Consider the following 52,484-nt stretch of genomic DNA (forward strand, 5'->3'; position numbering starts at 1 on the left):
CCCGGAAAGCCGAAAGACTGCCGGGAAACCCCCAAAGAAACGGCACGGTCCATGATCAAGGGACGGGTCCGTCAGGGATGAGGCGAGGGGCCGGGCCTCGGTCGGCCGGGCATCCGGCCCGTCCAGCCCCGTTCCGGGGCCAGGGGCGCGGCTACCTGCACGAAAAGTCGATCAGAGCGGCCTGCGGAGCACCCAAGCGCGACAGATCGCTACGCGCTTCTCTCGTCTCAGCGTCCGGCGACCGCCTGGGGCCGATACCTGCACCAAAAGTCGACCAGAGCAGCGCGGAAACGCAGGAGCGCGACAGATCGCTACGCGCTTCTCTGGTCCCTGCGGCCGGCGGCCGTCCGGGGTTGCTGTCCGCGCAAGGACGAGCGGGTCATGTTCCCTTCGGGACGGTCAGGACGACCGTACGGCCGTCGGGGTCGGTGAGGGTGCGCGGGGAGTCGCCCGTCAGGCCGAGGCGGAGGTAGCCCGTCTCGGGGCGGCGGGTGGCGGGGTAGAGCTCCAGGACGCCGCCGTCGGCGAAGGTCGCGGCGTAGTGGTCCGGGCCGTTGCCGTGGCGCTCCGGTACGAGGTCGAGGCCGAGACCGGCGTAGAACGCGCGGCACTCTTCGAGACGGTTCGTGTAGATGACGATCAGATCGACGGTCATGCGGCGGACTCCCCTCTGGTATCCCGCTCACGGTATACATACCATTGAGGGTATGCCAAGGAAGAATGAGTCCGACGAGCTCGAAGAGCGCGACCTCGCCTACCGGATCGCCCAGGCGGTGTTCGACCGCAGGACGGAACTCGGCTGGTCGCAGCGTCAGTTGGCGGAGGCGGCCGGCATGAGGCAGCCGCACGTCTCGCGGCTGGAGGCGGCGAGGAGCCTGCCCAGCCTCGACGTCCTGCACCGGGTCGCCGAAGCGATGGGCACCGACCTCACGGTGTGCCTCGTACCGCGCGAAGCTGCCAAGTCCTCGGAGGTGGTCGTCCGATGAGGCTGCCGCACAGACACTCCGGGTACGTGCTGGAGGCGGTCGCGGCGGTCGTCGTGATCGCCGCCCTCCTGGTCACCCGTGGGGTCGGGCTGGTGGGCATGCTCACCTACTCGGTCGGGCAGATCCTGATGATCGTCCCCGGTGCGATGCAGGTCCGGCACCACTTCGCGCCGCTGTGCACGGAGTGCGTCAAGGTGATGCCGCTCAACCCGGCGGAAGCGGCCCGGGAGAACGGCAGGATGCGCCGGACGCTGTGGATGAGCCACTTCCTCTTCGGCTCGCTCCCGCGGTTCGGTCTGCTCCTGTTCGCGACCGCCTCCCTCGCGATCCTGGGCTCCGTCCCGCTGTACCACCTGTTGGGGATGGACGGTGCGAAGGAGAGGGCGTACCTCTTCCTCATCGCCGGGATCGTCCTCACCGTAACCACCACGTTGACCACCCGGACCCACAACCGCCTCGCGCCCTGGTGCCCGTACTGCGACGACGGGGACGAGGGCGAGGAGGAGCCCGTCGTGGACCCCACTGACGGGCGGGGTCAGCCGGCGCCGGCGTAAGTGCGTCAGCGAGCCGCCTCCGGGGTGAAGGGGGTCCGGAAGGTGAAGGCGTGCGGCGTGGAGCCGTGGTCGCGGAGGTGTTCCAGCCGGGAGACCCCGTCCTGCCAGGTGGGTATCACGCCGTCGGGAACCCACCAGAACGCGTGGTTCGGGTGTGCCGACCTCTCGAACCAGTCGTAGCGCCGGTTCAGCGCCTCACGGTGCAGGCCGGTGTAGACGGCGTCGGAGGCGGAGTGCAGGTCGGTCCAGAGGGAGAGGGTCGTGGCCAGGGCGGTGGTTTCCGCCGTACGGCCCTTGTCGTACCACCCCGGAACGGCGAACTCCCCCCACGCGCCCCAGTCCAGGTCGAAGTGCGTGCCCTGACTCCGGTCCGCCGCCTCGGCATGGCCGAGGTATCCCGGGTGCCCGCTGATCTCCCGGTAGACGGGCTCGCCGCTGTCGTGGAGTTCACGCGTGAGCGGCGCGGAATCGGCGAGGGGCGCCTTCAGGACGCCGAACGTGTACAGCGCAAGACGGGACATGCGTCTCCCTGGTCGGGGGAACTCCGGCGACCGTGGTTGATCGCCGAGGACCAGGTGAAAGTAGCGACCCCCGACGGCCTTGTCGAAGTTGCGCTTTCCCCGCCCAAATGCCCTCTGAGCTGGGCTGTTTGGCAATTTCGGCGAGGCATGATCCGGCCCGTGGCGCAAGCCCTCGCGAGGCGCGGTCGAGGGGGTCAGAGCGCGGCGAGCCGCTCCACCAGCAGCCGCACCCTCGGCTCGACGTCCTCCGGCAGCAGTCGTCCCGCCCGGGTCAGGGTCGCCAGGCCGTGCAGGGAGGCCCAGAACACCTCGGTGAACAGCCCTGGCGGGACGCCGTCCCCGGCGACCTCGGCCAGGCTCTCCAGCAGCGCGGCGAAGGCGTCCTTGAGGGGTTCCGGGGTCTCCTCGACCGCGAAGGCCAGGCCGCCGTCGAGCTGGAACAGGGCCTCGTAGACCGCCGGGTTCCGGGCGGCGAAGTCGAGGTAGGCGAGGGCGAGGGCGGTGACCCGCTCACGCGGTCCGCTCGCACCCGACGTGGCGGCCCGCACCGCCACGGCCATCTCGGCGGCACCCTCCAGGGCGACGGCGCCGATGATCTCGCGCTTGCCGCGGAAATGGCTGTAGAGGACGGGCTGGCTGTACTCGATGCGCTCGGCGAGCCGGCGGGTGGTGACCGCGTCCCAGCCCTGCTGCTCGGCGAGTTCGCGGGCCGTCGCCACGATGAGGCGCTCACGCTCCGCCCGTTCACGCTGCTTGCGTTCCTGTACCGACATACCCGAACCCTAGCACTGCTAGACAAGCAAGCGGCAGCAGCGCTAGCGTTGCCTCATCACCTAGCAGCGCTAGATCCCTGGAGGGTCCGTCATGCTCAACGCACTCGAGGTCTTCACCACCGTGGTCGTCGGCCTGATGGTCGGGGTGGAGTTCTCCGTCGCCTTCGTCATCAACCGGATCCTCGACGCACTCCCCGAGGACAGCGGCCAACTCGGCCGCGCCCACGGGGGCCGGATGCTCGGCGCCGTGATGCCGGTCTGGTACATCGGCTCGCTCGTCCTCGTCGCCATCTGGGCCATAGCCGGATGGACGGACCAGGCCGGCGGCCTCGTCGTCACCGCCGGCGCGCTGCTGATCGTCAGCGTGGTCATGTCGATCCTGCTGCTCGTCCCGATCAACAACCGGAGCAAGACGTGGACCCCCGAGAACCGGCCCGCCGACTGGAAGGAACAGTCGAACCGCTGGGACCGCTTTCACTACGTCCGCGTCGCCGTCATCATCGCCGCGTTCGCCCTGCTGGTGACGGCCCTCGTCTGAGCCGCTCAGCAGGTGGAGTGGAACAGCCCGCCGACGGCCTCCCCGGCCCCGGCCAGCCGGTTGTACACCTCGACGGCGCCCCTGGTCTCGTCGACGTACACGTCGACCCCGGCCTCCCGCAGTACCTCCAGCGCCTCCGGCGTCGCCTTCAGCCGCCGCTCCATCCCCTGGCTGAGCACGACGACCGCACACCCCCGCCCCAGCAGCTCCCGCACCTCCCCGTCCCGGATCCCGGGCTCGTGCCGGGTCCCGTACACCCCCCAGTCCCAGACGCTCCCGCCCCCGGGATACAGCACGAAGTCCTTCCCCGAGGGCAGCCCTTCGACCTCCATCTCCCCCCAGGAGATCCGCGTGATCAGCGGAGACCGTTCCATCACACACCCTTTGTCGTCGCCGGCGGTCCTCAGGCGATCGCCTTCTCGATCGCCTCGAAGATGTCCGCGTCCGTTTCTTGCTGCCACGCAGGAAGGTCCGGCCAGTCGGCCACGTAGCCCGGCTTCGGCTCCTCGAAGTGCTTGAACATCTGGGCGGTCCAGCAGGTGGCGACGAACCGGCTCTTCTGCTCCCGGGAGAGTCGTGTGGTGGTGGCACCGCTGATCTCGACGAAGTGGCGCACTTGCGCGTACACGGCCCCGGCGGCCTCGCGCTCCCACTGCGGAGTCTCGTCCCACGGAGTCACGTAACCGGCCTTCGGCTCACCGGGGAAATGCTGCCGCACCCCCGCGATCCAGGCCTCCCGGAACAGTCGTGCGCCTTCGGTCTGCGACATGCCAAGCCCTCTCGTCACGGTGTCCTCAGCGCGGCGATCTCCGCCCCCAGTTCCGCTACGCGGTGGTCGCGGCTCATGGGGCCGAACTCGTCGCACAGGCTTCGGAGTCTACGGGCGATGTACCCAGACGATGACGCTTGGGCGAGAGCCAGTGCCTCACCTGCGTACGCAAGCATCTGGTCGGCATCTTGACGTTTGGCGCCGACTACGGCCAGGTCGGCAAGCACCGCGCCTCTTCGCCGATATGAGTGCCCGGAAGCCAGCGATCCCTGCTTCAGAGCTTCACCCAGGACCTCCTCCGCGAGGTCGAAGCGGCCGAGCTGTACGTATCGGGCCCCGCGTTCCTCTGCGAGTCGTGTGCCATCGAAGCGCAGCCAGCCGCCGTTCGAGCTGCCGTCGGCCAGATGCTGAACCTCTTCAGCCTGGGCCAAGGCCTCCTCGCAGCCTGCCAGGTCTCCCCTGCAGGCGTGCGCCTCAGCCTGGACGGACGCGACCCAGTGACGCGTGGAGAGTGCTGTGTCCCCTCGGACCGCGACGCGTTCTGCCGCACGCAGAGTCTCGGTGGCCTCGCGATACCGGTGCTCGGAGATATCCACGTAGGCGTGACGTGTAAGGGCGCAAGCCCAAAGGTCGTACGTTCCCGCTTCCTTGCTCACGGAAGCCGCGAGGGTATACGAGGCGGCTGCGTCCGCATACCGGTTGGCATCGAACGACACTTCTCCAGCCAGTTGGAAGAGGTCGGCTGCTGCCTTGAGGAGGGGGAGCGAGTTGCGGTGACGCGCTCCCGACAAGGCTTCGTTCAGCGCGGTGAGCTGATCCCGGACGATGGGGTAGACCGTCCCCTTGGACCGAGCCAGTTGGTAGACCTGCCACAGGTGACTGTTCATCCGAGTGAAATGGGCAGGGTCGCCCCGCTGTACACCGTCGGCCAGGGCCTCTGCCTCGTCGAAGGGAAGGGCCGCCAGAGCGCCACTGACAGTGAGTATGCGGAGGAATTCGCGGCGGATCATCTCGTCGGGGTCTCCCGCCTTCGGGTGGTCACTGGACTTCTGGTGCGAAGCCCCCCGCTCTGCGGTTCGTGACGGTGACAGGAGGACTTCCAGCTCGTGGAGGCTGACCTCCAGGGCGCCCGCCAAGGGTGACCGCTGATGCGGCTGCGGTGCGTTCTTGCCGCACTCCCAGCGTCCGACCGTTGTGCGGTCCACGCCCAGCAACTCGGCCAATTTCTCCTGACTGTAGCCCAGGGTCTTGCGCCGTCCTGCCAGTCCCATACGACCTCTTCTTGTGCCTCTGGCCCTCTCGGGTTCCGTGCACGGATCTGCATCAAGCCTGCCGCATGGATGCCGTGGAAGTTCGCGACTTTCGGCGCTTTTCTGGGTGTTGTGGCAAACGAGACGGCGACAAGACCACGGAGAGGTACGTACATGGCAACGTCCCATGCTGACGGGGAGTGCAGCCCAAACGTGGCGTTCGGCTCCTTCGACGCTCCCATGCACAGGGCGCAGGGCCTGAGCGAACCCAGCGCGGAACTCCTCGACCGTGCCCTGACCGGCTGGGAGCGCTTCCTCGACACCTTCGAGGCGGCATCCGATGAGTGAGTGCTACGAGTACGTCCCCCACCGCCTGCTCCGCCGCCGGGTCCGGGACATCGCCTCCGGCGTCGAAGGTGTCCTCATGGCCGTGATCAACGAGAATGTCTCGGACACCGGCATCGAACGCTGGATGGAACTGGCCTACATCCGGGGCGCCTCCGGCCGCGAGTTCACCACCGCCGCCACCAACGTCGAACCCGCCCCTGACCAGCCCAAGACGGCTGCGGGCCGCCGAGACCAGGGAAGCGCGTAGCGATCTGATGCGCCCCTGCGTTTCCGCGCTGCTCTGGTCGACTTTTGGTGCGGGTACCAGCCCAAGGCGGTCGTCGGACGCTTGGCCGGGAGGAGCGCGTAGCGATCAGATGCGTCTGGGTGGTCCGCAGGCCGTTCTGATCAAGCTCTCGTGCGGGTAGTCGCGCCCCTGGCGCGGAATCATGGATCTGGGGCTCGGATGCCCGGCGGGCCGGGGCCCGGCCCCTCGCCTCATCGCTGAGGGACCCGTCCCTCCAGCCTCTGCCCGGTGACCGTTTCTTTGGGGGTTTCCCGGCAGTCTTTCGGCTTTCCGGGGCGGGTCGGTCTGTCAAGGGTGGCCGAAGGCCATCACGCAGTGACGCGACCGAAGGGAGCGCCCTTGACAGGCCGGCACGAACCGGAAGGACGATGGGACTGACGGGAAGCCCCCAACCTTCTCTGAGACCGCCCAGGGGAGTACCGCCCCCAGCCGACCCACCCGCACCCGGGAGGCGGGTGGGCAGGCGCCGATCGGCGGAGGGGGGTCGAGGGGGAGATGGCGGGCCCGAGGCGGGCGCCCCGACGCCGCAACCCCCCCAGCCAAGTCATGGCGCCCGGTCCGGAGCCTGCGCGGTCCCGGACCGGGGCCGGTCAGTGGGCGCCGGCCCGGTCGGGGGCTTCGAGGGCGGCGGTGTGGGCGTCCATGCGCTGGGCGGCGAGGATCGCCGCGGCGGTGTCGGCGCGGGACGCGGCGACGAGCAGGGCGCGGCCGGCGAGGTCGCGGGCGCGGCGGTGGAGGGTGCGGGTGTCGGCGCCGTCGGCCAGGGCGGGGTAGGCGACGCGGACGGGATGCGACCCGCGCAGGCGGGTCACCTGGGCTGCGATGCGCACGGCGCCGTCGTCGTCGAGGCCGAGCTCGTCGGTGACGGCGAGCAGCGCTGCGAGGTGCCCGGCAAGCTGGATGTCGAGGGCCTCGCCCCGGCTGCTGTGCGGGTACGCGGCGGTGTCGGGGGCGCGGTTGCCGTCCACTCGGTGGACGACCGACTTGGGGCGGCTCGGTTCGTACATGAGGGGGCCTCCTGCGTGGTCAGGAGGCCATCCTACATTGGAATCGGTCTAAGGTTGAGTCGAATCTTGGTAGAGCGCGAGTGGATCGCCCCGGCCCCGCCCTACGGCTGCCCGTACCCGTCCAGGAAGCGGCCGATCCGGGTCACGGCGTCCGCGAGGTCCTTCGCGTTGGGCAGGGTCACGATGCGGAAGTGGTCGGGCTCGGGCCAGTTGAAGCCCGTGCCGTGGACCACCATGATCTTCTCGGCCCGCAGCAGGTCGAGGACCATCTGCCGGTCGTCCTTGACCTTGTAGACCGCCGGGTCCAGCTTCGGGAACAGGTACAGCGCGCCCTTGGGCTTCACGCAGGTGATGCCCGGGATCTGGGTCAGCAGGTCGTACGCCGTGTCGCGCTGCTCCAGCAGTCGTCCGCCCGGCAGGACCAGGTCCACGATCGACTGCCGCCCGCCCAGGGCGGTGGCCACGGCGTGCTGGGAGGGCATGTTGGCGCACAGCCGCATGTTGGCGAGGATCGTCAGGCCCTCGATGTACGACGAGGCGTGCTTCTTCGGCCCGCAGACGGCCATCCAGCCGGCCCGGTACCCGGCCACGCGGTAGTTCTTGGACAGTCCGTTGAAGGTCAGCGTCAGCAGGTCCGGGGCGATCGCCGCGGTGTTCGTGTGCGTGGCGCCGTCGTAGAGGATCCGGTCGTAGATCTCGTCGGAGCAGACCACCAGGTTGTGCCGGCGGGCGATGTCCGTCAGCCCCCGCAGCATCTCGTCGTCGTAGACGGCGCCGGTCGGGTTGTTCGGGTTGATGATCACGATCGCGCGCGTGCGGTCGGTGACCTTGCGCTCGATGTCCGCGAGGTCGGGCATCCAGTCGGACTGCTCGTCGCAGCGGTAGTGCACGGCGGTGCCGCCGGCCAGCGAGACCGACGCGGTCCACAGCGGGTAGTCCGGGGCGGGGACCAGTACCTCGTCGCCGTCGTCGAGCAGCGCCTGCATCGACATCTGGATCAGCTCGGAGACGCCGTTGCCGAGGTAGATGTCCTCGACGTCCAGGTGGATGCCCTTGGTCTGGTAGTGCTGCATGACCGCGCGCCGCGCCGACAGCAGGCCCTTCGCGTCCCCGTAGCCGTGGGCGTTGCCCAGGTTGCGGAGCATGTCCTCGAGGATTTCCGGCGGGCACTCGAAGCCGAAGGCCGCGGGGTTGCCGGTGTTCAGCTTGAGGATGCGATGACCTGCCGCTTCGAGCCGCATCGCCTCTTCGAGGACGGGTCCGCGGATCTCGTAGCAGACATTGGCGAGTTTCGTTGACTGGATCACCTGCATGACGGGAGCTTACGGGCCCGTCCGCGCGCCCGCTCGGCCGTTCCGGCGGAAATCCATCGAGCGATATGCCCTATTTCGCGCGATGTAGGGGTGGCGCCCGCGTCCACCCTTTGAAACGGCGGCCGGACCCCCCTCCGGCCTGCGGAATGGATGTGTGGCCCGCAGCGCCCCACCCCCGGTGTTGCGCTCGTCACCCCCCGGAGGGAGGCGCGGGACCGTCCCCCTCCCGGGCGATGGGCGGCCGCGGGGCGCTCCGGACCGGCGCCGGGCGCCAACCGGCCACGCCCGCGCGCCAGTACGCGTCCGCCGGTGTCCACGGGTGCCCCGGACTACCTCCGAGTAGGGTCCGGCGCCGCTCCCGCACCGCTTCCGGGCCCGCCGTTCCGCCCCGTGGACCCGGATTGACGACCAGGGCTCTTTAGGTGAGCCTTACCTCACTTTGGCGCGCCTGACGGAGTCGCGCCCCTCGTCCCGGAGCCCTCTGCCATGTCCTCCCCAGCCGCCAGACTCGCCCCCCGCCCCATCCGCCTGTACGACTCGTGGTGGACCGTAGCGGCGGGGGCCCTGTGTGCGCTGGTCGTCCTGGCTGCGGGCCTGTGGTGCTCGCTCCACGTGCAGGCCGACGAGGCCATGCACTCCGCCGCGCTGTTCGCGCACCTGGCCTCGCTGGTGCTCGGCTTCGGCGCGGTGCTGTCGGCCGACTACTACGGCCTGCTGTGGGCCACCGGCCGCTGCGGCCTGGCGGAGGTCGTCGCGGCGACCTCCCGGCTCCACGTCCCGATCTGGGCCGGCCTCGGCGGCCTGGTGGTCAGCGGTCTGATGCTCCACCCGGACCTGACCTCCCCGCTGACCCTCACCAAGATCGGTCTGGTCGCCGCGCTGACCGTCAACGGCCTCCAGGCGGGCCTCCTCGGCCGCCGCCTCGACGCCGCCTCCGGCGAAGCCGGCCGCGGCCTGCTGCTCTGGGGCGGCGCCACCGCCCTGGTCTCCCAGGCCTGCTGGTGGGGCGCGGTCGTCATCGGCTTCCTGAACACCAACAGCTGACCGGCACCGACAGCCGACCGCTGTCAGTGCCCCTTCCTACCGTGGGCACATGAAGCCGCTCACGATCATTGCCGGGGACGCGACGAGTCCGCAGGCCAAGGGCCCCAAGCTGATCGCACACGTCTGCAACGACATAGGCGGCTGGGGCAAGGGCTTCGTGCTCGCCCTCTCCCGGCGCTGGCCCGAGCCCGAAGCGGAATTCAGGGCCTGGCACCGCGGGCGCAGCGGCAACGACTTCGGGCTCGGGGCCGTGCAGGTGGTGCGGGTGAAGCCCGACGTGTGGGTCGCCAACATGGTCGGCCAGCGCGGGATACGCACCGGCAGCGGCGGCCCGCCCATCCGCTACGAGGCCGTCGAGCGCTGCCTCGCCGCGCTGGCGGACCACGCCCTGGAGCTCGGGGCGAGCGTCCACATGCCGCGCATCGGGTGCGGCCTCGCCGGCGGCAAGTGGTCCCGCGTCGAACCGCTGATCACCGAAGCGCTCTGCGCCCGGGACGTGGCGGTCACGGTGTACGACCACGCGTGACGCGTGACGCGTGACGTGCAACGCGCGACCCCTGCCCCCCGCCCCCCGCCCACCCCGAGGTGACATCCGGGCCCCGTCACCAGGCCCGGGGCAGGGCGTGCGTGGCAGCATCGCCGCATGCGCTTCCGATACGCCACCGAGGCCGACGCGCCCGCCATGGCCCGGCTGTTCGCCGCCAACCACCACGACGCCCTCACCGAGGAGCAGCGGGCCGCGCAGGGCTTCGTGCAGGGGGCCTTCGGTGCCGAAACCCTGCGCGCCATGGCCCGGGACGGGGAGCTGCTCGTGGCCGACGCGGGGCACGGGCAGGTCGCCGGGCTGCTCGCGCTGTCGGTCGCCGAGGACATGGCCGACCCGCCGGCGGCCGTCGCCGGGCTGCTGCGCGCCCAGTCAGCGCTCGTCTGGCGCGGGCGCCCCCTGAGCGAGGTGCCGTGGCTGCTGTACGGGCCGGTCGTGGTGGACGCCGCCTTCCGCGGGCACGGCGTGGCCCGGGGCCTGTTCGCGAGGGCGGTCGAGGCCTCGGCCGGGCGCGCCGAGGCGCTGGTCGCCTTCATCGAGGCGGGCAACGCCCCCTCCTGGCGGGTGCACGTCGACGCCTTCGGCATGACCCCGCTCGGCGAGTACGCGGTCGACGGCCGCACCTACACCGCCGTCGCCACCCCGGCCGAGCAGCCCGCGGCGTAGCTGTCGCCGAACGGGGTCCGCCCGTCACCCCTCCACGATCACCAGCGGCAGCTCCCGGGGCCGCGCGAGCGCCTGGTACTCCTCGTAGGGCGGCCACAGCGCCGTCAGCGCCTCCCAGTACGTCTCCCGCTCCGCCGGGTCCGCCGTGTGCGCCCACGCCGCGAGGGTCCGGGTGCCCACCTGGAGGCGGACCTGCGCGTGCGCGGTGAGGTTCTCGTACCAGGCAGGGGGGCGGAGCCCGGCCGAATCGGCGGCCACGAGCAGGTACCGGCCCTCGTCCTCGGCGTAGACCAGCGGGGTGCGCACCGGCCGGCCCGTGATGCGGTCGAGGGTGGTCAGGAGGAGGGTCGGGACCCCGTGCCACAGGTGGTCGGTACCGCCGCTCGCGACGTAGGCCCGTACGTGGTCGAGCCGCGGACCGGGGTGCGGGTCCACGGGGTGGTCCCAGTCGACCGGGGACCCCGGCGAGTCCGGGGACCTCGGCGAGTCCGGGGCGACCGGCACGGCAACACTGTTCATCTGACCTCCGTAGGGCGTCCCCCGGAGCGCTAACGAGCCTTTACCGATTCTGGATGCGCCGGACCCGTAGCGCACGCCCGCAGGTCTGGACCAAGCTCGGACCATGGATCTGGAGCTGAGGCACCTCAAGATCGTCAGGGCCGTCGCCGACGCCGGCAGCCTGACCCGCGCCGCCACCGCCCTCGGGCTCGCGCAACCCGCCCTGAGCGGCCAGCTGAAACGGATCGAGCGGGCCCTGGGCGGCGAACTCTTCGCACGCGGCCGCGACGGCGTACGGACCACCGCGCTCGGCGAACTGGTGCTGGAGCGGGCCCGGGTCCTGCTGCCCGCGCTGTCCGAGCTCCAGGAGGAGGCGGTGCGCTTCGCCCGGAGCGGGGCCGCCGGCTACCGGCTCGGCGGCACCCACGGGCCGCTGCTCGGCGGGCTCGTCGACCGGATCGCCCACCAGGAGCCCGGGGTGCCCGTGACCACGTACACGTCCTGGTCGGAACGGGAGATCGCCCAGGGCGTGGCCGCGGGCCGGCTGGACTTCGCGCTGGTCGGGGCCTGCGGCGAGAGCGCCCCGCCCGAGCCCGGCCGGCTCGCCTGGCTGGAGGTGGCCCGGGACCCGGTCCACGTGATGCTGGCCGAGGACCACCCGCTGGCCCCGCGCCCGGAGATCGAGCTGGCCGAGCTGGCCGCCGAGGCCTGGACCGACGTACCCGGCGACGGCTGCTTCGGGGACTGCTTCGCCGCGGCCTGCGTCCGCGCCGGGTTCACGCCCGCCTGCGTCTACGAGACCGACACCGCGTCCTGCGTGCACCTGGTCCAGGTCGGCCGGGCCGTCGGGCTGTGCCGGGCCACCTTCCCGGCCACCCCCGGGGTGGTGGCCCGGCCGCTCGCCGGAAGCCCGCTGCTGTGGCGGCACCTGCTGGGCTGGCACCCGGCCGCACCGGCCGCCGCCCGGGCGCCGGGCGTCCTGGCGCACGCCCGGTCCGCGCACGCGGAGGCGCTGGCCCGATCCTCGGGCGCCGCGGCCCGCCGGCCCGCCGCGGCTCAGCCCGCAGCCACCGCCTTCTCGATCACCACCGGGACCAGCGGGACGTCACCGTGCCCGCCCGCCCGGCCGGTGCGGACGGCGGCGATGGAGTCCACCACGTCCTGACCCCCGGTGACCGTGCCGAAGACGGCGTAGCCCCACCCGGCCGGGGTGGGGGCGGTGTGGTCCAGCGCCGGGTTGTCGGCGGTGTTGACGAAGAACTGGGAGGTCGCCGAGTGCGGGACGCTCGTACGGGCCATCGCCACCGAGTACCGGACGTTCTTCAGGCCGTTGTCCGCCTCGTTGCGCACCGGTTCGCGCACGGGCTTCTGCCGCATGTCGGCGGTGAACCCGCCGCCCTGGTTCATGAACCCGGGGATCACCCGGTGGAAGACCGTGCCGTCGTAGTGGCCGCTCTCCACGTACGCGAGGAAGTTGGCGACCGTGGCCGGGGCCGCCTCCTGGTGGAGGTCGATGACGATGGTGCCGAGGCTGGTGGTCAGCTTCACCTGGGGCATGAGGGGGTCCGGTCCCTTCGGGTGCGAAACGTGCCTCTCAGCTTCGCAGAGGGTGAGGGAGGGGCCACGGGGTGGGGTCGCCGTGCCGTGCCGCGGGGCGGGGCGGGGGCGTGGGCCGCTGCGCGGGGCAGGGTCCCCTACCCGCCCTTCCACCGTTCCTCCCCCAGCTACCGCTGGGAGGTGCCCCCAGGGGCTCCGCCCCAGACCCCGCGCCTCAAACGCCGGCGGGGCTGGAGGGTGGAGGGGCTGGAGGGGCTGGAGGGGCTGGAGGGGGCCGGGCAGGCCTTGGCCCCGGGGGGCGACCCCGGGGCCTCGGGTGCGGCAGTCCTCGGTCGGGCGGGCGCTACGGGAGGTAGCGCTCGATGACCTGGGGGCCCTCCTTCTCGATCAGCTTCCGCGCCGCTTCGACCCGCTCCGGAGTCGGGTCGTGGCCGGTCGCCATCACCAGGTCCTCGGGGTCGTACGCGCGCTCTCCACCGGTGAAGAGCCGGTCCGACCGGGTGGGCTGCTCGTTGGTTTCACTGTCCATCGGATACCTCCTACCGTGCCCCCCAGGCCCCCATCCTGAGGCCCCCGCCCCATGAACGCACCCCGGAAGCCGGACGCCCCCGGCCATAACACCGGGGGAGGGGCCAACCGGCAGCTCCCGTACGCCGGTTCGGATTCCTACGGTTTCGGTGACCCCCACTGAACCGAGGAGATCCACCATGCTCAAGCGACACGCCCGCGCGGCGTGTACCGCCCTGGCCGCCGCCGGGCTGCTGCTGGCCGGCACCACCGCCGCCGGGGCCGCCACCCCCGCCGCGGACCCGGCCGCCCCGCAGAAGTCGGCGACGGCCACCCTGCGCCCCGGCGACGCACCCGCCGAACTGCTCGCCGCCCTCCAGCGCGACCTCGGCCTGACCCCCACACAGGCCGAGGACCGCCTCGCCCACGAGGCCGAGGCGGGCGCCACCGCCGCCCGGCTGAGCGCCCGCCTCGGCACCGCCTTCGCGGGGGCCTGGGTCGACGGGGCCGACTCCGCCACCCTGACGGTGGCCACCACCCGCGCCGCCGACACCGCCGCGATACGCGCGGCCGGGGCGCAGGCCAGGCTGGTCACCCGCTCCCTGGCCGACCTGGACGCCGCGAAGGCGGGCCTGGACCGGGCCGCCACCGCCGAGACGCCCGTCCGGTACGTCGACCCGCGCACCAACACCCTCGTCGTCGAGGAGACCCGGCCCGGCGCGGCCGCCGCGCTGCTGGCCGCCACCGGCACCGACCCCGCCCTCGCCACGGTCGTGCGCACCGCCGCGGAGAAGGCCCCGCGCCCGCTGTACGACCTGCGCGGCGGGGACGCGTACTACATGAACGGCCAGGGCCGCTGCTCCGTCGGCTTCCCGATCACCAAGGGCACCACCCAGGGCTTCGCCACCGCCGGCCACTGCGGCCGCGCCGGGACCTCCACCAGCGGCTTCAACCAGGTCGCGCAGGGGTCCTTCCAGGCCTCCGTCTTCCCGGGCAACGACATGGCCTGGGTCGCCGCGAACACCAACTGGACCGCCACCCCCTACGTGAAGGGCAGCGGCGGGGCGAACGTGCAGGTCACCGGCTCCGTCCTGCAGCCCGTCGGCTCCTCCGTCTGCCGCTCCGGATCGACCACCGGCTGGCACTGCGGAACCGTCCAGCAGCACAACACCAGCGTCACCTACCCCGAGGGCACCATCTCCGGCGTCACCCGCACCACGGTCTGCGCCGAGCCGGGCGACTCCGGCGGCTCCTACATCTCCGGCAGCCAGGCGCAGGGCGTCACCTCGGGCGGCTCCGGCGACTGCAGCAGCGGCGGCACCACCTTCTTCCAGCCGCTGAACCCGATCCTGTCCGCGTACGGCCTGACCCTCAAGGTCACCGGCTCCGACCCGGGCCCCGGGCCCGGCCCCGGCCCGCAGCCGGGCGGCACGTGGAAGGCCGGCGCCGTCTACGCCGCCGGGGACACCGTCACCTACGGCGGCGCGAGCTACCGCTGCCTCCAGGGCCACCAGGCCCAGACGGGCTGGGAGCCGTCGGCCGTCCCGGCGCTCTGGCAGAAGCTGTAAAACGCGGGGGACCGCCGGACAGGGGGTGCCGTGACGACCAAGGGGGGCGTCACGGCACCCCCGCACGGCGTTACCGGACCGCCGCGGCGACCGTGGCCAGGGCGCCGAGCGCGACCAGCGCGCCGCAGATCCACAGGTTGACCGTCCGGTGCTCCCAGAACACCGCGACGAACTCGCGCAGCAGGGCGCTCGGCAGGAAGTAGCGGGCCGTCGGCGAGCCGAGGACCTGCCCGTTGACGCCCGTCTTGCGGGCCAGCATCGCGGCGCGGAAGGCGTGGAAGTTGTTGGTGACGACCACGCACCGGTAGCCCGGCTTGTCCGCCAGCATGATCCCCTTGGAGAAGAGCATGTTCTCCTCGGTCGTGGCGGAGTTCTCCTCCAGCCTCACGTGCTCCGCCGGGACGCCCTCCGCGATCAGCCAGTCGGCCATGGCCCGGGCCTCGGAGACCCGCTCGTCCGATCCCTTGCCGCCCGAGGTGAGCAGCACCGGCGGGCGCGAGCCGCGGGCCAGCTGGGCCGCGTAGATCTGCTGCCCCTTGCGCAGCCGGGAGGCCAGCAGCGGCGGTACCCGGTCCCCGCCGATCAGGCCGGAGCCCAGCATCACCACGTGGTCGACGTCGCCGCGCACCTTGATCCGGCCGTAGAGGAAGGCGTAGCCGAGGAAGCACAGGAAGATGAAGGCGACGTAGCCGACGACGAGGGTCAGCGTCGCGGCGATGCCGGTCAGGACCGCGGAGTGGAACATCGGGACGGCGATCAGCAGCGCGATCATCCCGAAGATGCCGAGCCCCGCCAGCATCGACAGCAGGTTGCGCGGGCTGCGGCCCTCCTTGCGGATCATGGTGACGCCGTTGGCGATCAGGAAGCCGCCGATCGCGATCGTGCCGAGCACGGGCCCGGTGAAGGCCAGCGCGAAGATCGTCAGCGCCGCCCACGCGGGCAGGGCGGTCACCTTGAACAGCACCGCTGCCAGCAGCGCGATGCAGGTCAGGCCGAGCAGCACGGCGTTGCTGAAGCGGCGGCGGTCCTTGAAGACGCCCACGCAGAAGGCGAGGAAGAGGAGCGCGGGGAGTATGAAGACGGCCATGCCGTTCATCGTATGTGTCGGCCGTGAACACCCGGTGGGACCAAAGTCCTAGCCCGCGAACGGGGTTCGGCGCACGGCCCGCCCGGCCAGTACGTCCGTCCGCCGCCCGTCCCGCATGACGAACCGTCCGTCGACCAGGACGTAGGGGATGCCCGTCGGCAGTGCGCGCGGCCGCTCGTACGTGGACCCGGCCGCGACGGTGTCCGGGTCGAAGAGGACCAGGTCGGCGCGGAAGCCCTCGCGGACCAGCCCCCGGTCGGGCAGCCGCAGCCGCGCCGCGGGACGGCCCGACAGGTGGGCCACGCACTCCTCCAGGGACAGCACGCCCAGCTCGCGGACGTAGTGCCCGAGGTAGTGCGGGAAGGTGCCGTACGCGCGCGGGTGCGGTTTCGCGCCGTGCAGGATGCCGTCGGAGCCGCCGGTGTGGACGGGGTGGCGCATGATCGCCCGGACGTTCTCCTCGTGGCCGACGTGCTGGAGGACGGTCGGCCCCAGCCGGTCGCCGATCAGCAGCCGCCGCGCGGTCTCCCAGCTGTCGAGGCGGGTGCCGACGTGGCCGCCGTACGCGGGGTCGTTCGTCCCGGAGATCTCCACCGACGCCCAGTCCACCGGTACGCCGTGGCAGCCGTCGGAGCCCACCACCTCCAGCGCGTGCCGGATCCGCGCGGCGTTGTCCTCGTCGCGCAGCCGGGCCAGCAGGGCCTCCGGGCCGCCCGCGTGGGCCCAGCCGGGGAGCAGCGCGGCGAGGGTGGTGCAGCCGGGGGTGTAGGGGTAGCTGTCGAGGGTGACGTCGGCGCCGTCGGCGAGGGCCGCGTCGAGGAGGGCGAGGAGTTCGGGGGCCCGGCCCTCGTTCTCCCCGAAGTTCATGGTGGCGTGCGCCAGGTGCAGGGCGCAGCCGGCCTCGCGGGTCAGGGCGAGCATCTCGGCGTAGGCGGCGAGCGCGCCGCGCCCGTACGAGCGGTGGTGCGGGCAGTAGTAGCCGCCGTACCGGGCCACGACCTTGCACAGCTCGGTGAGTTCGGCGCCGTCGGCGTACATGCCCGGGGTGTAGGTGAGCCCGGAGGACAGGCCGACGGCGCCCTGTTCCAGCCCCTCGGCGACGAGCCGGCGCATCCGGTCGAGTTCGGCCGGGGTGGCGGGGCGGTCGTCCCAGCCGAGGGCGTACGCGCGGACGGTGCCCTGGGGCACGAGGTAGGCGGCGTTGACGGCGGTGCCGTGGCCGCCGTGGGCGCGGTCGAGCCGGTCGAGGTACTCGCCGACGGTGCGCCAGTCGAAGTCGACGTCGTCCCCGGGGCCGTTCCAGCCGGCGATGGCGGTGCGCACGCCGGTCAGGGTCCGTTCGTCGGCGGGCGCGTAGGACAGGCCGTCCTGGCCGAGGACTTCGAGGGTGACGCCCTGGGCGGCCTTGGCGGAGTGGTCCGGGTCGCGGAGCAGCGCGAGGTCGCTGTGGGCGTGCATGTCCACGAACCCGGGGGCCAGGGCCAGCCCGTGGGCGTCGAGGGTGCGCCGTCCGCCGGCCGGGATCCGGCCGACGGCGGCGATCCGGCCCTCGTGCACGGCGACGTCCGCGGTGTACGGGGGCGCGCCCGTGCCGTCGACGACACGGGCGCCCCGTATGACGAGGTCCACGGCTAGAAGAAGGTCCGGACGTACTCGGTGACCGTGCCGTCGGCCTCCACGACCGGGATCAGCGGCCACTTCTCGAAGATGGTGCAGGGGTGCGACATGCCGAGCGCCACCCAGTCGCCCACCTGGACGTCCTCGGCGGAGCCGGTCTCCAGCCAGGCGTGCTGGTCGGAGAGCTTGACGACGCGGATGCCGGTGGCGGGCCGCTCGGTGCCGTCGAGGGCGTCGCGGACCAGCTCGGCCTCGGGCAGACCGAGGTCGTAGGCGATGTCGCGCTTGCCGGCGTTGACGAAGGCCTGGGTGGGGGAGGGGCGGGAGACGACCTGCGTCCAGAGCCGGAACGCGGGGCGCAGACCGCCCTCCTCGGGGACCCGGTTGAAGGGGGTCAGGCGGCCGTACCAGCCGTGGTCGTGGGAGACGTACGCCCCGGAGCGCAGCAGCTTGAGGACGGGCCGGGACAGCTCGGGCAGTTCCCCGAACACGTCGGCGACGGCGTCGAACCAGGCGGAGCCGCCGGCGCTGACGACGATCTCCTCGACGTCGGGGCCGAACCGGCCGGCCTTGTCGAACTCGGCGGCGAGACCGGTGAGCCGGCGCAGCCAGGCGTGCACCTTCTCCGGGTCGGCGTCGGGCACCTCGGCCTCGTAGCCGGCGATGCCGACGAGGCGCAGGGTGTCGGTGGCGGCGACGGCGTCGGCGACGGCCCGGCAGTCCTCGTCGGTACGGGCCCCCGTGCGCGCCCCCTCGCCGGCCCCGAGCTCGACGACCACGTCCAGCACGGCGCCGCGGCCCTGGAGGGCCCGGTCCATGAGCCGGACCCCGCGCACGGAGTCGACGTAGCAGACGAACCGGAAGCCGGGGTCGGCGGCGAGCTCGGCGGCGACCCAGCGCAGGGCGGCGGGGTCGACGAGCTCGTTGGCGAGGAAGATCCGCGGGATCCCGAAGGCGCGGTAGACGCGGGCCTGGTGGGGCACGGCGGCGGTGATGCCCCAGGCGCCGTGGGCGAGCTGGCGCTCGAAGAGCTGCGGGGCCATGCAGGTCTTGCCGTGGGGTGCGAAGGCGAGGCCGTGGCGGGCGGAGTACTCGCCGAGCACGGTGAGGTTGTGCGCGAGCGCGTCGGCGTCGAGGGTGAGGACGGGGGTGGTGAACCCGCCGGTGTACAGGTCCCGCCCCTGCGCGGCGAGCTCCCCGACGGTGAGGCCGGCCGCCTGGGCGTCCGGGGGCAGGCCCTTGAACCGGTGGTCGACCGGTTCGCCGGCGAGCCGTCGGACTGCGTCGCTGCCCATGGGGTCCTCCTGGGGTGGTGCGGTTGCGCTGCGCGGTGTTCCTGTGGTCTAACACCCTGCACGACGAGGGGTCAACGTCCCCCGGTTCCGCCCGGGGGTGGGGCGGCCGCTGCGCGGGGCCGTCCCCTACCCGCCCTTCAACCGTTCTCGCCTCAATCGCCGGCGAGGCTATTTACAGCCCCGCCGGCGTTTGAGGCGCGGGGTCTGGGGCGGAGCCCCAGGGAACGGGCGAAGGGCGGGTAGGGGACCTAGGCCCCGCGCAGCGGGAGCGGCGGCGGTAGCCCGTCCTCGCGAACCGGTTGAGGGGGCGTCACGCGGGGGCCGCCCCGCTGACACCATCAGCGGGGGGAAACACCCCCCGTACCGGAACGAACGCAGAGGACCCCGACGTGAGCGAGAAGACCGCCGTCACCCCCGAGTCCCACCCCGCCCCGCCCGCGAAGTTCTCGCACGGCGTCCGCAAGGGCAACATCTTCCAGGTCGCCGGCCAGGTCGGCTACCTGCCGCACGTCGAGGGGCAGCCGCCCACCACCGCGGGGCCGACGCTGCGCGAGCAGACCCTCCAGACGCTGGAGAACGTCCGCTCCGTGCTGGAGGCCGGGGACGCGAGCTGGGACGACGTGGTGATGATCCGCGTCTACCTGACCGACACCGGCCACTTCGCCGAGATGAACGAGATCTACAACACCTACTTCGACGAGCAGGGCGTGAAGGTTCCCGCCGCCCGCACCACGGTGTACGTCGGCCTGCCCGCCGGGCTGCTGATCGAGATCGACGCCCTGGCCGTACTGGGCTGAGCCGAGCCGCAGGCGAAGGGGCGCCCCCCTGGCGGTGGGGCGCCCCGGCTCGGCCGATCGCGAGGGTCAGAGGGTCAGGCGCAGTACTGCGCTTCCTTGCCGATCGAGCGGTACATGCAGTCCGCGTTCTCCAGCAGCTGGAGCACCGCTTCCTTGTTGCGCGCGGTCTCGCGGTCGATCACCTCGTCGGGCGGGTAGAAGCCGCCGCCGCCGTTCGCCGGGTACATCTCGAAGGTGTAGGCGAAGATCTTCTGGTTGCCCCACAGCCAGTCGTCGATCGTGCCGTCCGTGATGTACAGGTCGCTCGACTGTTCGGGCGTGTAGCCGTTGCTGGCGGCCATGCTCGTGCCGATCTTCTTGTACACGGCGAGGTCGTCGGCCGTCAGGCCGGGCGCGGTGTCGTTGTAGGTGTAGCCGAAGGGCCACAGCACCAGTTCGCTGTACGTGTGGAAGTCGATCGCGGCCGTGATCTGCTGCTTGCCGCCGACCACCCGGCTGCGGACGAAGTCGGAGACGACCTTGACCTCGGGGGCGGACTCGGCGGCCGGCCCGCGGTAGGTCTCGGAGCTCTTGCTGGTGCTGGAGCCGCCGCAGCAGCCCCACTTGTAGTTCCAGTTGCGGTTCTCGTCCGTGCCGACGTACGAGGAGCCGCTGTTGGGCTGGCGGTTCTTGCGCCAGGAGCGGTAGGAGCCGGTGGCGATGTCGTACTCGCCGCCGTCCGGGTTGAGGTCCGGGATGATCCAGATCTCGCGCTGGTTGATCATGTTCGTGATCCGGCTCTCGCTGCCGTACTTGGAGCCGAACTCCTTGAGCAGGTACAGGGCCATTTCCACGGTCAGGTGCTCGCGGGCGTGCTGGTGGGCCGTGAAGAGCACCTCGGGTTCGGCCTCGTCCGTGCCGACGTTGTCGCTGATCTTGATGGCGATGAGGTCGCGGCCCTCGTACGACTTCCCGATGACCCGCTTGCTCATGATCCCGGGGTACTGGGCGATGCGCTGGTCGATCTCGGCCTTCGCCTCGGCGTAGTTGTGGTACCGGGAGTCGGCCGACGGGAAGTCCATCGGGGTCGCCGCGACGCCGCGCTCGCCGCGGTCGGGCGGTCCGGGCAGCGGGGTCAGGGCGTACCCCAGCGCGCGCAGGGCCTTGGCCTGCATGGGGTCGGCGCTGACCACGACCGAGCGGGCGTCCACCTCGTCGATCGAGACCCCGGTGCGCAGCAGGGCCGTGCGTTCGGCGGCCGTGGCGGGGCCCTGGATCTCGTACTGGGCGATCGCCTCGTCCTGGGTGGCGGTGGACGGGGTGGGCGGCGGTGCTGCCGTCGCGCTCATGCCGTAGGCGGGTGCGCCGAGCGCGAGCGCCAGCAGGGCCGCCGTGACGGCGGCCCTTCGGCGGGTGTGGAGCCGCATGCGTTCTCCTGGGTGGGAGTGTGGGGGTAGCCGTGCGGACGCGCACAGCGTGCTCTTGTGGCATGTCCCGGTCAATAGCCCCGGAAGTATCCGGCGGGCTCACCGGACCGAATCAGCCACCCCCACACCTCTACCGCCTACGGCAGCCCGTGGACCTTGGGACCCACCGCGTTGGACCAGGTGCTACCCGCCTTGGCGTCCCAGTTGGTCGACCAGGTCATCGCCCCGCGCAGCGAGGGGTAGGTCTTCGACGGCTTGAAGGACCCGCAGTTCGTGCCCCTGGCCAGGCAGTCCAGGGCGTTGTTCACGATGGTCGGGGAGACGTAGCCGCTGCCCGCGCCGCTCGGCGAGGCCGGCACGCCGATGCCCACCTGCGAGGGGTCGAGGCCGCCCTCCAGCTGGATGCAGGCCAGCGCCGTCAGGAAGTCCACCGAGCCCTGGGAGTAGACCTTGCCGTCGCAGCCGTTCATCGCGCCGCTGTTGTAGTACTGCATGTTCACGACCGTCAGGATGTCCTTCACGGCCAGCGCGGTCTTGAAGTACCCGCCCTGCGTGGACTGCATGTCGATGGTCTGCGGGGCCATGGTCAGCACCAGGGAGGGACCCGCCTTCGCCGACAGGGCGCGCAGCGCCTGCGTCATGTAGGTCGGGTTGAGGCCGTTCTCCAGGTCGATGTCGATCCCGTTGAATCCGTACTCCTGCATCAGCGCCCAGGCGGAGTTGGCCAGATTCGTCGCCGAGGCGGAGTCGTTGACCGAGATCGTGCCCTTCTCGCCGCCGATGGAGAGGATGACCGACTTGCCGGCCGCCTTCTTCGCGGCGACGTCCGCCTTGAACTGGGCCACGGTGTAGCCGCCGAGGCCGGCCGAGTCGAGGTTGAAGGCGATGGCGCCGGGCGTGGTCGTGGCGTCGGCGAAGGAGACGGCGATGATGTCGTACTGGGCGGAGACGTCGGAGAGCTTCTGGACGGTCGCGCCGTTGTTGAAGTTCTGCCAGTAGCCGGTCAGTGCGTGCTTGGGCACCGACGGGTTCGGGTTCGGGCCGCCGCCGCCGGTGGTGGTGCCGGTGACCGGCGCCGACCGGGGGCCCTCGCCGGCCGCGTTGTACGCGCTCACCTGGAAGGAGTACGAGGTGTTCGGCGCGAGTCCGGTGACCGGCGTGGAGGTGTTCGCCACCGTCTGGACGCGCACGCCGTCCTGGTAGACGTAATAGCCGCTCGCCGCGCTGACCGCGTTCCACGAAAGGGTGAGCCCGTTCTGGCTCTGGCCGGAAACGGCGGCGCCCGCGGGCGCGCCGGGCAGGCTCGGGCCGGGGTCGGTGGGGCCCCCGCCGTCCGGGCCGAAGACGCTGAACTCGTCGGCGTAGTAGGCCGGCTGGCCGTACCAGCCGTGGGTGTAGACGGTGACCTGGGTGGTGTTCGGGCCGGTGGTGAAGGTCGTCGACAGCTTCTGCCAGCCGCCGCCCGAGCCCGGGGTCCAGGTGGACACGTCCTGGGTGCCGGTGCCGGTGGCTCCCAGGTACACGTACGAGCCCTGCACCTGGGTGCTGAGCGTGTACGTGGAATTCGGCTTGACCGTGACGGTCTGGGAGCAGCGGGCGTTGTCCGATCCCGCCGGGGTGGCCTTCAGGGCGCCCGCCCCGGTGTGGACGGGGGCGGAGGCGGAAGCGCCGCTGCCGTTCGAGCAGGACCAGTTGGCGAGGCCGGACTCGAAGCCGCCGTTGCGGACGACGTTGACGTCGGCAGCCTGGGCGGGGCCCGCCGCCAGGGCGGTGAGGCCGCCGGCGGCGAGGGTGGCGGCGAGCGGCAGGGCGAGGGAGCGTATGCGGTTCACGTGGGCTCCGTGGGGGGAGGAAGGGGAGAAGCGGAAGGGGGGAGCGGTGAGGGGGGAGTGGGGTCCCCCGCGGCGGGAACTGGCGCCAGCCAAGTTGGTCCAGACCAATCCCCGTGTCAAGAGTGTTTGCAATGTGGCTTGAAATGCACCAGGTCCCGATCCCGGTTGTCCGGGTTTTCCGCCTCCTGTGACATGTGCTTCCGGCACGGGAATCTCCAAGCCCCTGCCCTGTCAGGGGCGTCGCGGATATGGTGCTCGGGCAAGGGGGAAGGGCGCCGATCGTTTGCGGTCGCGCAGCATGCGCGCGTGCGGAAGTCCGGCCGACGGCCGGGCGAACGGGCGCCGCGCGGAGGGTGAACGGGGGGATTCGCGTGCCGACCGCCATCGCTGTCACCAGTGCCGATCTGGTGCTGCCGGCCCCCGACCGGCACACCCCCGGCGCCGCCGTACTGCACCCGCCCGCCGCGGCCGGCCTGGAGGCCTCGCTCGCCGAGACCACCGCCCTGCTGGAGCGGCACGGCCACCTCGTGACCGTCCTGCCGTCCTGGCTGCCCCCGGCCACCGTGCACCGGGTGCGCACCGTACGGGCCATCCTGGAGACCGACCGGATCGCGCTCGTCGACACCGACCTCCCGCCGCTCGGCACCGCCGTGCTGGTGCGTCAGCTGCGCCAGCTCACCGTCTGCGACTTCAGCCCCGGAGTGATCGCCTCCGCCGCCCGGCTGCTGTCCCACTACATCCACGCGGGAGCCCTGCTGGGCTCCGTCGCCAAGCTCGACCGGATCCCGGTCGGCCTCAAGGCGCACGCCCGCTCCTGGTCGCCCAGTGCCCAGTTCGCCGTACTGGCCCACCCGTCGCCGCACCTGGCCCGGCTCGGCACCGCCGCCACCGGGGTGATCCCGCCCGGACCGGCCTTCGCCACCCACCTCACCTTCGCCCGCGGCCAGCTGTCCTCCGACTGGGTGGCGGCCGAACTGGCCCCCGCCTGGCAGGTGCAGGGCGTCATGGAGAACCCGCTGCCCGAGGACTCCGCCCGCTGGTGGGCCACCCCCAAGCTCGTCGAGTTCGCCGCCGCCATCCCCGACGTCTCCGTCCTCTACCAGCTGGTCTCCTCGGTGCGCCGCGAGGAGTGCGGCTGGTGCGGCTTCGAGCTCATCGGCGACCGCTGCGGATTCTGCGCCGCCCCCCTGGCCGCACCGCCGCCCGAGGTGCCCGCCGCCCGCTCCAGATCCGGATCCTGACCGCCCGAACGAACGAAGAACGGCGAGGTAGTACGGCTCATGAACTCACGCCAGCGCCGCGGCGTCATCCTGCTCCTGCTGTCGGTCCTGTGCGCCCTCGCCGCCTTCGCCGGGGTCCTCGTCGTCATCGGCGACGTCAACTCCAAGGTCGGGGCCGAGGTCATCGCGTACCGCGTCAAGGGCGACATCGCACCGTACAGCGCCCTGACGGCCGGCCAGTTCGAAGAGGTGAAGGTCCCCAAGCGGTGGCTGTCGGACACCGCCGTCGACGACCTCGGCGCCCTCCAGGGCAAGATCGCGCTCACCACCCTGAAGAAGGGCTCGCTCCTCCAGAGCGACATGTTCGTCGACAAGCCGCAGCTCCAGGCCGGGGAGCAGGAGATCGCCATCATGATCGACGCGGCCACCGGCGTGGCCGGCAAGATCACCTCCGGTGCGAAGGTCAACATCATCGCCACCTTCAAGGGCGCCAAGGAGACCGACCCCGCCCGCTCGGTGATCATCGTCGCCAACGCCCGCGTCCTCGGCGTCGGCAAGCTCACCGCCCTCGACAAGGACAGCGACCGCAAGGGCCCCGCCGAGGCGGTCCCGATCACCTTCGCCCTGAACACGAAGGACACCCAGCGCGTCGCCTACGCCGAGTCCTTCGCGGAGCACGTCCGGCTGGCCCTCGTGGCCCCCGGCACCGACTCGGCCCCCGGCCCGGCCGACCGCACGTACACCCTCGACGGGGACAAGTGAGGCGCGGATGACCACTCGAATCCTCCCCGCGGCCGGCGACCCGGACGCCGCCCGCTCCATCACCGCCCTGCTCAGCCAGCTGCCGGACGCCGAGCCCGCCCCTCCCGTCCCCGACTCCACCTCCCTCCTCGACATGCTCGGCCGGATGGCCGCCGAGTCCGTCGACGAACTCCCCGAGGTCGTCCTCGTCCACGAGCGCATCGGCCCCGTCCCCGCCCTGGAACTCATCCGCGAGGTCGCCCTGCGCTTCCCGGCCGTGGGCGTGGTCCTGCTCTCCTCCGACGCCGGCCCCGGCCTCTTCTCCGCCGCCATGGACTCCGGCGCGCGGGGCCTGATCACCCTGCCCCTCTCGTACGAGGAGCTGAGCGCCCGCGTCCAGGCCGCCGCCCTGTGGGCCGTCGGCGTACGCCGCCACCTGGGCGGCGGCGCCGAGGTGTTCACCGGCCCGGGCGGCCGGGTCGTCACCGTCACCGGGGCCAAGGGCGGCGTCGGCACCACCTTCACCGCCGTCCAGTTCGCCCTCGCCGCCGCCGCCTCGGGGCGGCGCACGGCCCTGGTCGACCTCGACCTCCAGGCCGGGGACGTCGGCTCCTACCTCGACGTGCAGTTCCGCCGCTCCATCGCCGACCTCGCCGGCATCCAGGACATCTCCCCCCGCGTCCTCCAGGACGCCGTGTACGAGGACCGCACCGGCCTCGCCCTGCTGCTGGCCCCGGCGGACGGGGAGCGGGGCGAGGAGGTCGACGAACGCGCCGCCCGCCAGGTCATCGGCGCCCTGCGCGCCCGCTACGAACTGGTCGTCGTCGACTGCGGCACCCAGGTCACCGGCGCCAACGCCGCCGCCGTCGAACAGGCCGACACGGCCGTACTGGTCACCACCCCGGACGTGGTCTCCGTACGGGCCGCCAAGCGGATGGTCCGGATGTGGGAGCGGCTCCAGGTGCGCAAGGCGGAGGACACCGCGGTGGTCGTCAACCGCTGGAGCAAGCACACCGAGATCCAGCCCTCCCTGATCGAGAAGATCACCAAGACCCGGCCGGTCCGCACGCCGGTCCCCGCCGCCTTCAAGGAACTCCAGGCCGTCGTGGACGCGGGCCGGGTGCAGGACCTCGACAACCGCTCGACGGTCAAGCAGGCCCTGTGGGCGGTGGCCGGGGAACTGGGGCTCCTCTCGGCCCCCGACAAGGCGCCGGTCCCGGACCACCGGCGGGGCACCGTCCCGGACCACCGGCGGGGCACGGGCACGGGCTCGGCCCTCGCCGTCCGGGCGGCCGGCCCCGTGGCCCGGCTCCGGCGCGGCCGGGAGGGCTGACGCGTGCGCCGGGGGCGGTACCGGGGCGGGGACCGGGGACAGGTGGCCCTGGAGTTCGTGGGCATGGTGCCGCTGATCCTGCTGCTCGTGGCGGCGGTGTGGGAGTGCGTACTGATCGGCTACGCCTTCTCCCTGGCCGGGAACGCCGCCGACGAGGCGGCACGGGCCGGGGCGGTGCACGGTGCGGGGGCCTGCCAGACGGCCGCCGGGGAGCACATCGCCCCGGCCTGGGGCATGTCGGCCGAGTGCGGGGAATCCGGAGACGTGTTCAAGGCGACGGTGAAGCTCAAGATCCCCGTCCTCTACCCGGGCCTGAACTTCGGCGAGATCACGGGCGAGGGCGGCGCGGCGATGGAGCGGGAGGAGTGAACGTGAGGAGAGGCAGCATCCGCTCCGACCGGGGGCAAGTGGCCCTGGAGTACATCGGCTTCGTGCCGATCCTGCTGTTCGTCGCGCTGTGCGGGATCCAGCTGGGCTGGATCGCGTACGTCCACGAACAGGCCGACACCGCCGCCCGCACGGCGGCCCGGGTGGAGGCCCGCAAGGGCTCCGGCGGCGCGGCCGCCGGCCAGGCGGCGGTCCGGGGCGGACTCACCGCCGACGTGGCCATCAGCAAGAGCGCCGACGCCGTCACCGCCACCGTGACCATCCCCATCAACTCGATCGTGCCCGGCCTGTCCGTCGACCCGGCCACCGCCACCGCAGTCATGCCCAACGACGACCCGAAGGGACCGTGACCATGAGCCTGCGTTCCCGGGTCAACACCCCCGACGACCGCCACAGCCCCCGCGAGGACGGCCGGCTCGTCTCCTCCTACCGCACCAAGCTGCTGGAGGAGATCGACCTCGCCGAGATGTCCGCGCTCGCGCCCGCCGAGCGCCGGGCGCGCCTGGAGCGCGTGCTCGGGCACATCATCAGCCGCGAGGGCCCCGTGCTCTCCACCGCCGAGCGCGCCCAGCTGATCCGCCGCGTCGTCGACGAGGCGCTCGGCCTCGGCGTGCTCGAACCGCTCCTCGAAGACGCCTCCATCTCCGAGATCATGGTCAACGGCCCCGACCAGATCTTCGTCGAGCGCTCCGGCCGGGTCGAGCAGCTCCCCATCCGCTTCGCCTCGCACGAGCAGCTGATGCAGACCATCGAGCGCATCGTCTCCACCGTCAACCGGCGCGTGGACGAGGCCAACCCGATGGTCGACGCCCGCCTGCCCAGCGGCGAACGCGTCAACGTCATCATCCCGCCGCTCTCCCTCACCGGCGCGACCCTCACCATCCGCCGCTTCCCGCGCGCCTTCACCCTGCACGAGATGATCGCCCTCGGCTCCCTCGACGAGCAGATGCTGCTCCTGCTGTCCGGGCTGGTCCAGGCGAAGATGAACCTGATCGTCTCCGGCGCCACCGGCACCGGCAAGACCACCCTCCTCAACGCCCTCTCCGGACTCATCCCCGAGGGCGAGCGCGTCATCACCATCGAGGACTCCGCCGAGCTCCAGCTCCAGCAGGCGCACGTCATCCGCCTCGAATCCCGGCCCGCGAACGTGGAGGGCAAGGGACAGATCACCATCCGCGACCTCGTACGCAACTCCCTGCGCATGCGCCCTGACCGCATCATCGTCGGCGAGGTCCGCGGCGGCGAGACCCTCGACATGCTCCAGGCCATGTCCACCGGCCACGACGGGTCCCTCGCCACCGTCCACGCCAACAGCTCGCAGGACGCCCTGATGCGCCTCCAGACCCTCGCCTCCATGTCGGAGGTCGAGATCCCCTTCGAGGCGCTCCAGGACCAGATCAACAGCGCCGTGAACGTCATCGTCCAGCTCACCCGCTTCGGCGACGGCTCGCGCCGCATCACGGAGATCTCCATCCTCGACTCCCACGGCCGCGAGCCGTTCCGGATCACCACCGTGTGCCGCTACCTCGCCCAGCCCATGGGGGCCGACGGGCGCGTGCACGGCTACTTCGCGTACGCCCCGCTGCCCCGCCGGATCGCGGAGCGCCTCTACATGAGCAACCAGCCCATCCCCCAGGCCTTCGGGGTCGCCCCGCCGGAGGACCACCTCGACCCGCTGACCTCCCGGACCGTGCTGTGACCAACCTCGTCCTCCTCACCCTCGGCGCCACGCTGCTGGCGGGCCTGCTCGTGTCCCTCGGGGTGCACGCGTACTCGGCCGGGCTCGCCCAGCGCGCGGCCCTCATCGACCGGCTCTCCGCCGAGGGCGCCCCCGAGGCCACCGGCCGCAGGCGCCGCTTCCAGGGCCTCGACCGGCGCCTGCGCAGGACGGCGCTGGGCAAGCGCATCGAACTGAAGCTGGCCACCACCGGCCTGGACCTCACCCCCGGCGAGTTCTTCGCGTACGTGCTGATGGCCGTCGCCGGGACATGGCTGATCGCCTCCTCCCTCCTCGCGCCGTTCTTCGGCCCGGTGGCCGGACTGATCGGGCTCTGGGCCGCCAACGCCTTCCTCAACTGGCAGCGGGCCCGGCGCACGGAGCGGTTCATCAACCAGCTGCCCGAGCTGGCCCGCATCCTCGCCAACGCCACCCAGGCCGGACTCGCCCTGCGCACGGCCATCGGGATCGCGGCGGAGGAACTGGAGGCCCCGGCCGGGGAGGAGCTGTCCCGGGTCGCGGACCGGCTCGCGGTCGGCCACTCCATCGAGGAGGCGCTCGGGGAGATCGTGGAGCGGCTCCCCTCCCGCGAACTGGTCGTCCTCGTCTCCACCCTCGTCCTGTCCGCGCGGGCGGGCGGCGCCATCGTCGGCAGCCTGCGGAACCTGACGGTGACCCTGGAGCAGCGCAAGGAGACGCGCAGGGAGATCCGTACGCAGCTCTCGCAGGTCACCGTGACCGCGTACCTCGTCCCCGCGATCGGCCTCGGCTCGCTCCTCCTCGTCGACCTGATGATGCCCGGCGCGCTGGACCGGATGACGGGAGCCTGGATCGGACAGACGGCGGTCCTCATCGCGCTCGGCCTCTTCACCCTCGGGTTCGTCCTGATCCGCCGCATGTCGAAGATCGACGTCTGAGGGGCCGGCCGCCGTGACGCACACCTACCTCCCCTTCCTCCTGGCGCTGGCCGCCGCCCTGTCCGTCTTCGGGATCCTGTACGGCGTCCGCCTCTACCGCGCCGACGTCAAACTCCCCACCGACCTCGCCCTCGCCCTGGAGGTCGGCGCCACCCGCACGACCGCCGTCGGCTCGCTCGTCGACCGCATCGGCATCCGCTGGGCGCCGCTGGTGCTGCGGCTGATGGGGCCCAAGCAGGTGGCCCGCAAGCGCCGCCAGATCGACATGGCGGGCAACCCGGCCGGCCTCACCATCGACCGCTACGCCGCCCGGCGCGCGGTGTACGGGTTCCTGGGTGGCCTCGGCGCCCTCGCCATGCTGATGAACGGCAAGCTCGTCCCGGCCCTCCTGATGGTCGCCTTCGGGCTGTTCTGGATCGAGGCCGGCCTGTGGTCGGCGATCCGGATCCGCCGGGACGACATCGAGCGGACCCTGCCCGACTTCCTCGACGTCCTTGCCGTCGTCGTCAGCGCGGGCCTCGGCTTCCGCCAGGCCCTGGAACGCGTCGCGTCCAAGTACGAGGGCCCGTGGGCGGACGAGGTCCGCATCACGCTCCAGCAGATGGACATGGGCGTCAGCCGCCGCCAGGCCTTCGACGAGCTCCGCCGCCGCAACGACTCCGAGCAGGTCGCCCAGTTCGTCACCGCCCTCCAGCAGGGCGAGGAACTGGGCTCGCCGATCGTGGAGACCCTGATCGCGATCGCCGAGGACATGCGGCGCACGGACGCGCAGAACGCCCGCCGCCGGGCCGCCCGGGCCGTCCCGAAGGCCACTTTCGCCGTGACGATGTTCATGCTGCCGGGCACGCTCATCCTCCTCGTCTGCGGCTTCGTCTACGGCGCGAACGTCGACTTCGGCGCCCTGCTGGGAGGCGGCTGACCCATGAGCCCGCAACGCCTGGAAGCCAACGCCCTCCAGGCCCTGTGCCGCCAGGTCTTCGCGGTACGGCTGGTCATGATCCCCCTCGGCGCCCCGCCGGCCCTGGGCCGGACGGCGCCCGGGGTACCGACGTACCTGGTGGCGGGCTCCGTCGTCGCCACCTTCATGCTGTCGTACGCCCTCTTCCGCGACTGGGAGCGCTTCGGGCCGCTCCTGCTGCGCCACCGGTGGCTGCTGGCGGCGGACATGGCGGTGGGCGCGCTGCTGCTGGTCACGGCCACCCCGTCGTCCCCCCTCGGCCTCGTGGCCCTGGGCACCCCGCTGCTCGCCGGGCTGGTGTACGGCTGGCGGGGCTCGGCGGTCATCGCGGCGGCCCAGACGGTGCTGGTGGCCGCCCTGGGCGGCGGCCCGGTCCTCTCCTTCCTCTGCGTCCTCTCCGGGGCGGCGGGCTCCTCCGTACGGGACTTCCTCCTCCGCCTCTCGCAGACCCGGGCACGGCTGGCGGCGGCCGAGGCGGTCCGGGAGGAGCGGGAACGGCTGGCGCGGGAGATGCACGACTCGGTCTCCAAGACCCTGCACGGGCTGGCCCTGACGGCCGACGCCCTGGCGCGGACCACGGACCCGGAGCTCGTCCGCGTCCGGGCCGAGGAGGTGGCGGCGGCGGCCCGCCGCGCGGCGGGGGAGTCCCGGGCCCTGCTGGCGGACCTGCGGGCGGAGGAGTTCCCCCTGCTGGCGGCGCTGCGCGCGCTGGACGCGGAGGTCCGGGTGACGGGCGCCCTGCCGGCCCTGCCGGCCCCGGTCTCCCGCCACGTCTTCTCCATCGCCTCGGAGGCGGTGGAGAACGTACGCCGCCACGCGGGGGCGTCCGCGACCCTGCTCACCGTCTCGGTGACCGGCACGCACCTCACCGTCTCGGTGGAGGACGACGGCCGGGGCCTGCCGCCGCAGCTGCCGTCCACGGGCCACTTCGGCGTGCGCGGCATGCGCGAACGCGCGGCGGCGATCGGAGCCGCCCTCTCGCTCGGCCCCCGCCCGTCGGGCCGCCCGGGCACCCGTGTCCGTCTCTCGCTCCCGCTGGAGGGCACCCGATGACTCCGACCCGGCCTCAGCCGCCGATCGACGTCCTGATCGCCGACGACAACCCGGTGGTGCGGGCCGGCCTGAGCGCGCTGCTGGCCACCGCCGGGGACCTCCGGGTGGTGGCACAGGCCCGCGACGGCCGCGAAGCCCTGCACCTGACGCGGACCCACGCCCCGGACGTGATCCTGCTGGACGTCCGGATGCCGGGCGTGGACGGCATCTCGGCGCTGCCGCACCTGGTCTGCCTGGCCCCGGTCTTGATGCTGACGTACAGCCAGGAGGCCGACCAGATCCGCGAGGCGCTGCTGCTGGGCGCGGGCGGCTACCTGATCCACGGCGAGTTCACCGCCGACGAACTGGTCCGCGCGGTCCGCGACGTCCGCGCCGGCCGCGCCCACTTCTCCCCGACGGCGGCGACGGCGGTCCTCACGGAACTGAGGTCCTCTTCGCAGACGCAACCTTCTGTGGCACAGTCGACGGAGCGCGTGCACAACTCCGTTGTCTTCGGGCTGAGTTCGCGGGAGGTGGAGATCATGGACCTGATCGCGTCCGGCATGAACAACCAGCAGATCGCCGGCGCCTGCTTCATCAGCGAGAAGACGGTCAAGAACCACATCAACCGCATCTTCGCGAAGCTCCAGAGCACGAGCCGGAGCGAGGCGATAGCCCGCTGGCTGGGAACCGCCCGTCCGGGGGTGACCGGTCATGGGTAGACGCCGTGCGCAATGGGACCGTATTTGGGCCCCGGGACCCTTGGTTATCTCTCGTCACTCCCCGTACCGTCCGCAGATCGACAGCGGAACCGGACCGGGAGGGACCCCCTATGTCGAACAACACGCTGCTGAAGACGTCCGTCGAGGCGAAGATCCGCCTGGCGGGCTGGACGGACACGGCGGTATCCCGTCTCCGCAGGCGCTACGCGAACCCCGACCGGGGGCAGACGGCGTTCGAGTACCTGGGCATCATCCTCGTGGTCGTGGTGATCATCGGGGCGATCGTCGGTTCCGGTATCGGTTCGGAGATCACCACAAGGATCAAGGACGCGGTGAAGAGCATCAAGGCTGGGTAGCGGCGTTGCCTGCGCGGCGCAGGGGTGACCGAGGGCAGGCCTTCCCCGTCTATGTGGTCGTGGTGGCAGGCTTGCTCTTTGCCGCGCTTGCCTTCTTCGTCATCGGGCAGGCGTCAGTCACTCGCAGCGATGCGCAGGGCGCAGCCGACGCAGCGGCTTTGGCCGCGGCCCAAGACGCGCGAGACCACCTTGCTCCAGGGCTGATCCTCGCCGAGCTGCAGCCGAAGGACTGGATCGAGGTGCTCAAGGGGAACCGGTTCGGTTCCGGGGGCTGCGACAAGGCAGACAGCTTCGCTGAGATGAATGGCGCGAAGGCATCGTGCACCTCCGCTCGGCTCAGCTTCACAGTGGCTGTCGAGACCGACAGGAGCGTCGGGAGTTCGGTGATCCCCGGCACCGAATCCATGCGCGGAACAGCCCGTGCTACCGCGGAGATCGAACCACGGTGCCACCTGGGCGATCTGCCCGTGCCGACTCCAACACCTACGCCGACCTCGACGGAGCCTCCCCAGCCACCCACCGACGAAGGCAAGCCAAAGCCCGTATCCGTGAAGATCCAGTGCAAAGGGGGGAAGGAAATCACCTTCGACCCCTCGAACCCTGATCCGTGGCGCACGTTGGGGCGAAGCCTCTTCGATGTGCGACTGACCGACTAACAGCGAGCGACGGACAAGGAAGCAGCGCACATGAGCATGCGGCAAACGGTGAAGCTTCGCGGGGGAGCGACTGTTGCGGTTGCAGCGGTTCTGGCCCTCACGTTGGCCGGGTGCGGTGGAAGTGGCGACGAGAAGGAAAAGGCTCCTGACAAGTCCGCTCCACAGCAGTCCCAGGGCGCAGGGAACCAAGGGTCCGTGCCGAGCAAGGGGCCGAGTCCGGAGCCTACGGAAGTGATCGCGACGCTGAGCGGAGAAGCCGGGATGGCCTTGGTCATCAACTCGGTGCGCAGGGATTCCGGTGGGTTCGTCACCGTGAGCGGGCAGATCAAGAACGGTGGTAGCCAGTCCTTCACTCGTACATCGGACTGGCGCGGGATCGAACTGAAGGGCAGCGGAGAGTCGGTGGCAGGGGCGACCCTGGTGGACAAGGTGGGCAAGAAGCGCTACTACGTGCTTCGGGACACCGAGTCCAGGTGCCTGTGCACAACTGGTATCTCCAGCGTCGATCCCGGCAAGAGCGTGCCATTCTTCGCCCAGTTCCCGGCGCCGCCTGCCTCCACCAGCGAGGTGGAGTTCAGCCTTCCCACCTTCAACTCGGCCACCGTCAAACTCTCCGGGTGACCCCATGACACAACGCCACCGCGTAGCCGCAGCCACCGCCATCGCCGGGCTCGTCATCGCCGGCACCCACCTCATCGGCGCGACGAGCGCCCACGCCGACGAACCCAAGCCCTCCGTACCCCCCGGCACGGAGCCGTCGGCGGCCGCGCCCGTGCCCATCGACTCCGGCGCGCCCGGCCTGAAGATCCCCCAGGGCGGCACCCTCGCACCCATCAAGGTCCTCGACATCGCCGAGGTCGTCGAGGACCTCGGCGGTGAGCAGCGCCGCCAGGAGACCAACCAGAACGTCATGATGGCCCTGCAGTCGGAGGTTCTCTTCCCCGAGAACAGCGCCGTCTTCAACGCCCAGGCCGCCTCCCGCATCCAGGCCATCGCGCAGGAGATCAACACCCAGAAGGCCACCCGCATCCGCGTCTTCGGCTTCACCGACGACCAGGGCAGCTACGAGCACGGCAAGGAGCTCTCCAAGCAGCGCGCCGACGCCGTCCAGGCCGAGCTGGCCAAGACCGTCACCAACCCCGGGGTCACCTACGACGTCCGCGGCTACAGCGAGGACTACCCGATCGCCGACAACAGCACCGAGGAAGGCCGCAAGAAGAACCGCCGGGTCGAGATCACCTTCCCGCGCGGCGCGGCCGGCTAACGCTCCCCGCCGCCACCGTCGCAACCACCGGCGAACGCGACGATGTCGCGGACCGCTTCGTGCAGGGTGCCGAAGTGGCGGTGCACGCCGTCCACCGCCGAGGGGGTGTTGACGCCCCACACCGTCATCCCGGCGCGCAGCCCGGACTCCACCCCGGAGGGGGCGTCCTCGATGACCAGGCACTGCTCCGGCCGGGCCCCGAGCCGCGCGGCCGCCCGGAGGTACGGGACGGGCGACGGCTTGCCCTCCTCCACGGCGGCCGCGTCCACGAGGACGTCCGGCACCGGCAGCCCCGTCCGTGCGAAACGTCCCCGCACCCGGTGCTCGTAGTTCGAGGTCACCAGCGCCCAGGTGCCGGGCTGCAGGGCGCTCAGCAGCTCCGAGGCGCCGGCGAAGGCCGTGTAGGTGCCGGAGCGGACGTCCTCGTCCTCCAGCTCGTGCAGCGCGGCCAGGCACTCCCGGGGGTCCCGCTCCGGGGCGACCTGCGCGAAGGTCTCCATCGGCCTCGTCCGCAACGCGACCCGGTGGACCTCGTCGGCGTCCAGCCCGTACCGCTCCGCCCACGTCCGCCAGACCAGCCGCTGGTTGTCGACGGCGTCGATCAGCGTGCCGTCGACATCGAACAGGACGTACCTCGTGGCGCCGGACCGGCCCGGATCATCGATCACACCCCGATCATGCCATCGGGGACCCCAGACCGGCCCGGTCGGCCAGTACGGCCGCCCGGACCCGGCTGGGGGTGCCCAGCTTGGCCAGGACGGCGCTGACGTGGTCCTTGACGGTGGCCGGGCTGAGCCCCAGCCGCGCGCCGATCGCGGCGTTGGAACGCCCCGTCGCCAGCAGGGCCAGTACGTCGCGCTCCCGCGAGGTGAGCGTCGCGATGCCTGCCGCCGCCGGGCCCCGCCGGGCCCGTTCCCTCAGCAGGGCGGAACGCAGCGGCGGCCACGCCCCCTCGCCGACCACCCGCACCCCGTCCGCGAGCATCCGCACGAGCGGTACGACCGTCTCCAGGGCCACGGCCTTCGGTACGTAGCCTGCGGCGCCCGCGCCCAGGGCCACCGCCACGTGCTCCGGGTCCACGGAGCGGGACAGGACGCACACGACGGGCGGGGCGGCGGTGGACGCGAAGCCGGCGGCGAGCGCGTCCGCGTCGGCGGTGCAGGCGTCCAGCAGCACCACTTCCGGCTGCTCGCGCCGCACCGCCGTGACGGCTTCGGCCACCGGGACCGCCGAGGTCAGGGTGATGTCCGGGGCGCCGGCCAGGGCGGAGCGGAGCCCTTCCCGGATCAGCGCCTCGTCGTCGACCACCAGTACGCGGACCATGAGCATCAGCTCCCGTCCGTATTGTCCCCGGCCCGACGGAACGGAAAACCGACGGCGCGGACCACCCCCGCCGGTCGGCGGTTCCGCTCCCGCCGACCGGCGGATGGTGCCGGTCGGGCCCGGGCCGCAGGCTCGTGGCAGTCGGGGAAGACCCCGGCGCACCGGCACGACGAAAGAACCCACCGTGAAGCTCTCCACCCGCGCGCAGGCCGCCGCCACGGCCCTCGCAGCCCTCGCCGCCGTCCCGCTCCTCACCCTGGGGGCGGCCTCCCCGGCCGCCGCCGGCAGCTGCGACTTCGGCGGCGGCGCCGGCGGCCGCTGCACGTCCGCGTTCGAGCCCACCGAGGCCAACTGCAACGGCATCTTCGGCTACCTGCGCTCCCACGGCGGCAACCTCGGCAAGATGAGCAACACCTTCCAGAACGAGTGGCGCCAGTGCGCGGCCGGCCCCCTCGCCGGAAGCTTCGGCAAGGGCTGACCGCCTGCCGCGGGAGGGCCACCGGGAGGGGGGTGGCCCTCACCCCTCCAGCAGGTGATCGGCCTTCCCGGCCTTGATGTCCCGGATCAGGGCCGAGAGCGCCGCCCGGCTGTCCGTAAGGGGGCGGTCTTCCTGCCCCGCGACGGCTATGTAGCTGTTGCCGTCCCCGTCCACCCCGATGCGGTAGCAGTTGTTGCCCGAGCCGCAGTACGGGTCTTCCCAGTCGATCTCGGCCATGGCCCCTCACAGTTCCTTGCGGATGCGGTGGATGAAGTCGCGGGAGGGGGACGCATCGAGCGTCTTCCCGTACATCCACTCCAGGTGGCTCCGGTACTGGGCCAGCTCACCGTCGGCGTGCATGAACGTCGGCCCGTGCGCGGAGTCGAGCTGCGCCGTGTCCAGCTTCGGCACGACGCCTTCGGCGTACAACAGGGCATGTCCCGCGCCGGGAAAGATGCCCTGTGCGATGGGCAGTACCCGGATGGTGATGTGATCGGCCGTGCTCTGCTCGGCGAGGTACTCCAGCTGCGCGAGGGCTGCTCGCCGGCCGCCGAACTGCATGCGCAGGGCGGCCTCGTGTACGAATCCGGTGTATCGCACGGGCTGCGGGCGCTCCAGAACGAGCCGTCGTTCCCGCCGGAAGGCGACCCGGAGTTCGACGTCCAGCCGGGTCAGCTCCGGCAGGAACGCTCCGAAGATGGCGCGTGCGTAGTCCTCCGTCTGGAGGAGCCCGGGAACGTGCACGGTCTGCACCGTGTGCAACTGCGTGGCGTGCCACTCCAGCTCTGCGATGTCGAGCATGCCCGCCGCGAGTCTGCCCCGGTACTGGTCCCACCAGCCGCGCACTCGCGCCTGTGTCATCGCGGTCAGGGCGGCGAGGTACGTCTCGTCGGTGCAGCCGTAGTTGGCGGCCAGAGTGCTCAGCCGCTCGGCGCTGATGGTCCGCACGCCCGACTCGATGTTGGGGATCTTGCCCCGGTCGATGCCGAGCAGTCCGGCCGCGAACTCGGCCGTCACGCCTGCGTGGAGGCGCATTTTGCGCAGCTCGGCACCGAGTCGGGCCTGACGGTACGTCGGTGACGTCCTGGGTGGCATGGGGGAAGTCTGCACGGAAGCATCCGCCCGATCCAATAAAGGCGCGGACATCACCGTGCGGGTGGCGCAGGCATCACCAACTGCTCTACATTCGGTAACGCACCGCTCACGCAGGGGAGTCGAAGTGCATCGCCGCAGCATGCCTCGGCCTCGGCGACGGGCCACCTCCCCGCCCGCGCGAGCCAGCCGTGCGCGTCGAGCTTCCGATGCCAATCCGCCGTCACCGCAGACGACTTGGGAGCCGAAGATGCTCAGTCCGCTCAGCCCGTTCACCGCGTCCCTGTACGCCGCCCCCACTTCCTGCCCCGTCGCCCCCGAGGGCGACCCCGCCGAGCCGGCGGGGCTGTCGTGCAGCGTGACCCTGCCCGCCTCCGCCCGCTCCGCGGGGATCGCGCGGCAGGTCGTGCGGGCCGCGCTGCGGGCCTACGCGCTCGATCCGCTCGAACCCACCGCCGTCCAGGCGGCCTCCGAACTCATGGGCTCCGCCTGGCGGATGGACCCGTACGGGGAGACCTACCTCTCCCTCCGGCACCGCGACGACGCGCTCCGGCTCATCGTCTACGACGGCCACTCCGCCCACGCCCACCCCCGCCTCGCCGCCCTCTGCGAAGCGCGCCGCCGGGCCACCCTGAGGGTCTTCGCCGCGCTCGTGCGCGACCACGGCGGGGACTGGGGCGTCGGGCCCTCCCGGGAGCCCGGCGGCGGGACGCGGACCTGGGCCGTCCTGCCGGTGTGAGGCCCGCGAAATCCGGTCGCGGCGCCGACGGGCCGGATCCGATACTCCGGGGCATGGCACCCCAGTTCCAGGTCCGGGCCGACTACGACGCCCGGACGATCGTGGTCTACCAGGCCTACGCCCCCGCCATCGCGGACGCCGCCCTGCGCGCGGGGCGGTTCGTCGCGCCGTTCTCGTTCGGGCGGATGACGTGGATCAAGCCGTCGTTCCCGTGGTTGATGCACCGCAGCAACTGGGCCCGCAAGGCCGGGCAGGAGCGGGTCCTGGCGGTCCGGATGACGCGGGACGGGTGGGAGGAGGCCTTGTCCCGGGCCGTGCTCACCACCGCGGACCCGGACGCCGTCGCCCGGGCGGACGTGCACGTCCAGTGGGACCCGGAGCGTTCGCCGCGCGGGGCGGCGCTGAACCACTACAGCATCCAGGTCGGCATCGGGCGCGGGCTGATCCGTACGTTCACGGACGAGTGGATCACCGGCATCACCGATCTCACCCCGCAGGTCCGCAAGGCCGCAGACCTGGTGCGGGCCGGGCAGGCCGCGAAGGCGCAGCGGCTGCTGCCGCCGGAGCGGCCGTATCCGCTGCCGCCGGCGCTGGAGGCGCGGCTCGGCCGGCTCTGACATCTGTCACTTTCCTCCGATGTGAACTCCCCTGACAGTGGAAGGAGATGATCGGACGGACGGTGGAACGGGGGGCTCGCGTGACCGACGTGGACCGGGTGACGGGGACCGTGACGGCCAGGCCGACCAGGACCGGCATGGTGCGCGTGCTGGCGGGGTCGCTGGCGGCGGCGGTGATGCGGCGGCCCAAGGTGGCAGGGGTGCGGCACTCGGCCGGGCTGCGACAGCTGGTGCTGGCGCTGGCCGGCACCGAGATCGTGACCGGCTTCCTGCTGTCCTCGATGCTGCCGCCCGCCGTCCGGCCGGTGCACCTCGCGCTGGAGGTGCTGCTGGTCCTCACCGGCCTCGCCCTGGCGGCCGCGCTGCTGCGGCACCCCCACGAGGTGGACGCCGAGCGGCTGGTGCTGCGGACCGCGCTCCTCGGGGACGTGACGCTGCCGCGCTCCGCGGTCAGGTCCGTCGCACCGGTGGTCCGCAGCGTGCCGGGAAAGGGTCCCCGGCCCGTGCCCGGCGAGCCGGGGGCGGTGGCCTGCTCGGTGGAGGAGTCGCTGAACGTGGCCGTCCGTCTGGACCCGCCCGTACGCCTCGATCTGGGCGCGGCCGGGGTGGTCGACGCCGGGGTCGTGTACGCCTCGGCCGACTCCCTGCCCGATTTCAGGGCGGCCCTCCGCGCGGCCTAGGGGTGCGTGGAATTCACTCCCGATTCACCTTGTCCGCACGGTCGGCTTGATATCGAGCGTGCTGCGCAGGTGGGGTGTGGCGGAATGTGCATCCGGAACGTTTCCGCATGCACGGAAAACCGTTCCCGCCCTGCGCAGGGGTGTCACGCAGGGTGGGATCCGGCTCGTCTGCCGGGGTGTGAACTGCGCATTTCGGCCACTTCGCGCCACGCTCGCCCGTCATCCGATCATCTGCCGACTGATCGTTACGGGTGAACCGGTCGGGCGACCCAATTGCTCGGGTGATGATCGCTGGTATCAATTTCCATGTGCTCGGATCCGAGCCGGATAACCCCTTCCTTTTGGCTTGAGTGAATCACTCCTGCCTGCGTCGAGAATGGAATCCGCATCATGGCAACCGCCCTCCGCAAGACGCTCGCCCTCACCACCGTCGCCCTCGTCGCCGCGCTCCTGCCCGCCGGCGGTGCAGGGGCCGCGGGCAGTGTCCAGCAGTCCGCCGTCCCCGGCCGGTACTGCCTCGCCAACACCTGGGGCGTCCCGGACGTCTCCTCCAAGCCGTGCGACTCCGCCGACCGGGGACAGCACTGGACCCTCGCGGGCCACCAGATCGCCCTCACCGGCGCGCGCGGCTACTGTCTGGCCAACACCTGGGGCAAGCCGGACGTGTCGTCGAAGCCCTGCGACCCCAACGACCAGGGGCAGTACTGGAACGTCGACGGCCAGAAGATCTCCCTCGCCTTCGCCCCCGGGTACTGCCTCGCCAACACGTGGGGAACCCCGGCGGTCTCCTCCAAGCCGTGCGACTCCGCCGACCGCGGGCAGAACTGGGTGGTCTTCAACGAGCAGATCAGCCTGGCCCTGGTCTGACGCCACCGTCCGCCCCGTGCTCCGGGGCACGGGGCGGAGCGCCCCCTAGTCCTCCACCCGGACCGGCATGAGCAGCGAGTACGTGTCCTCGTCGTCCGCCCGTCGGACCGTCAGGGGCGCGGTGGGGGCGCCGGCCTCCAGGACCAGGCGGTCCCGGTCCCCGGCGGCGAGGGCGTCGAGCAGGAAGGTGCGGTTGACCGCGATCCGGTCCCCGTCCCCGGCCCCGTCGTCCCCCGGCGCGCCGTGTTCGCGGACCGACACCGTCCCCCCGTCCGCCACCTCCAGCACGCTCACGTCGTACGCCGTGCCGTCCTGCTCCCGCACCTGGCTCCGTACGGGCCCGCTGCGCAGGGCCTCCCGGAACGCGGCCGCGTCGACCGCGGCCCGGCGCCCGGCCGGCAGCCGGACGAGCCGGCGGTAGTCGGGGAAGCCCGTCCCGGCGCACCGTCCGCCCGCCTGCCGGTCCCCGGCCTCCAGGGCCACCCTGTCCCCGTCGAGCACCAGCTCCGCAGGGCCTTCGCCGCCGAGCAGCGCCCGCATCGCGTCGACCAGCGGGGACGGGACGACGGCCTGGACGCGGGTGCCGTCGTACTCCCCGGAGCCGGTGACGGCGGCCGCCGAGACGGCCAGCCGGTACCGGTCGGTGGCGACGACCCGCAGGGTGCCGCCCTCGACGTCGAACAGGACGCCGCCGAGCATCGGCAGCTCCGGATCGGTGCTCGCGGCGAACCGGACCGCGTCCAGCGCGGCGGCCAGCCCGGGCCCGGACACGGTCAGCCGGACGGCGGCGGTGTGGGCGTGGGCGAAGGACGGACTCATCGGGTTCTCCCTGGAATCGAGAAGGGCGCGGACCATGGAGAACTCGCTGCGCGCACCGGCGAGCCCCCGCTCCAGCCGGAGCAGGTGCTCCGAGAGCAGCTTCAGCACGAGGGCGGTGTCGGACCCGGACCATCCGGCCGTCACCAGCCGGATGTCCGCCAGCGGCATGCCGGCCCGCCGCAGGTGCGCCAGCAGGCGCGCCTCGGCCAGCTGTCCGGGCCCGTACCAGCGGTACCCGCTGACCGGGTCCACCCGGTCCGGGACCAGTACCCCCGCGCCGTCGTAGAACCGCAGCGCGCTCACGCCCAGTCCGCTGTCCCGGGCCATCTCGCCGATACTGCGCATCTCGTTCCCCACGTCCCGCACTCTCTTCCCTCGACCAGGTCGAGGGTCAAGCCCGTCAAGCCCGTCAAGCCCGTCAAGCCGTCAAGCCCGCATGGTGCCCGTGCCCCGCTCCCACGACCAGCAGTACGCGCCCGGCTTCCACAGGCGGATCCGCGTCGCGGGTTCCGCCGCCCGGACGTTCAGGTGGTGGCCCGTGCCGAACACCATCCGCAGGGCGCCGTTCTTGAACGCGACCGCCGACCGGACGGTGCTGCCGACGAGGAGGCCCGCCTCCCCGGAGGGCAGCGCCACCGCCCCCGGCGCGGACGCCGGGCCGTCGGTCAGGAGCACCGGCCCGGAGACGGTGAGCAGTGCTCCGTCGGCGAACGCGACGGTCAGGACCTCCTGCGGGAGGTCGACGGAGTCGACGGCCACCACGGCGGTGCCCCGCAGTCCGACCAGCCAGCGGTCCTCGTGTTCCTCGATCACGGCCGGTCCGGCAGGTGTTCGAAGATGTTGCCGATGATGTCGCCCGGGCTGCCGTCGGGCAACTGCGGATGGACATCGCCCGTCCTGGGGTCGATGAGCATGTCCGGGTTCCTGTTGCCGCCGATCCCGCGCCAGCCGCCCTGTGCCTTCACCTTGTGGATCGCGTCCTTGATCTGCTTGACGGAGTAGCCCGTCGCCTTCGCGATGGCGCCCGGCCTGCTGCACAGCCCGCCCGCATTGTGCACGAGGACCGGAGTGGCGCCCGCGAGCACGTAGTAGGTGTGGAGGCCGTTGACCGTGAGGTTGTAGGCCCCCCGGAGTTCCTTCCAGTGGACGACCTTCTCGATCCCGACGGCGGTGCCGTCCGGGGTGCGCAGGGTGTCGCCGGAGTTGAGGTCGGCCGCGTCCGTCCACTCGCCCCGCTTCGGCGACCAGAACGGGTGGTGGTCGGTGGCGGTCAGGGTGCCCCGGCCGGCGTCGGCGGCGAGGGTGATGCCGGTGAAGTCGACGTCGTCGGGCGTGTGGATGGTGTCCTCGACCGGACGCGGGCCGGTGACGCCCGACCCCGGGTCGGTGGCGAGGACCGTGTCGCCGGGCCGGACCTGCTCGATGGGGCGGGTCCCCCCGTCGCCCATCAGCACGGGCGTACCGGCCGGGAAGCTGTTGAAGCACCCGGCGACCCGGTCGCCCTTGCGGGCGGCGCGGATGGCGTCGGCGGTGAGCGTCCCGCCGTTGCGGACCCAGCGCAGCACGACGAGCGCGCCCAGGGCGCGGTCGGTGACGCTCAGCTCCTCGCCGGTGGCCAGGTCCTTGCCGCGGAGGGCCTCCACGACGCCCTTGCCGTCGCCGATGCCGGGGAGCAGGTTGAGCAGCGAGCCCATCCTGCGGTCCTGGGCGGCGAGCACCTCGGGCGGCGTCTGGTTCGCGCCGACCTTCTCGTTGACGTGCGAGAAGTCGAACGTGATGTCGGGCACCGAGACGATCTTGTCCGCGGCCTTGTTGAACCCGCGCACGGCGGTGTTCATCTGGCCCAGGCCCTCGTTCATCTCACGGACGCCCTCGTTGAGCTTGTCCATGCCCCGGTTGGCCTGCTCCAGGCCCTTGTTCATCCCGTCGATGCTCTCGTTGACCTGGACCATCGCGGCGTTCATCTCGTCGAGGGCCTCGTTCATCTGGTCGAGGCCCGCGATGATCTGGTCGATGTCCTTGCCGATGCCCTTGAGCTCGTCGAGCGCGTCGAAGATGCTCGGGCCGTCGGCGGGCTTGATCTCCTTCCGCTCGGGGAAGTAGTCCCCGAGGTAGACGGAGAGCAGGGCGGTGAGCTCGGCGGAGGGCTCGCCGACCGAGTCCAGCAGCTCCGATGCCTGGAACAGCTGCTTGCGGAACTTCTCCAGGTGCGGCTTGCCCGCCTTGTACGTCTTGGCGAGCTGCTTGAAGATCTCCCTCCGCCGCTCGGGGTCCGCCTCCTGGTTCGCCTGGGTCAGTAGTGGCCGGAGCTGGCCGGCCAGCTTCTCCAGCTCCTTGTTGACCTCGGTGAAGGCCGCTCCCTCGTCCTTCATCGCGGCCTGGGAGATGTAGAGGTACGTGCCCACGGCGAGGCTGAGCTTGACCGACTTGAGGGCGAAGTCGCGGGCGCACTGAGGCCGTTGGTGCAGCGGCAGTGAGCGGCAGTTCGCGTACTTCGAGACCTTGGCGGCCATCTCCAGGAGCGTGGGCTCACGCTCGGGCTGCTCGGCGGCCGCGGCCGAGCCGACTCCCGCGCCCGCGGTCAGGCACAAAGCGGTGAGGACGGCGACGATCTTCTGTTTGACGTGCTGAAACATGCGTTCCTTACGACGCGGCCCGCGAGGGCCGCGCTTCCCCGTGGCGGCGACGGCCGCCGGTTGCTGCTCACGCGTCACGCGCGTGTGGATGTGGTCGCGGCCGACCGTACGGCGTTACCGCAGGTCATGATCATTTGGCCTCAACCGGCCCCGTAGGGTGGGGGGATGGAGACGGAAGCGCAGGCCGCGCAGGGGCGGCTCCGGGGGGTGCCGCCGGACCGGGCGTTCCTCTTCGCCGTCCTGTGCGCGGTGCTCGCCGCGGTCGTCGGCTGGACCGAGCTGATCCTGGTCGTCCCGGGGTGGGTGCTGCCGCACTGGGCGGTCGCGGGGATCGTGCTGCTCGCCGCCGTGGCGCTGCGGATCGGCCGCCTCGCGCGGCGGCGGCGCCCGGCGCGGGCCGTCGCCGGATGGTGGTGGGCGGCGTTCACCCTGCCCGCCGTGGTGGCGGCGGCCGGCATCGGGCTCGGCGGGGTGGGGGACCTGGGGGCCGAGTACCGGGTGCTGGACCCGGCGGGCCCGGGCGGCTGCCGGGCCGTGGTGCGGGAGAACGCGTTCCTCGTGATCGGTGACGGGAGCGTCTACGCGGTGCGGGGCTTCGGCTTCGCCCTCCCCGGCAGCAGCTGGATCGCCGACGACAACGCCCGCCCCGTCGCCGCCGGCGACTACGAGCTGACCTGGGGCGACCGCTCGGGCGTCCTGACCCTCCACGGCCGCGAGACCGACCCCGTGACGCCGGCCCTCCACGGGGTCGACTGCGGCTGATGACGCCCCGGCTTAGCCCGCGGGAAGGAACGCGGTCGTGTCGATCTCGCACGAGAAGGGGGCCGGCACCGGCAGCGGGGTGCCGAAGGAGACCGTCCTGTGGGCGCGGTAGCCGTGCGGGGAGGGGTCGGAGAAGCAGGTGATCTCTTCCGCCTGCATGTCGACCACGAGGTACACGGGCACCAGCTGCCCGTACACCTGGAGCTTCTCCTGCCAGTCGACGTCCCTGGTGGAGGTCGACGTGAACTCCGCGACGAGGCTCAGGGCCTCGCCGTCGCCGTGCCGTCCCTCTGTCAGGAAGGCGGACCGGTCGACGACGTAGAGGTCCGGTCCGTAGGCGCGTCCTACCGACGGGAAGCTGAACAGGAACGGTGCGTGGGTGGCCACCTGTTCCGCCGCGATGTGCTCCGTCAGCTGCTCACGCAGGCTGAGCGTGGGGCGCATGCAGCGCAGCTCAAGCCAGGGCGAGACGATGATCTTCCCCCGGATGAGCTCCGCCTTGTAGCCCTCGAGTGTGTCCAGCTCTTCGACCGTGCGCAGCATGCCCTCGAAGCTCATGGCTGTCACCGTGGTCCTCCGGGCGGCGTCGGTGTCTCGTCACGCTGCGTGCCTCCTGCCAGGCTAGCGCGGCGGGCCGACGGCCGCCCCGGCCGCGCGGGTGCTCACCCGTTCGGGCCGGAGCTCGTTTCCAGGAGGCGCAGGGCCGCTTCGCGGGCGCGGAGGGCCGGTTCCGGGCCCGGGTCCAGGGCGGCGACCACCGTGGCGCCCTCGGCCAGGATCAGGAGCTGGTCCGCGAGGGCGGGGGAGTCGGTCAGGGTGCCCAGCAGGGAGCGCAGCTCCGCCTTGTGGCGGCGTACGACGTCCAGGACGGCCTCGGGGCCCGTCCCGAGCTCCCCGTACGCGTTGAGGAAGGCGCAGCCGCGGAAGTCCGGCTCCGAGAACCACCGCGCCAGCCAGTCGAAGACCGCTGGCACCGGCTCCCCGGCCGCCGCCACCGCCTCCCGCAGGCTGCCGGTCCAGCGGGCGTCGCGCCGCTCCAGGTAGGCGGCGACCAGGGCCTCCTTCGCCGGGAAGATCCGGTAGAGCCGCTTCAGGGGTACGCCCGACTCCGTGCGGATGCGGTCCATGCCGACGGCCTGGATGCCCTCGGCGTAGAACAGCGCCTCCGCCGCGTCGAGCAGTCGGGTGCGGGCCTCTTCGTCGTCCATGGGGTGAAGGGTAGTGGAGGACCGCTTGCGTCGAGAACGTTCGTTCTCTACCTTGAGAACGAACGTTCTCCGATCTGTGGTCCGAGAGGAACTTCCCATGCTCAAGCCCCCGTTCACCGAGGAGACCGCCCGCGCCAAGGTGCAGGCCGCCGAGGACGCCTGGAACACCCGCGACCCCGGGCGCGTCGCGCTCGCCTACTCCGAGGACTCCGTCTGGCGCAACCGCGACCGCTTCCTGACCGGCCGCGCCGAGATCCGCGCCTTCCTCGCCGGGAAGTGGGAGCGCGAACTGGACTACCGCCTGCGCAAGGAGCTCTGGGCGTACACCGGCAACCGCATCTCCGTGCGCTTCGAGTACGAGTGGCACGACGCCGGCGGCCAGTGGTGGCGCAGCCACGGCAACGAGCAGTGGGAGTTCGACGACGACGGCCTGATGCGCCGCCGCGAGGCCAGCATCAACGACGTCCCCATCGAGGAGTCCGAACGGCGCCTGCGCGCCTGAGCCGCCGTTCCGGCCTAACCTGGGGGAGGGGCCGACTCGGGGCCGACTGCCTGGATGGTGGGCGATGTCCGACGAGACGAACCGGTACTGGGCCTCGGGCAACTGGCAGGTGCGCGCGGGCGCGGAGGACGAGTTCGTCCTGCGCTGGACGGAGTTCCTGACCTGGACCTCGGGTGCCGTCGACGGCTTCCTGCACGCCCGGCTGATCCGCGACCTCGACGCACCGGGCCACTTCGTTTCGGTGTCCCGCTGGACCGGCGTGCAGGCCGCGCGGGACTGGCAGTCCATGCCCGAGTTCGCCGAGCTCTTCGGCGCCTGCCGGGCCCTGTGCGAGGACATGAACAGCGGCGTGTTCGAACTGGCCATGGCCGTGGACAAGTGATCGACTGACACAATGCCCGCATGGCGAACGAAGACAAGACCACTGCGGGCGAGGGCGTTTACGGCAAGGAGGCCGCCGCCGGCCTGTCCGCCGGGCTGTCCGCGGGCATCCTGCTCGGGCTCCTGGTGTTCGACAACATCGGCCTCGGCCTGGCCCTCGGCACCTCCCTCGGCCTCGCCGTCCCGGTGCTGCGCCGGTCGCTCGCGGCGAAGCGCTCCGCGACCCCGCCGGACGGCTCCTGACGCACCCCGCCCGGCCCGCCGCCGCGACTACGCGTCGCCGTGGTGGGCGCGGGTGATCAGGTCCGTGGCGACGTCCAGGGCCGCCATCCGGGTCTCCTCCGGATCCCCCTCCACGTGCTGGAGGAACATCATCCCCGCGTGCAGGGTGAACAGGGCGCTCACGCAGCGCACCTGGTCCGTGAGCGGGCCCTCGTCGTTGCGCAGCAGTTCCACCAGGGTGAACAGCCGGCGCTTGACCGTCTCCCCGATGCTCAGCTCCCGCATCGTGGCCTGGTTCTCCTGCATGAAGCGGTACAGCGGCGCGCCCGCCGCCATGGCCTCGCTGTAGCGGCGCAGGACCTCCCGCTTGGTCTCCAGCGTCTTCGGCTGCTCCTGCGCCCACTCGATCAGCTCGTCGATCGGCCGGGTCAGGTCGTCGAAGACGCTGATGATGATGTCTTCCTTGGTCTTGAAGTGGTAGTAGAGCGCCGCCTTCGTGACCTCCAGCCGCTCCGCGATCTCCCGCAGCGAGGTCTTCTCGTACCCCTGCTCGGCGAAGAGCTCCAGTGCGACGTCCTGGATGCGCTGGCGCGTGTTGCCGCGCCGCGGCTGCTGCGGACCGGTGCTGGACATGGGTCTCCCGAGTACTTACTTGACGCCCGGCTAGTGACGGGTCTACCTTCCCCAGTGTAGTGAACTAGCCGGGCGTCAAGTAAGTACCCGGCGCAGTTGTGTGTGAACGGGGAGTGGACATGGCGGAGAACATCACGAAAGCAGCGGGCGCCGAGGAGGTGAAGCCGCGCAGCGTGCGTGTCGTCCTCATGGCCCTCATGATCGCAATGTTGCTCGCCATGCTCGACAACATGATCATCGGTACGGCGATGCCGACCATCGTCGGCGAGCTCGGCGGCCTCGAACACCTCTCCTGGGTGGTGACCGCCTACACGCTGGCCACCGCCGCCTCCACCCCGATCTGGGGCAAGATCGGCGACATGTACGGGCGGAAGGGCTCCTTCCTCACCTCGATCATCATCTTCCTCATCGGCTCCGCGCTCAGCGGCATGGCCCAGGACATGGGCCAGCTCATCGGCTTCCGCGCCGTCCAGGGCCTGGGCGCCGGCGGCCTGATGGTCGGCGTCATGGCGATCATCGGCGACCTGATCCCGCCCCGCGAGCGCGGCAAGTACCAGGGCATGATGGCCGGCGTGATGGCCCTCGCCATGATCGGCGGGCCGCTGGTCGGCGGCACCATCACCGACCACATGGGCTGGCGCTGGTCCTTCTACATCAACCTCCCGCTGGGCGCCGTCGCCCTCGCGATGGTCACGGCCGTGCTGCACCTGCCCAAGAAGAAGGCGCAGGGCAAGATCGACTACCTCGGTGCGGCCCTGCTGACCATCGCGATCACCTCCACCGTCCTCGTGACGACCTGGGGCGGCACCGAGTACGCCTGGGGCTCCGCCGAGATCATCGGCCTGATCGTCGTCGGCGTCCTGTCCGTCGCCGCGTTCCTCTACGCCGAGACCAAGGCCGCCGAGCCGGTCATGCCGCTGCACATCTTCCGCAGCCGCAACTTCACCCTCATGTCGGTGATCGGCTTCCTCGTCGGCTTCGCGATGTTCGGCGGCGTGCTCTACCTCCCGCTCTTCCAGCAGTCGGTGCAGGGCGCCTCCGCCACCAACTCCGGCCTGCTGCTCCTGCCGATGCTGCTCTCGATGATGGCCGTCTCGCTCGTCGCGGGCCGGATCACCACCAGCAGCGGCAAGTACAAGGTCTTCCCGATCGCGGGCGGCGCCCTCATGGTGGTCGGCCTGTTCCTGCTCGCCACCATGGACACCGGCACCACCCGCCTGGTCTCCGGCCTCTACATGGCCGTCCTCGGCGCCGGCCTCGGCTTCCTGATGCAGATCACCATGCTGGTCGCGCAGAACAGCGTCGAGATGAAGGACATGGGCGTCGCCTCCTCCTCGGCCACCCTCTTCCGCACCCTCGGCGGTTCCTTCGGCGTGGCCCTGATGGGCTCCCTGTTCACCTCCCGGGTGACGGACACCATGTCCGAGCGGCTCGGCCCCGAGGCCGCGCGGTCCGCCGGCTCCGCCCAGCTCGACGCGGCGAGCCTGGCCAAGCTGCCCGAGGCCGTCCGCGACGCCTACCAGCACGCCGTGGCCGCCGGTACCCACTCGGCGTTCCTGCTGGGCGCGGCCGTCGCGGTGGTGGGCTTCGTGCTCGCCTGGTTCGTCAAGGAGGTCCCGCTGCGGGGCGCGGGTCCGGCCCCGGCCGGCGGCGAGCCCGCCAAGGCCGCACAGGCCCCGCAGGACACCTTCGCGCACTGAGTCGCGGCTCACCGCCCGCAGCTCACCGCTCCGACTGCCGAAGAGGCGGGTGCGGCCCGGATTCCCCGGGCCGCACCCGCCTCTTCGCATGCCCGCCGGCGCGTCCGCGCGTCCGCCCGTCCGTATGCCCCGAACAGGTGTGACAACTGAGGTTATTGAGGACCAAAGTCCTTATTACCTGGAATTTATTGGGCAATTCGGTGGAACCCCGCCAGGTATGAAGGCGTCATGACCCACAGAACCCTTGCAAGGCCGGATGGGGAGTGGACACATGACGAGCACGCAGAAGCACAGCCTCCGGAACCGGCTGGCCGTCGGCGCCTCGGCCGCCGCCGTGGCCGCCACCATCTGGGGCGTGACGGCCCTCGTCGCCACCGACGACGGCCGCACCGACCGCCCCGCCGGCTCCGCCGGGCAGACCGGCAACGGCCCGGCCGCCCAGCCCCCGCAGGCCCCGCCCGCCGGGCTGCCCGACAGCATCGCCCACGCCTCCGAGGCCGGCGGCAACGCCGTCAACATCACCATCGACGACGGCCCCGACCCCCGCTGGACCCCGCAGGTCCTGGAGGTGCTGGCCCGGCACGACGTCAAGGCCGTCTTCTGCATGATCGGCCCGCAGGCCAGGGCCCACCCCGACCTGGTCAAGAAGGTGGTCGCGGCCGGCCACCGGCTCTGCGACCACTCCATGGACCACGACACGACCATGGACAAGAAGCCCGTCGCCTACCAGCAGGCGCAGATCCTCGACGCGAAGAAGCTGATCGAGGAAGCCGCCGGCGGCGGCGCGAAGGTCGAGTACTACCGGGCCCCCGGCGGGGCCTTCACCCCCGACAGCCGCAGGATCGCGGCCGCCAACGGCATGCGCCCGCTCGGCTGGAACGTCGACACCAAGGACTTCGGCAAGCCCGGCACCGCCGCCATCGTCGACGCCGTCAAGCGCGAGATCGGCAACGGCCCCACGGTCCTCTTCCACGACGGCGGCGGCGACCGCAAGCAGACCGTCGCCGCCCTCGACCAGGTCCTGACCTGGCTGGAGGAACAGGGCCGGCCCACCGGCTTCCCGGTGCGCACCGCCGCCGACCCCTCCTGACACGCCGCCGGACGGCGAACGGGTGAGGGTCGGCCGTCCGGCCCCGCCGGGGGTGTTCCCTGGTCGCGCGCGCAGCAGCAGGACGCACGACGACCACGCACACGACCGGGAGACCCCATGATCAAGCCGGACCAGCTCACCGACCCCGCCGTCCGGGCCTTCGTCACCGCCGTCAACGCGGGCGACCAGAACGCCTTCCGGGCCGTCCTGACCCCCGGCGCCACCATGTCCGACGACGGCTCGGACCGTGACGTGAGCGACTGGGCGGACCGCGAGATCTTCTCCTCCCGCGGCCACATGTCCGTCGAGAAGCAGACCGACGACGGCCGGTCCCTCGTCGTCTCCTACCGCAACGACACCTGGGGCGAGATGCGCACCGCCTGGCGGTTCACCGTCTCCGACGGCCACATCAGCCGCTTCGAGACCGGCCAGGCCTGACCGGGGGCGGGGGCCTACAGCCCCCGCGCGACCTTCAGCACCGCCGCCGTCAGGCGCCCGTTCTCCGGGGCCAGCCCGCCCGGGAAGGCGAAGCGGCGGCGCGTGTACCCGTACGCGATCCCCGTGACCGGGTCGGCGAAGCCGTTGCCGCCCGCCGCGCCGCAGTGCCCGAAGGCCTCGGGGCCCACCGCCGGCTGGGTCTCGAAGCCCAGCCCGAAGTGGTCCGGCTCCGAGGTCACCTGGTCGCGGCCCGGCGTGTGCAGCCGCGCCACGTCGGCCACCGTCGCCGGCTCCAGCAGCGCGGGCAGGCCGTCCAGCCCGCCGATGGCCGCCGCGTACAGGGCGGCCACCCCGCGCGCCGTGCCGCTGCCGCCCGCCGAGGCCGGGCCGAGGGCCTTCACCTTCGGGTGGTTGGCGTACCCGACCAGGTCCATCGGCGGCTCGTGGTGCCAGTTGAAGGCCGTCCTCATCAGCTCGGGCGGCGGCCCGCCCGCCGCGAGCAGCTCCTGCTGCGCGGGCGTCGGCAGCATCTCCAGGACCGGCTTCCAGCGGTCCTCCAGCTCCGCCGGCAGCCCCATGTACAGGTCCAGCCCGTACGGCGCCCGCACCCGCTCCTCGTAGACCTCCTGGAGCGAGCGGCCCGTGGCCCTCCGCACCACCTCGCCCGTCAGCGCGCCGATCACGAACGCGTGGTAGCCGTACGCCGTACCGGGCTCCCAGAACGGCTCCTGCACCGCCAGCCGGGCCGCGACGAACGCGTCGTCCGCGATCTCCTCGTACGAGAAGCCCTCGTCGGAGCTGATCAGCCCGGAGCCGTGCGCGACGAGCTGCCGGACCGTCAGCCGCTCCTTGCCGTGCCCGGTGAACTCCGGCCAGTACGCCGACACCGGGCGCTCCAGGTCCAGTACGCCCTCCTGCGCCAGCAGCGCCACGACCAGGTGTGCGGCGCCCTTGGTGAGGGAGTAGACCCCGCTCAGGGTGGCCCCGTCGGTGTCCTCGCCGCCCCACAGGTCCACCACCGGCCGCCCGTGGTGGAGCACCGCCAGCTGGGCCTCCGGCGGGTGCGGCTCGGCGGCCACGAAGGCCTCGAACTCCTCCCGGACCGTCTCCCAGCCCGGTGCGACCGTCCCGTCTACTGTCATGCCCATGTCGTCCCCCGTGTCGTGCGGGGACCGTTTCCCCGTCCGGGCACAGACAAGCAGAGACGTCCGGGGCGCATTCCGGACCGGAACGGAATCTGTCACCTGTGCGTCCGCGGGCCGCTCCGTACGGGTGAACGCGCGCACGGCGTCGTTCCGGCCCGCCGCGGGCGCCCGTTGGACCGGGCATGAAGCGCACTCGCACCGCCGCCCTCGCCCTCGCCGCGGCAGCCGCGGCCGTCGCCCCCGCCCTCGGCCAGGCCTCCGCCACCGCCGCACCGGGCACCGGGTTCCTCCAGGACCCGGCCGGGGGCGAGCACGAGATGAAGTCCCTGTGGACCAAGGACCAGAAGCACAAGCTGGAGGGCCAGGTCCGCTTCCACCCGGGGATCCAGTACGGGACGGTCTCCCGCCCGTCGCACCCCCACGACCCGCGGGGCGAGCGCCGGGTCGCCGACCCGAACACGCTCTCCTGGACGCCCTCCTACGAGTTCGCGTGGGCGGTGTCCGACGTCCTGGTGAACAAGGGCCTGACCACGAAGAACGGAAAGCACCCGATCGTCCTGCACGCCGTGCTGCGCGACGCGCGGGGGAACGCGAAGGCCGAGGTGGAGCGGAAGCTGACGGGGCAGCCCGCCACGGGGCGTCAGAAGGTCCCGGGGGACAAGAAGATCGCGTGCGACACCGGCGAGTACACGGTGGAGTGGTCGGTCACGCGGACCCACTACGGGACGCTGACGGGCACCCTGCGCTGGGATTCCAGCTGCGAGCGGTACCGCAAGGCGTTCTCCTCGGAGAACGGCGCGTAGCGGGGCGGGGGAGCGGAGGAGGCCTGTCGCCCCGCGCACCTTGTGGGTGCTCGGCGGGCGACCGGGCCACGGCCTTGGATCAAGTGCCGAGAGCCATTCTGCCGTACGGGATGCGGTGCGGCAGGGAGGCGAAGGTCCCTTGTTGCGGGGGACTTTCAGTGCTTCTTCTTCGAGGCGGCGCTCGCCTTCGCGGCGATGTCCTCCAGGACGGCCTTCGGGCTGCCGCCCGGTTCCAGGGCCCGGCCGATGTTGCGCTTGATGGTGTCGCTGACCGTCACCCAGG

Annotated in this window: 65 protein-coding genes (1 of these 65 running past the window's edge); 37 read left to right on the plus strand and 28 right to left on the minus strand. The window is 71.9% G+C overall.

Annotation, left to right across the window (positions count from 1 at the left end; genetic code table 11):
- Positions 1-379: 379 nt before the first annotated feature.
- Positions 380-655 carry a VOC family protein gene (locus tag ACIPW5_RS14050; protein WP_401244400.1) on the minus strand — a complete coding sequence of 92 codons (276 nt, stop codon included), beginning with the start codon at positions 653-655 and terminating at the stop codon, positions 380-382.
- Between the two features lie 52 nt (positions 656-707).
- Between ACIPW5_RS14050 and ACIPW5_RS14055 the strand changes: the two genes are divergently transcribed.
- Both ACIPW5_RS14055 and ACIPW5_RS14060 read left to right on the plus strand, forming a co-directional pair.
- A complete protein-coding gene (locus ACIPW5_RS14055) occupies positions 708-986 on the plus strand; it encodes a helix-turn-helix domain-containing protein (RefSeq protein ID WP_401244402.1) in 279 nt (92 codons plus the stop codon).
- Positions 983-1,540, plus strand: coding sequence for a hypothetical protein (locus tag ACIPW5_RS14060; RefSeq protein ID WP_401244403.1), 558 nt, complete (start codon positions 983-985; stop codon positions 1,538-1,540). The genes ACIPW5_RS14055 and ACIPW5_RS14060 overlap by 4 nt, the downstream gene beginning before the upstream one ends.
- A gap of 5 nt (positions 1,541-1,545) precedes the next feature.
- On the opposite strand, the gene ACIPW5_RS14065 is transcribed toward ACIPW5_RS14060, so the two are convergent.
- Complete coding sequence (locus ACIPW5_RS14065; protein ID WP_401244405.1) at positions 1,546-2,061, minus strand: DUF3291 domain-containing protein; 516 nt, start codon at positions 2,059-2,061, stop codon at positions 1,546-1,548.
- A 194-nt stretch (positions 2,062-2,255) separates the two neighbouring features.
- Positions 2,256-2,834, minus strand: a complete 579-nt coding sequence (locus ACIPW5_RS14070; protein ID WP_401244407.1) for a TetR/AcrR family transcriptional regulator — start codon at positions 2,832-2,834, stop codon at positions 2,256-2,258.
- A gap of 91 nt (positions 2,835-2,925) precedes the next feature.
- Here ACIPW5_RS14070 and ACIPW5_RS14075 point away from each other — a divergent pair, with 91 nt between their 5' ends.
- Entirely contained in the window at positions 2,926-3,372 is a 447-nt protein-coding gene (locus ACIPW5_RS14075; protein WP_401244408.1) for an anthrone oxygenase family protein, read from the plus strand.
- Between the two features lie 5 nt (positions 3,373-3,377).
- On the opposite strand, the gene ACIPW5_RS14080 is transcribed toward ACIPW5_RS14075, so the two are convergent.
- From ACIPW5_RS14080 to ACIPW5_RS14090, 3 genes are read right to left on the minus strand one after another with little or no spacing between them, the layout of a single operon-like run.
- Positions 3,378-3,746 carry an Mth938-like domain-containing protein gene (locus ACIPW5_RS14080; protein ID WP_401244410.1) on the minus strand — a complete coding sequence of 123 codons (369 nt, stop codon included), beginning with the start codon at positions 3,744-3,746 and terminating at the stop codon, positions 3,378-3,380.
- Between the two features lie 29 nt (positions 3,747-3,775).
- Entirely contained in the window at positions 3,776-4,141 is a 366-nt protein-coding gene (locus tag ACIPW5_RS14085) for a hypothetical protein (RefSeq protein WP_401244412.1), read from the minus strand.
- 14 nt (positions 4,142-4,155) lie between these two features.
- Entirely contained in the window at positions 4,156-5,412 is a 1,257-nt protein-coding gene (locus ACIPW5_RS14090) for a helix-turn-helix domain-containing protein (RefSeq protein WP_401244413.1), read from the minus strand.
- Positions 5,413-5,731: 319 nt separating this feature from the next.
- On the opposite strand from ACIPW5_RS14090, the gene ACIPW5_RS14095 reads away from it, so the two are divergent.
- Positions 5,732-5,986 (plus strand): hypothetical protein, encoded by a 255-nt coding sequence (locus tag ACIPW5_RS14095; protein ID WP_401244415.1) that lies wholly within the window; start codon positions 5,732-5,734, stop codon positions 5,984-5,986.
- A gap of 629 nt (positions 5,987-6,615) precedes the next feature.
- Here ACIPW5_RS14095 and ACIPW5_RS14100 read toward each other — a convergent pair.
- Together ACIPW5_RS14100 and ACIPW5_RS14105 are read right to left on the minus strand one after the other, a co-directional pair.
- Positions 6,616-7,032, minus strand: a complete 417-nt coding sequence (locus ACIPW5_RS14100; protein ID WP_401244417.1) for a hypothetical protein — start codon at positions 7,030-7,032, stop codon at positions 6,616-6,618.
- 101 nt (positions 7,033-7,133) lie between these two features.
- A complete protein-coding gene (locus ACIPW5_RS14105) occupies positions 7,134-8,345 on the minus strand; it encodes a pyridoxal phosphate-dependent aminotransferase (RefSeq protein ID WP_401244419.1) in 1,212 nt (403 codons plus the stop codon).
- Positions 8,346-8,831: 486 nt separating this feature from the next.
- On the opposite strand from ACIPW5_RS14105, the gene ACIPW5_RS14110 reads away from it, so the two are divergent.
- From ACIPW5_RS14110 to ACIPW5_RS14120, 3 genes are all read left to right on the plus strand, one after another.
- Positions 8,832-9,389, plus strand: coding sequence for a hypothetical protein (locus ACIPW5_RS14110; RefSeq protein WP_401244421.1), 558 nt, complete (start codon positions 8,832-8,834; stop codon positions 9,387-9,389).
- Positions 9,390-9,438: 49 nt separating this feature from the next.
- Positions 9,439-9,915 carry a macro domain-containing protein gene (locus ACIPW5_RS14115; protein WP_401244423.1) on the plus strand — a complete coding sequence of 159 codons (477 nt, stop codon included), beginning with the start codon at positions 9,439-9,441 and terminating at the stop codon, positions 9,913-9,915.
- A gap of 117 nt (positions 9,916-10,032) precedes the next feature.
- Positions 10,033-10,599, plus strand: coding sequence for a GNAT family N-acetyltransferase (locus tag ACIPW5_RS14120; protein ID WP_401244425.1), 567 nt, complete (start codon positions 10,033-10,035; stop codon positions 10,597-10,599).
- A gap of 24 nt (positions 10,600-10,623) precedes the next feature.
- Here ACIPW5_RS14120 and ACIPW5_RS14125 read toward each other — a convergent pair whose 3' ends face one another.
- Positions 10,624-11,118: a nitroreductase/quinone reductase family protein gene (locus tag ACIPW5_RS14125; protein ID WP_401244427.1), complete on the minus strand. Its 495-nt coding sequence runs from the start codon at positions 11,116-11,118 to the stop codon at positions 10,624-10,626.
- 103 nt (positions 11,119-11,221) lie between these two features.
- Between ACIPW5_RS14125 and ACIPW5_RS14130 the strand changes: the two genes are divergently transcribed.
- Entirely contained in the window at positions 11,222-12,262 is a 1,041-nt protein-coding gene (locus ACIPW5_RS14130; RefSeq protein ID WP_401244429.1) for a LysR substrate-binding domain-containing protein, read from the plus strand.
- Here ACIPW5_RS14130 and ACIPW5_RS14135 read toward each other — a convergent pair.
- Positions 12,154-12,654: a peptidylprolyl isomerase gene (locus ACIPW5_RS14135; RefSeq protein WP_401244431.1), complete on the minus strand. Its 501-nt coding sequence runs from the start codon at positions 12,652-12,654 to the stop codon at positions 12,154-12,156. The two genes, ACIPW5_RS14130 and ACIPW5_RS14135, sit on opposite strands and share 109 nt — an antisense overlap.
- Positions 12,655-12,997: 343 nt before the next feature.
- On the minus strand, positions 12,998-13,183 hold the full coding sequence (locus ACIPW5_RS14140) for a hypothetical protein (RefSeq protein ID WP_362472075.1): 186 nt from the start codon (positions 13,181-13,183) through the stop codon (positions 12,998-13,000).
- A 178-nt stretch (positions 13,184-13,361) separates the two neighbouring features.
- Here ACIPW5_RS14140 and ACIPW5_RS14145 point away from each other — a divergent pair, with 178 nt between their 5' ends.
- Complete coding sequence (locus tag ACIPW5_RS14145) at positions 13,362-14,729, plus strand: carbohydrate-binding protein (RefSeq protein ID WP_401244433.1); 1,368 nt, start codon at positions 13,362-13,364, stop codon at positions 14,727-14,729.
- A gap of 70 nt (positions 14,730-14,799) precedes the next feature.
- Here the strand turns inward: ACIPW5_RS14145 and ACIPW5_RS14150 are convergent, their stop codons facing one another.
- The 3 genes from ACIPW5_RS14150 to ACIPW5_RS14160 are packed head-to-tail and all read right to left on the minus strand — an operon-like array spanning position 14,800 to position 18,728.
- A complete protein-coding gene (locus ACIPW5_RS14150; protein WP_401244435.1) occupies positions 14,800-15,816 on the minus strand; it encodes a YdcF family protein in 1,017 nt (338 codons plus the stop codon).
- A gap of 48 nt (positions 15,817-15,864) precedes the next feature.
- Positions 15,865-17,445, minus strand: coding sequence for an amidohydrolase family protein (locus ACIPW5_RS14155; protein WP_401244437.1), 1,581 nt, complete (start codon positions 17,443-17,445; stop codon positions 15,865-15,867).
- A gap of 2 nt (positions 17,446-17,447) precedes the next feature.
- Positions 17,448-18,728, minus strand: a complete 1,281-nt coding sequence (locus ACIPW5_RS14160; RefSeq protein WP_401244439.1) for an amino acid deaminase — start codon at positions 18,726-18,728, stop codon at positions 17,448-17,450.
- 389 nt (positions 18,729-19,117) lie between these two features.
- Here ACIPW5_RS14160 and ACIPW5_RS14165 point away from each other — a divergent pair, with 389 nt between their 5' ends.
- Positions 19,118-19,525 carry a RidA family protein gene (locus ACIPW5_RS14165; protein WP_401244441.1) on the plus strand — a complete coding sequence of 136 codons (408 nt, stop codon included), beginning with the start codon at positions 19,118-19,120 and terminating at the stop codon, positions 19,523-19,525.
- Positions 19,526-19,599: 74 nt separating this feature from the next.
- Here the strand turns inward: ACIPW5_RS14165 and ACIPW5_RS14170 are convergent, their stop codons facing one another.
- Positions 19,600-20,931 (minus strand): M14 family metallopeptidase, encoded by a 1,332-nt coding sequence (locus ACIPW5_RS14170; RefSeq protein WP_401244443.1) that lies wholly within the window; start codon positions 20,929-20,931, stop codon positions 19,600-19,602.
- 137 nt (positions 20,932-21,068) lie between these two features.
- Positions 21,069-22,763 (minus strand): chitinase, encoded by a 1,695-nt coding sequence (locus ACIPW5_RS14175; protein WP_401244445.1) that lies wholly within the window; start codon positions 22,761-22,763, stop codon positions 21,069-21,071.
- 371 nt (positions 22,764-23,134) lie between these two features.
- Between ACIPW5_RS14175 and ACIPW5_RS14180 the strand changes: the two genes are divergently transcribed.
- From ACIPW5_RS14180 to ACIPW5_RS14245, 14 genes are all read left to right on the plus strand, one after another.
- A complete protein-coding gene (locus tag ACIPW5_RS14180) occupies positions 23,135-24,004 on the plus strand; it encodes a hypothetical protein (protein WP_401244447.1) in 870 nt (289 codons plus the stop codon).
- A gap of 39 nt (positions 24,005-24,043) precedes the next feature.
- Positions 24,044-24,745: a Flp pilus assembly protein CpaB gene (cpaB, locus tag ACIPW5_RS14185; RefSeq protein WP_401244449.1), complete on the plus strand. Its 702-nt coding sequence runs from the start codon at positions 24,044-24,046 to the stop codon at positions 24,743-24,745.
- A gap of 7 nt (positions 24,746-24,752) precedes the next feature.
- Positions 24,753-26,057 (plus strand): CpaE family protein, encoded by a 1,305-nt coding sequence (locus ACIPW5_RS14190; RefSeq protein WP_401244451.1) that lies wholly within the window; start codon positions 24,753-24,755, stop codon positions 26,055-26,057.
- 3 nt (positions 26,058-26,060) lie between these two features.
- Positions 26,061-26,426, plus strand: a complete 366-nt coding sequence (locus ACIPW5_RS14195; RefSeq protein WP_401244453.1) for a TadE/TadG family type IV pilus assembly protein — start codon at positions 26,061-26,063, stop codon at positions 26,424-26,426.
- Between the two features lie 2 nt (positions 26,427-26,428).
- A complete protein-coding gene (locus ACIPW5_RS14200) occupies positions 26,429-26,794 on the plus strand; it encodes a TadE/TadG family type IV pilus assembly protein (RefSeq protein ID WP_401244455.1) in 366 nt (121 codons plus the stop codon).
- Between the two features lie 2 nt (positions 26,795-26,796).
- On the plus strand, positions 26,797-28,143 hold the full coding sequence (locus ACIPW5_RS14205) for a CpaF family protein (RefSeq protein WP_401244457.1): 1,347 nt from the start codon (positions 26,797-26,799) through the stop codon (positions 28,141-28,143).
- A complete protein-coding gene (locus tag ACIPW5_RS14210; RefSeq protein WP_401244459.1) occupies positions 28,140-29,078 on the plus strand; it encodes a type II secretion system F family protein in 939 nt (312 codons plus the stop codon). Before ACIPW5_RS14205 ends, ACIPW5_RS14210 begins: the two co-directional genes overlap by 4 nt.
- A 13-nt stretch (positions 29,079-29,091) precedes the next feature.
- Positions 29,092-29,997 (plus strand): DUF5936 domain-containing protein, encoded by a 906-nt coding sequence (locus ACIPW5_RS14215; protein ID WP_401244460.1) that lies wholly within the window; start codon positions 29,092-29,094, stop codon positions 29,995-29,997.
- 3 nt (positions 29,998-30,000) lie between these two features.
- Positions 30,001-31,089: a sensor histidine kinase gene (locus tag ACIPW5_RS14220; RefSeq protein WP_401244461.1), complete on the plus strand. Its 1,089-nt coding sequence runs from the start codon at positions 30,001-30,003 to the stop codon at positions 31,087-31,089.
- Positions 31,086-31,790 carry a response regulator gene (locus tag ACIPW5_RS14225; protein WP_401244463.1) on the plus strand — a complete coding sequence of 235 codons (705 nt, stop codon included), beginning with the start codon at positions 31,086-31,088 and terminating at the stop codon, positions 31,788-31,790. Before ACIPW5_RS14220 ends, ACIPW5_RS14225 begins: the two co-directional genes overlap by 4 nt.
- Positions 31,791-31,900: 110 nt before the next feature.
- Positions 31,901-32,146, plus strand: coding sequence for a hypothetical protein (locus ACIPW5_RS14230; RefSeq protein ID WP_401244465.1), 246 nt, complete (start codon positions 31,901-31,903; stop codon positions 32,144-32,146).
- Positions 32,147-32,151: 5 nt separating this feature from the next.
- Positions 32,152-32,802 carry a pilus assembly protein TadG-related protein gene (locus tag ACIPW5_RS14235; RefSeq protein WP_401244467.1) on the plus strand — a complete coding sequence of 217 codons (651 nt, stop codon included), beginning with the start codon at positions 32,152-32,154 and terminating at the stop codon, positions 32,800-32,802.
- A 231-nt stretch (positions 32,803-33,033) separates the two neighbouring features.
- On the plus strand, positions 33,034-33,423 hold the full coding sequence (locus ACIPW5_RS14240) for a hypothetical protein (protein WP_401244469.1): 390 nt from the start codon (positions 33,034-33,036) through the stop codon (positions 33,421-33,423).
- A 4-nt stretch (positions 33,424-33,427) separates the two neighbouring features.
- Positions 33,428-34,066: an OmpA family protein gene (locus tag ACIPW5_RS14245; protein ID WP_401244471.1), complete on the plus strand. Its 639-nt coding sequence runs from the start codon at positions 33,428-33,430 to the stop codon at positions 34,064-34,066.
- Here ACIPW5_RS14245 and ACIPW5_RS14250 read toward each other — a convergent pair.
- Together ACIPW5_RS14250 and ACIPW5_RS14255 are read right to left on the minus strand one after the other, a co-directional pair.
- The gene (locus ACIPW5_RS14250; protein ID WP_401244473.1) at positions 34,063-34,734 is read right to left on the minus strand and encodes an HAD family hydrolase; all 672 of its coding nucleotides are present in this window, start codon (positions 34,732-34,734) and stop codon (positions 34,063-34,065) included. The two genes, ACIPW5_RS14245 and ACIPW5_RS14250, sit on opposite strands and share 4 nt — an antisense overlap.
- Before the next feature lie 7 nt (positions 34,735-34,741).
- Positions 34,742-35,395, minus strand: coding sequence for a response regulator transcription factor (locus ACIPW5_RS14255; RefSeq protein ID WP_401244474.1), 654 nt, complete (start codon positions 35,393-35,395; stop codon positions 34,742-34,744).
- A gap of 178 nt (positions 35,396-35,573) precedes the next feature.
- On the opposite strand from ACIPW5_RS14255, the gene ACIPW5_RS14260 reads away from it, so the two are divergent.
- Positions 35,574-35,867 carry a hypothetical protein gene (locus tag ACIPW5_RS14260; protein ID WP_401244475.1) on the plus strand — a complete coding sequence of 98 codons (294 nt, stop codon included), beginning with the start codon at positions 35,574-35,576 and terminating at the stop codon, positions 35,865-35,867.
- Positions 35,868-35,906: 39 nt separating this feature from the next.
- On the opposite strand, the gene ACIPW5_RS14265 is transcribed toward ACIPW5_RS14260, so the two are convergent.
- On the minus strand, positions 35,907-36,104 hold the full coding sequence (locus ACIPW5_RS14265) for a hypothetical protein (RefSeq protein WP_401244477.1): 198 nt from the start codon (positions 36,102-36,104) through the stop codon (positions 35,907-35,909).
- 6 nt (positions 36,105-36,110) lie between these two features.
- Positions 36,111-36,962 (minus strand): helix-turn-helix domain-containing protein, encoded by an 852-nt coding sequence (locus ACIPW5_RS14270; protein WP_401244478.1) that lies wholly within the window; start codon positions 36,960-36,962, stop codon positions 36,111-36,113.
- Between the two features lie 247 nt (positions 36,963-37,209).
- Here ACIPW5_RS14270 and ACIPW5_RS14275 point away from each other — a divergent pair, with 247 nt between their 5' ends.
- From ACIPW5_RS14275 to ACIPW5_RS14290, 4 genes are all read left to right on the plus strand, one after another.
- On the plus strand, positions 37,210-37,698 hold the full coding sequence (locus tag ACIPW5_RS14275) for an ATP-binding protein (protein WP_401244480.1): 489 nt from the start codon (positions 37,210-37,212) through the stop codon (positions 37,696-37,698).
- Positions 37,699-37,751: 53 nt separating this feature from the next.
- Complete coding sequence (locus ACIPW5_RS14280) at positions 37,752-38,315, plus strand: DUF4291 domain-containing protein (RefSeq protein ID WP_401244482.1); 564 nt, start codon at positions 37,752-37,754, stop codon at positions 38,313-38,315.
- 80 nt (positions 38,316-38,395) lie between these two features.
- The gene (locus ACIPW5_RS14285) at positions 38,396-38,995 is read left to right on the plus strand and encodes a hypothetical protein (RefSeq protein WP_401244484.1); all 600 of its coding nucleotides are present in this window, start codon (positions 38,396-38,398) and stop codon (positions 38,993-38,995) included.
- Positions 38,996-39,385: 390 nt separating this feature from the next.
- On the plus strand, positions 39,386-39,862 hold the full coding sequence (locus ACIPW5_RS14290; RefSeq protein ID WP_401244486.1) for a ricin-type beta-trefoil lectin domain protein: 477 nt from the start codon (positions 39,386-39,388) through the stop codon (positions 39,860-39,862).
- Between the two features lie 45 nt (positions 39,863-39,907).
- On the opposite strand, the gene ACIPW5_RS14295 is transcribed toward ACIPW5_RS14290, so the two are convergent.
- The 3 genes from ACIPW5_RS14295 to ACIPW5_RS14305 all read right to left on the minus strand — a co-directional run bounded on the left by ACIPW5_RS14295 (position 39,908) and on the right by ACIPW5_RS14305 (position 43,317).
- Positions 39,908-41,038: a MerR family transcriptional regulator gene (locus tag ACIPW5_RS14295; RefSeq protein WP_401244487.1), complete on the minus strand. Its 1,131-nt coding sequence runs from the start codon at positions 41,036-41,038 to the stop codon at positions 39,908-39,910.
- Between the two features lie 69 nt (positions 41,039-41,107).
- Positions 41,108-41,494, minus strand: a complete 387-nt coding sequence (locus tag ACIPW5_RS14300) for a DUF6188 family protein (RefSeq protein ID WP_401244489.1) — start codon at positions 41,492-41,494, stop codon at positions 41,108-41,110.
- Positions 41,491-43,317, minus strand: coding sequence for a polymorphic toxin-type HINT domain-containing protein (locus ACIPW5_RS14305; protein ID WP_401244491.1), 1,827 nt, complete (start codon positions 43,315-43,317; stop codon positions 41,491-41,493). The genes ACIPW5_RS14300 and ACIPW5_RS14305 overlap by 4 nt, the downstream gene beginning before the upstream one ends.
- Positions 43,318-43,482: 165 nt before the next feature.
- Here ACIPW5_RS14305 and ACIPW5_RS14310 point away from each other — a divergent pair, with 165 nt between their 5' ends.
- The gene (locus tag ACIPW5_RS14310) at positions 43,483-44,079 is read left to right on the plus strand and encodes a hypothetical protein (RefSeq protein WP_401244493.1); all 597 of its coding nucleotides are present in this window, start codon (positions 43,483-43,485) and stop codon (positions 44,077-44,079) included.
- A gap of 12 nt (positions 44,080-44,091) precedes the next feature.
- On the opposite strand, the gene ACIPW5_RS14315 is transcribed toward ACIPW5_RS14310, so the two are convergent.
- Positions 44,092-44,637 (minus strand): Uma2 family endonuclease, encoded by a 546-nt coding sequence (locus ACIPW5_RS14315; protein ID WP_401244495.1) that lies wholly within the window; start codon positions 44,635-44,637, stop codon positions 44,092-44,094.
- A gap of 104 nt (positions 44,638-44,741) precedes the next feature.
- Entirely contained in the window at positions 44,742-45,287 is a 546-nt protein-coding gene (locus ACIPW5_RS14320; RefSeq protein ID WP_401244496.1) for a TetR/AcrR family transcriptional regulator, read from the minus strand.
- 97 nt (positions 45,288-45,384) lie between these two features.
- On the opposite strand from ACIPW5_RS14320, the gene ACIPW5_RS14325 reads away from it, so the two are divergent.
- From ACIPW5_RS14325 to ACIPW5_RS14335, 3 genes are all read left to right on the plus strand, one after another.
- On the plus strand, positions 45,385-45,789 hold the full coding sequence (locus ACIPW5_RS14325; RefSeq protein ID WP_401244498.1) for a nuclear transport factor 2 family protein: 405 nt from the start codon (positions 45,385-45,387) through the stop codon (positions 45,787-45,789).
- A gap of 64 nt (positions 45,790-45,853) precedes the next feature.
- Positions 45,854-46,171 (plus strand): antibiotic biosynthesis monooxygenase family protein, encoded by a 318-nt coding sequence (locus ACIPW5_RS14330; RefSeq protein ID WP_401244499.1) that lies wholly within the window; start codon positions 45,854-45,856, stop codon positions 46,169-46,171.
- Between the two features lie 20 nt (positions 46,172-46,191).
- Positions 46,192-46,413: a hypothetical protein gene (locus ACIPW5_RS14335; protein ID WP_401244500.1), complete on the plus strand. Its 222-nt coding sequence runs from the start codon at positions 46,192-46,194 to the stop codon at positions 46,411-46,413.
- Between the two features lie 27 nt (positions 46,414-46,440).
- Here the strand turns inward: ACIPW5_RS14335 and ACIPW5_RS14340 are convergent, their stop codons facing one another.
- Complete coding sequence (locus ACIPW5_RS14340; protein WP_401244501.1) at positions 46,441-47,025, minus strand: TetR/AcrR family transcriptional regulator; 585 nt, start codon at positions 47,023-47,025, stop codon at positions 46,441-46,443.
- A 119-nt stretch (positions 47,026-47,144) separates the two neighbouring features.
- Between ACIPW5_RS14340 and ACIPW5_RS14345 the strand changes: the two genes are divergently transcribed.
- The 3 genes from ACIPW5_RS14345 to ACIPW5_RS14355 all read left to right on the plus strand — a co-directional run bounded on the left by ACIPW5_RS14345 (position 47,145) and on the right by ACIPW5_RS14355 (position 50,253).
- Complete coding sequence (locus tag ACIPW5_RS14345; protein ID WP_401244503.1) at positions 47,145-48,725, plus strand: MDR family MFS transporter; 1,581 nt, start codon at positions 47,145-47,147, stop codon at positions 48,723-48,725.
- A gap of 271 nt (positions 48,726-48,996) precedes the next feature.
- Positions 48,997-49,815 (plus strand): polysaccharide deacetylase family protein, encoded by an 819-nt coding sequence (locus tag ACIPW5_RS14350; protein ID WP_401244505.1) that lies wholly within the window; start codon positions 48,997-48,999, stop codon positions 49,813-49,815.
- A 117-nt stretch (positions 49,816-49,932) separates the two neighbouring features.
- Positions 49,933-50,253 (plus strand): nuclear transport factor 2 family protein, encoded by a 321-nt coding sequence (locus ACIPW5_RS14355; RefSeq protein WP_401244507.1) that lies wholly within the window; start codon positions 49,933-49,935, stop codon positions 50,251-50,253.
- A gap of 14 nt (positions 50,254-50,267) precedes the next feature.
- Here the strand turns inward: ACIPW5_RS14355 and ACIPW5_RS14360 are convergent, their stop codons facing one another.
- A complete protein-coding gene (locus ACIPW5_RS14360; protein ID WP_401244857.1) occupies positions 50,268-51,395 on the minus strand; it encodes a serine hydrolase domain-containing protein in 1,128 nt (375 codons plus the stop codon).
- A gap of 185 nt (positions 51,396-51,580) precedes the next feature.
- Between ACIPW5_RS14360 and ACIPW5_RS14365 the strand changes: the two genes are divergently transcribed.
- On the plus strand, positions 51,581-52,201 hold the full coding sequence (locus tag ACIPW5_RS14365; protein WP_401244509.1) for a hypothetical protein: 621 nt from the start codon (positions 51,581-51,583) through the stop codon (positions 52,199-52,201).
- 155 nt (positions 52,202-52,356) lie between these two features.
- Here the strand turns inward: ACIPW5_RS14365 and ACIPW5_RS14370 are convergent, their stop codons facing one another.
- Positions 52,357-52,484 carry the final stretch of an extracellular solute-binding protein gene (locus ACIPW5_RS14370; RefSeq protein ID WP_401244859.1) on the minus strand. 1,168 nt of this gene lie beyond the right edge of the window, so 128 of the gene's 1,296 nt are visible here — the last part of the coding sequence; the start codon falls outside the window, past its right edge; it ends in the stop codon at positions 52,357-52,359.

Source organism: Streptomyces sp. NPDC090077, from assembly GCF_044747545.1.
GTDB lineage: Bacteria > Actinomycetota > Actinomycetes > Streptomycetales > Streptomycetaceae > Streptomyces.

Coding starts and splice junctions, on each gene's coding strand:
- ACIPW5_RS14170 (WP_401244443.1), bottom strand. CDS start 20,931: ATGCGGCTCCACACCCGCCGAAGGGCCGCCGTCACGGCGGCCCTGCTG.
- ACIPW5_RS14225 (WP_401244463.1), top strand. CDS start 31,086: ATGACTCCGACCCGGCCTCAGCCGCCGATCGACGTCCTGATCGCCGAC.
- ACIPW5_RS14055 (WP_401244402.1), top strand. CDS start 708: ATGCCAAGGAAGAATGAGTCCGACGAGCTCGAAGAGCGCGACCTCGCC.
- cpaB (WP_401244449.1), top strand. CDS start 24,044: ATGAACTCACGCCAGCGCCGCGGCGTCATCCTGCTCCTGCTGTCGGTC.
- ACIPW5_RS14095 (WP_401244415.1), top strand. CDS start 5,732: ATGAGTGAGTGCTACGAGTACGTCCCCCACCGCCTGCTCCGCCGCCGG.
- ACIPW5_RS14310 (WP_401244493.1), top strand. CDS start 43,483: ATGGAGACGGAAGCGCAGGCCGCGCAGGGGCGGCTCCGGGGGGTGCCG.
- ACIPW5_RS14350 (WP_401244505.1), top strand. CDS start 48,997: ATGACGAGCACGCAGAAGCACAGCCTCCGGAACCGGCTGGCCGTCGGC.
- ACIPW5_RS14360 (WP_401244857.1), bottom strand. CDS start 51,395: ATGACAGTAGACGGGACGGTCGCACCGGGCTGGGAGACGGTCCGGGAG.
- ACIPW5_RS14060 (WP_401244403.1), top strand. CDS start 983: ATGAGGCTGCCGCACAGACACTCCGGGTACGTGCTGGAGGCGGTCGCG.
- ACIPW5_RS14110 (WP_401244421.1), top strand. CDS start 8,832: ATGTCCTCCCCAGCCGCCAGACTCGCCCCCCGCCCCATCCGCCTGTAC.
- ACIPW5_RS14340 (WP_401244501.1), bottom strand. CDS start 47,025: ATGTCCAGCACCGGTCCGCAGCAGCCGCGGCGCGGCAACACGCGCCAG.
- ACIPW5_RS14140 (WP_362472075.1), bottom strand. CDS start 13,183: ATGGACAGTGAAACCAACGAGCAGCCCACCCGGTCGGACCGGCTCTTC.
- ACIPW5_RS14125 (WP_401244427.1), bottom strand. CDS start 11,118: ATGAACAGTGTTGCCGTGCCGGTCGCCCCGGACTCGCCGAGGTCCCCG.
- ACIPW5_RS14150 (WP_401244435.1), bottom strand. CDS start 15,816: ATGGCCGTCTTCATACTCCCCGCGCTCCTCTTCCTCGCCTTCTGCGTG.
- ACIPW5_RS14080 (WP_401244410.1), bottom strand. CDS start 3,746: ATGGAACGGTCTCCGCTGATCACGCGGATCTCCTGGGGGGAGATGGAG.
- ACIPW5_RS14120 (WP_401244425.1), top strand. CDS start 10,033: ATGCGCTTCCGATACGCCACCGAGGCCGACGCGCCCGCCATGGCCCGG.
- ACIPW5_RS14305 (WP_401244491.1), bottom strand. CDS start 43,317: ATGTTTCAGCACGTCAAACAGAAGATCGTCGCCGTCCTCACCGCTTTG.
- ACIPW5_RS14130 (WP_401244429.1), top strand. CDS start 11,222: ATGGATCTGGAGCTGAGGCACCTCAAGATCGTCAGGGCCGTCGCCGAC.
- ACIPW5_RS14280 (WP_401244482.1), top strand. CDS start 37,752: ATGGCACCCCAGTTCCAGGTCCGGGCCGACTACGACGCCCGGACGATC.
- ACIPW5_RS14290 (WP_401244486.1), top strand. CDS start 39,386: ATGGCAACCGCCCTCCGCAAGACGCTCGCCCTCACCACCGTCGCCCTC.
- ACIPW5_RS14320 (WP_401244496.1), bottom strand. CDS start 45,287: ATGGACGACGAAGAGGCCCGCACCCGACTGCTCGACGCGGCGGAGGCG.
- ACIPW5_RS14090 (WP_401244413.1), bottom strand. CDS start 5,412: ATGGGACTGGCAGGACGGCGCAAGACCCTGGGCTACAGTCAGGAGAAA.
- ACIPW5_RS14145 (WP_401244433.1), top strand. CDS start 13,362: ATGCTCAAGCGACACGCCCGCGCGGCGTGTACCGCCCTGGCCGCCGCC.
- ACIPW5_RS14050 (WP_401244400.1), bottom strand. CDS start 655: ATGACCGTCGATCTGATCGTCATCTACACGAACCGTCTCGAAGAGTGC.
- ACIPW5_RS14105 (WP_401244419.1), bottom strand. CDS start 8,345: ATGCAGGTGATCCAGTCAACGAAACTCGCCAATGTCTGCTACGAGATC.
- ACIPW5_RS14115 (WP_401244423.1), top strand. CDS start 9,439: ATGAAGCCGCTCACGATCATTGCCGGGGACGCGACGAGTCCGCAGGCC.
- ACIPW5_RS14315 (WP_401244495.1), bottom strand. CDS start 44,637: ATGAGCTTCGAGGGCATGCTGCGCACGGTCGAAGAGCTGGACACACTC.
- ACIPW5_RS14245 (WP_401244471.1), top strand. CDS start 33,428: ATGACACAACGCCACCGCGTAGCCGCAGCCACCGCCATCGCCGGGCTC.
- ACIPW5_RS14270 (WP_401244478.1), bottom strand. CDS start 36,962: ATGCCACCCAGGACGTCACCGACGTACCGTCAGGCCCGACTCGGTGCC.
- ACIPW5_RS14330 (WP_401244499.1), top strand. CDS start 45,854: ATGTCCGACGAGACGAACCGGTACTGGGCCTCGGGCAACTGGCAGGTG.
- ACIPW5_RS14160 (WP_401244439.1), bottom strand. CDS start 18,728: ATGGGCAGCGACGCAGTCCGACGGCTCGCCGGCGAACCGGTCGACCAC.
- ACIPW5_RS14365 (WP_401244509.1), top strand. CDS start 51,581: ATGAAGCGCACTCGCACCGCCGCCCTCGCCCTCGCCGCGGCAGCCGCG.
- ACIPW5_RS14265 (WP_401244477.1), bottom strand. CDS start 36,104: ATGGCCGAGATCGACTGGGAAGACCCGTACTGCGGCTCGGGCAACAAC.
- ACIPW5_RS14085 (WP_401244412.1), bottom strand. CDS start 4,141: ATGTCGCAGACCGAAGGCGCACGACTGTTCCGGGAGGCCTGGATCGCG.
- ACIPW5_RS14135 (WP_401244431.1), bottom strand. CDS start 12,654: ATGCCCCAGGTGAAGCTGACCACCAGCCTCGGCACCATCGTCATCGAC.
- ACIPW5_RS14075 (WP_401244408.1), top strand. CDS start 2,926: ATGCTCAACGCACTCGAGGTCTTCACCACCGTGGTCGTCGGCCTGATG.
- ACIPW5_RS14355 (WP_401244507.1), top strand. CDS start 49,933: ATGATCAAGCCGGACCAGCTCACCGACCCCGCCGTCCGGGCCTTCGTC.
- ACIPW5_RS14100 (WP_401244417.1), bottom strand. CDS start 7,032: ATGTACGAACCGAGCCGCCCCAAGTCGGTCGTCCACCGAGTGGACGGC.
- ACIPW5_RS14065 (WP_401244405.1), bottom strand. CDS start 2,061: ATGTCCCGTCTTGCGCTGTACACGTTCGGCGTCCTGAAGGCGCCCCTC.
- ACIPW5_RS14345 (WP_401244503.1), top strand. CDS start 47,145: ATGGCGGAGAACATCACGAAAGCAGCGGGCGCCGAGGAGGTGAAGCCG.
- ACIPW5_RS14190 (WP_401244451.1), top strand. CDS start 24,753: ATGACCACTCGAATCCTCCCCGCGGCCGGCGACCCGGACGCCGCCCGC.
- ACIPW5_RS14335 (WP_401244500.1), top strand. CDS start 46,192: ATGGCGAACGAAGACAAGACCACTGCGGGCGAGGGCGTTTACGGCAAG.
- ACIPW5_RS14230 (WP_401244465.1), top strand. CDS start 31,901: ATGTCGAACAACACGCTGCTGAAGACGTCCGTCGAGGCGAAGATCCGC.
- ACIPW5_RS14275 (WP_401244480.1), top strand. CDS start 37,210: ATGCTCAGTCCGCTCAGCCCGTTCACCGCGTCCCTGTACGCCGCCCCC.
- ACIPW5_RS14255 (WP_401244474.1), bottom strand. CDS start 35,395: ATGCTCATGGTCCGCGTACTGGTGGTCGACGACGAGGCGCTGATCCGG.
- ACIPW5_RS14220 (WP_401244461.1), top strand. CDS start 30,001: ATGAGCCCGCAACGCCTGGAAGCCAACGCCCTCCAGGCCCTGTGCCGC.
- ACIPW5_RS14205 (WP_401244457.1), top strand. CDS start 26,797: ATGAGCCTGCGTTCCCGGGTCAACACCCCCGACGACCGCCACAGCCCC.
- ACIPW5_RS14325 (WP_401244498.1), top strand. CDS start 45,385: ATGCTCAAGCCCCCGTTCACCGAGGAGACCGCCCGCGCCAAGGTGCAG.
- ACIPW5_RS14070 (WP_401244407.1), bottom strand. CDS start 2,834: ATGTCGGTACAGGAACGCAAGCAGCGTGAACGGGCGGAGCGTGAGCGC.